The 56,057-nt window shown below is 67.3% G+C and carries 52 protein-coding genes and 1 other RNA gene (2 of these 53 running past the window's edge); 36 read left to right on the forward strand and 17 right to left on the reverse strand.

Features of this window, described 5'->3' with window-relative positions; translation table 11 throughout:
* Both metH and BLQ70_RS07225 read left to right on the forward strand, forming a co-directional pair.
* On the forward strand, window positions 1-32 hold the final stretch of the coding sequence (metH, locus tag BLQ70_RS07220; RefSeq protein ID WP_091856426.1) for a methionine synthase. It extends 3,721 nt beyond the left edge of the window; 32 of the gene's 3,753 nt are visible here — the last part of the coding sequence; its start codon lies beyond the left edge, outside the window; its stop codon occupies window positions 30-32.
* Window positions 33-87: 55 nt separating this feature from the next.
* A complete protein-coding gene (locus tag BLQ70_RS07225) occupies window positions 88-522 on the forward strand; it encodes a GNAT family N-acetyltransferase (RefSeq protein WP_244511932.1) in 435 nt (144 codons plus the stop codon).
* A gap of 64 nt (window positions 523-586) precedes the next feature.
* Here the strand turns inward: BLQ70_RS07225 and BLQ70_RS07230 are convergent, their stop codons facing one another.
* The 3 genes from BLQ70_RS07230 to BLQ70_RS07240 all read right to left on the reverse strand — a co-directional run bounded on the left by BLQ70_RS07230 (window position 587) and on the right by BLQ70_RS07240 (window position 3,221).
* Window positions 587-1,528, reverse strand: a complete 942-nt coding sequence (locus tag BLQ70_RS07230; protein WP_091856427.1) for a diguanylate cyclase domain-containing protein — start codon at window positions 1,526-1,528, stop codon at window positions 587-589.
* A 129-nt stretch (window positions 1,529-1,657) separates the two neighbouring features.
* Window positions 1,658-2,461, reverse strand: coding sequence for a peptidoglycan recognition protein family protein (locus BLQ70_RS07235; RefSeq protein ID WP_091856428.1), 804 nt, complete (start codon window positions 2,459-2,461; stop codon window positions 1,658-1,660).
* A 10-nt stretch (window positions 2,462-2,471) separates the two neighbouring features.
* Window positions 2,472-3,221, reverse strand: coding sequence for a TerB family tellurite resistance protein (locus BLQ70_RS07240; protein WP_091856429.1), 750 nt, complete (start codon window positions 3,219-3,221; stop codon window positions 2,472-2,474).
* Window positions 3,222-3,575: 354 nt separating this feature from the next.
* Here BLQ70_RS07240 and BLQ70_RS07245 point away from each other — a divergent pair, with 354 nt between their 5' ends.
* Together BLQ70_RS07245 and rnpB are read left to right on the forward strand one after the other, a co-directional pair.
* Window positions 3,576-4,214: a lytic transglycosylase domain-containing protein gene (locus tag BLQ70_RS07245; RefSeq protein ID WP_091856666.1), complete on the forward strand. Its 639-nt coding sequence runs from the start codon at window positions 3,576-3,578 to the stop codon at window positions 4,212-4,214.
* A 159-nt stretch (window positions 4,215-4,373) separates the two neighbouring features.
* Window positions 4,374-4,780: RNase P RNA component class A (rnpB, locus tag BLQ70_RS07250), an RNA gene on the forward strand.
* A gap of 170 nt (window positions 4,781-4,950) precedes the next feature.
* Here the strand turns inward: rnpB and BLQ70_RS07255 are convergent.
* A complete protein-coding gene (locus tag BLQ70_RS07255; RefSeq protein ID WP_091856430.1) occupies window positions 4,951-5,373 on the reverse strand; it encodes an organic hydroperoxide resistance protein in 423 nt (140 codons plus the stop codon).
* A 149-nt stretch (window positions 5,374-5,522) separates the two neighbouring features.
* Between BLQ70_RS07255 and BLQ70_RS07260 the strand changes: the two genes are divergently transcribed.
* The 9 genes from BLQ70_RS07260 to murD all read left to right on the forward strand — a co-directional run bounded on the left by BLQ70_RS07260 (window position 5,523) and on the right by murD (window position 15,587).
* Window positions 5,523-5,987, forward strand: a complete 465-nt coding sequence (locus tag BLQ70_RS07260) for a MarR family winged helix-turn-helix transcriptional regulator (RefSeq protein WP_244511933.1) — start codon at window positions 5,523-5,525, stop codon at window positions 5,985-5,987.
* 477 nt (window positions 5,988-6,464) lie between these two features.
* Window positions 6,465-6,941: a division/cell wall cluster transcriptional repressor MraZ gene (locus tag BLQ70_RS07265; protein WP_091856431.1), complete on the forward strand. Its 477-nt coding sequence runs from the start codon at window positions 6,465-6,467 to the stop codon at window positions 6,939-6,941.
* Window positions 6,938-7,978, forward strand: coding sequence for a 16S rRNA (cytosine(1402)-N(4))-methyltransferase RsmH (gene rsmH / locus BLQ70_RS07270; RefSeq protein ID WP_091856432.1), 1,041 nt, complete (start codon window positions 6,938-6,940; stop codon window positions 7,976-7,978). The genes BLQ70_RS07265 and rsmH overlap by 4 nt, the downstream gene beginning before the upstream one ends.
* A 2-nt stretch (window positions 7,979-7,980) precedes the next feature.
* The gene (gene ftsL / locus BLQ70_RS07275; RefSeq protein ID WP_061966771.1) at window positions 7,981-8,367 is read left to right on the forward strand and encodes a cell division protein FtsL; all 387 of its coding nucleotides are present in this window, start codon (window positions 7,981-7,983) and stop codon (window positions 8,365-8,367) included.
* Window positions 8,364-10,139, forward strand: a complete 1,776-nt coding sequence (locus BLQ70_RS07280) for a peptidoglycan D,D-transpeptidase FtsI family protein (protein WP_061966772.1) — start codon at window positions 8,364-8,366, stop codon at window positions 10,137-10,139. Before ftsL ends, BLQ70_RS07280 begins: the two co-directional genes overlap by 4 nt.
* A 27-nt stretch (window positions 10,140-10,166) precedes the next feature.
* Window positions 10,167-11,621: a UDP-N-acetylmuramoyl-L-alanyl-D-glutamate--2,6-diaminopimelate ligase gene (locus tag BLQ70_RS07285; RefSeq protein WP_091856668.1), complete on the forward strand. Its 1,455-nt coding sequence runs from the start codon at window positions 10,167-10,169 to the stop codon at window positions 11,619-11,621.
* On the forward strand, window positions 11,618-13,042 hold the full coding sequence (locus BLQ70_RS07290) for a UDP-N-acetylmuramoylalanyl-D-glutamyl-2,6-diaminopimelate--D-alanyl-D-alanine ligase (protein WP_091856433.1): 1,425 nt from the start codon (window positions 11,618-11,620) through the stop codon (window positions 13,040-13,042). Before BLQ70_RS07285 ends, BLQ70_RS07290 begins: the two co-directional genes overlap by 4 nt.
* Window positions 13,043-13,063: 21 nt before the next feature.
* The gene (mraY, locus tag BLQ70_RS07295) at window positions 13,064-14,146 is read left to right on the forward strand and encodes a phospho-N-acetylmuramoyl-pentapeptide-transferase (protein ID WP_061966774.1); all 1,083 of its coding nucleotides are present in this window, start codon (window positions 13,064-13,066) and stop codon (window positions 14,144-14,146) included.
* 1 nt (window position 14,147) lies between these two features.
* Window positions 14,148-15,587, forward strand: a complete 1,440-nt coding sequence (murD, locus tag BLQ70_RS07300; protein WP_091856434.1) for a UDP-N-acetylmuramoyl-L-alanine--D-glutamate ligase — start codon at window positions 14,148-14,150, stop codon at window positions 15,585-15,587.
* Between the two features lie 15 nt (window positions 15,588-15,602).
* Here murD and BLQ70_RS07305 read toward each other — a convergent pair whose 3' ends face one another.
* Together BLQ70_RS07305 and BLQ70_RS07310 are read right to left on the reverse strand one after the other, a co-directional pair.
* Entirely contained in the window at window positions 15,603-16,418 is an 816-nt protein-coding gene (locus BLQ70_RS07305) for a methyltransferase domain-containing protein (RefSeq protein WP_091856435.1), read from the reverse strand.
* Window positions 16,419-16,543: 125 nt separating this feature from the next.
* Window positions 16,544-17,023, reverse strand: a complete 480-nt coding sequence (locus BLQ70_RS07310; protein ID WP_091856436.1) for a VOC family protein — start codon at window positions 17,021-17,023, stop codon at window positions 16,544-16,546.
* Between the two features lie 304 nt (window positions 17,024-17,327).
* Here BLQ70_RS07310 and BLQ70_RS07315 point away from each other — a divergent pair, with 304 nt between their 5' ends.
* The 11 genes from BLQ70_RS07315 to recN all read left to right on the forward strand — a co-directional run bounded on the left by BLQ70_RS07315 (window position 17,328) and on the right by recN (window position 31,452).
* A complete protein-coding gene (locus BLQ70_RS07315) occupies window positions 17,328-18,452 on the forward strand; it encodes an FtsW/RodA/SpoVE family cell cycle protein (protein ID WP_061966778.1) in 1,125 nt (374 codons plus the stop codon).
* A gap of 4 nt (window positions 18,453-18,456) precedes the next feature.
* Complete coding sequence (gene murG, locus BLQ70_RS07320) at window positions 18,457-19,560, forward strand: undecaprenyldiphospho-muramoylpentapeptide beta-N-acetylglucosaminyltransferase (RefSeq protein WP_091856437.1); 1,104 nt, start codon at window positions 18,457-18,459, stop codon at window positions 19,558-19,560.
* A 15-nt stretch (window positions 19,561-19,575) separates the two neighbouring features.
* Complete coding sequence (murC, locus tag BLQ70_RS07325) at window positions 19,576-20,982, forward strand: UDP-N-acetylmuramate--L-alanine ligase (protein WP_091856438.1); 1,407 nt, start codon at window positions 19,576-19,578, stop codon at window positions 20,980-20,982.
* A gap of 168 nt (window positions 20,983-21,150) precedes the next feature.
* Window positions 21,151-22,077 (forward strand): UDP-N-acetylmuramate dehydrogenase, encoded by a 927-nt coding sequence (murB, locus tag BLQ70_RS07330; protein WP_091856439.1) that lies wholly within the window; start codon window positions 21,151-21,153, stop codon window positions 22,075-22,077.
* Between the two features lie 97 nt (window positions 22,078-22,174).
* On the forward strand, window positions 22,175-23,089 hold the full coding sequence (locus tag BLQ70_RS07335) for a D-alanine--D-alanine ligase (protein ID WP_091856440.1): 915 nt from the start codon (window positions 22,175-22,177) through the stop codon (window positions 23,087-23,089).
* A gap of 26 nt (window positions 23,090-23,115) precedes the next feature.
* A complete protein-coding gene (locus BLQ70_RS07340; protein ID WP_244511934.1) occupies window positions 23,116-24,057 on the forward strand; it encodes a cell division protein FtsQ/DivIB in 942 nt (313 codons plus the stop codon).
* Window positions 24,058-24,089: 32 nt separating this feature from the next.
* Window positions 24,090-25,385, forward strand: a complete 1,296-nt coding sequence (gene ftsA / locus BLQ70_RS07345) for a cell division protein FtsA (RefSeq protein ID WP_061966784.1) — start codon at window positions 24,090-24,092, stop codon at window positions 25,383-25,385.
* A gap of 153 nt (window positions 25,386-25,538) precedes the next feature.
* Window positions 25,539-27,245, forward strand: coding sequence for a cell division protein FtsZ (gene ftsZ / locus BLQ70_RS07350; protein ID WP_091856442.1), 1,707 nt, complete (start codon window positions 25,539-25,541; stop codon window positions 27,243-27,245).
* A 313-nt stretch (window positions 27,246-27,558) separates the two neighbouring features.
* The gene (gene lpxC, locus BLQ70_RS07355) at window positions 27,559-28,506 is read left to right on the forward strand and encodes a UDP-3-O-acyl-N-acetylglucosamine deacetylase (protein ID WP_061966786.1); all 948 of its coding nucleotides are present in this window, start codon (window positions 27,559-27,561) and stop codon (window positions 28,504-28,506) included.
* 298 nt (window positions 28,507-28,804) lie between these two features.
* Entirely contained in the window at window positions 28,805-29,698 is an 894-nt protein-coding gene (locus tag BLQ70_RS07360) for an outer membrane protein assembly factor BamD (RefSeq protein ID WP_425284565.1), read from the forward strand.
* Between the two features lie 71 nt (window positions 29,699-29,769).
* Window positions 29,770-31,452: a DNA repair protein RecN gene (gene recN / locus BLQ70_RS07365; RefSeq protein WP_091856444.1), complete on the forward strand. Its 1,683-nt coding sequence runs from the start codon at window positions 29,770-29,772 to the stop codon at window positions 31,450-31,452.
* Window positions 31,453-31,457: 5 nt separating this feature from the next.
* Here the strand turns inward: recN and aidB are convergent, their stop codons facing one another.
* Window positions 31,458-32,279, reverse strand: a complete 822-nt coding sequence (gene aidB, locus BLQ70_RS07370; protein WP_091856445.1) for an AidB family quorum-quenching N-acyl homoserine lactonase — start codon at window positions 32,277-32,279, stop codon at window positions 31,458-31,460.
* 360 nt (window positions 32,280-32,639) lie between these two features.
* Between aidB and BLQ70_RS07375 the strand changes: the two genes are divergently transcribed.
* Window positions 32,640-34,664 (forward strand): DEAD/DEAH box helicase, encoded by a 2,025-nt coding sequence (locus BLQ70_RS07375; RefSeq protein ID WP_091856446.1) that lies wholly within the window; start codon window positions 32,640-32,642, stop codon window positions 34,662-34,664.
* Window positions 34,665-35,013: 349 nt separating this feature from the next.
* On the opposite strand, the gene BLQ70_RS07380 is transcribed toward BLQ70_RS07375, so the two are convergent.
* Entirely contained in the window at window positions 35,014-35,805 is a 792-nt protein-coding gene (locus BLQ70_RS07380) for a DUF2189 domain-containing protein (protein ID WP_091856447.1), read from the reverse strand.
* Window positions 35,806-36,020: 215 nt separating this feature from the next.
* On the opposite strand from BLQ70_RS07380, the gene ligA reads away from it, so the two are divergent.
* Complete coding sequence (ligA, locus tag BLQ70_RS07385) at window positions 36,021-38,189, forward strand: NAD-dependent DNA ligase LigA (RefSeq protein WP_091856448.1); 2,169 nt, start codon at window positions 36,021-36,023, stop codon at window positions 38,187-38,189.
* Window positions 38,190-38,192: 3 nt separating this feature from the next.
* Here ligA and BLQ70_RS07390 read toward each other — a convergent pair whose 3' ends face one another.
* Window positions 38,193-39,167: an AraC family transcriptional regulator gene (locus tag BLQ70_RS07390; protein ID WP_244492790.1), complete on the reverse strand. Its 975-nt coding sequence runs from the start codon at window positions 39,165-39,167 to the stop codon at window positions 38,193-38,195.
* Window positions 39,168-39,262: 95 nt separating this feature from the next.
* On the opposite strand from BLQ70_RS07390, the gene BLQ70_RS07395 reads away from it, so the two are divergent.
* The 4 genes from BLQ70_RS07395 to BLQ70_RS07410 all read left to right on the forward strand — a co-directional run bounded on the left by BLQ70_RS07395 (window position 39,263) and on the right by BLQ70_RS07410 (window position 42,502).
* A complete protein-coding gene (locus BLQ70_RS07395) occupies window positions 39,263-40,507 on the forward strand; it encodes an MFS transporter (protein WP_091856449.1) in 1,245 nt (414 codons plus the stop codon).
* Between the two features lie 97 nt (window positions 40,508-40,604).
* Complete coding sequence (locus BLQ70_RS07400; RefSeq protein WP_170843336.1) at window positions 40,605-41,468, forward strand: AraC family transcriptional regulator; 864 nt, start codon at window positions 40,605-40,607, stop codon at window positions 41,466-41,468.
* 24 nt (window positions 41,469-41,492) lie between these two features.
* Entirely contained in the window at window positions 41,493-42,206 is a 714-nt protein-coding gene (locus BLQ70_RS07405) for an AzlC family ABC transporter permease (RefSeq protein WP_091856451.1), read from the forward strand.
* Window positions 42,203-42,502: an AzlD family protein gene (locus BLQ70_RS07410; protein ID WP_061966795.1), complete on the forward strand. Its 300-nt coding sequence runs from the start codon at window positions 42,203-42,205 to the stop codon at window positions 42,500-42,502. The genes BLQ70_RS07405 and BLQ70_RS07410 overlap by 4 nt, the downstream gene beginning before the upstream one ends.
* 39 nt (window positions 42,503-42,541) lie before the next feature.
* Here the strand turns inward: BLQ70_RS07410 and BLQ70_RS07415 are convergent, their stop codons facing one another.
* Entirely contained in the window at window positions 42,542-44,377 is a 1,836-nt protein-coding gene (locus BLQ70_RS07415; protein WP_091856452.1) for an aminopeptidase P family protein, read from the reverse strand.
* A 298-nt stretch (window positions 44,378-44,675) separates the two neighbouring features.
* On the opposite strand from BLQ70_RS07415, the gene BLQ70_RS07420 reads away from it, so the two are divergent.
* Together BLQ70_RS07420 and BLQ70_RS26125 are read left to right on the forward strand one after the other, a co-directional pair.
* Entirely contained in the window at window positions 44,676-44,918 is a 243-nt protein-coding gene (locus BLQ70_RS07420) for a hypothetical protein (protein ID WP_061966797.1), read from the forward strand.
* A 57-nt stretch (window positions 44,919-44,975) separates the two neighbouring features.
* On the forward strand, window positions 44,976-45,104 hold the full coding sequence (locus BLQ70_RS26125) for a hypothetical protein (RefSeq protein ID WP_274532863.1): 129 nt from the start codon (window positions 44,976-44,978) through the stop codon (window positions 45,102-45,104).
* 44 nt (window positions 45,105-45,148) lie between these two features.
* On the opposite strand, the gene BLQ70_RS07425 is transcribed toward BLQ70_RS26125, so the two are convergent.
* Window positions 45,149-46,096, reverse strand: coding sequence for a 50S ribosomal protein L11 methyltransferase (locus BLQ70_RS07425; protein ID WP_091856453.1), 948 nt, complete (start codon window positions 46,094-46,096; stop codon window positions 45,149-45,151).
* Window positions 46,097-46,194: 98 nt separating this feature from the next.
* On the opposite strand from BLQ70_RS07425, the gene BLQ70_RS07430 reads away from it, so the two are divergent.
* The gene (locus BLQ70_RS07430; RefSeq protein ID WP_091856454.1) at window positions 46,195-46,968 is read left to right on the forward strand and encodes a GGDEF domain-containing protein; all 774 of its coding nucleotides are present in this window, start codon (window positions 46,195-46,197) and stop codon (window positions 46,966-46,968) included.
* Window positions 46,969-46,980: 12 nt separating this feature from the next.
* Here BLQ70_RS07430 and BLQ70_RS07435 read toward each other — a convergent pair whose 3' ends face one another.
* Complete coding sequence (locus tag BLQ70_RS07435) at window positions 46,981-47,736, reverse strand: SDR family oxidoreductase (protein ID WP_091856455.1); 756 nt, start codon at window positions 47,734-47,736, stop codon at window positions 46,981-46,983.
* A 102-nt stretch (window positions 47,737-47,838) separates the two neighbouring features.
* On the opposite strand from BLQ70_RS07435, the gene BLQ70_RS07440 reads away from it, so the two are divergent.
* A complete protein-coding gene (locus BLQ70_RS07440; protein ID WP_091856456.1) occupies window positions 47,839-48,255 on the forward strand; it encodes a winged helix-turn-helix transcriptional regulator in 417 nt (138 codons plus the stop codon).
* Window positions 48,256-48,296: 41 nt separating this feature from the next.
* Here BLQ70_RS07440 and BLQ70_RS07445 read toward each other — a convergent pair whose 3' ends face one another.
* The 4 genes from BLQ70_RS07445 to BLQ70_RS07460 all read right to left on the reverse strand — a co-directional run bounded on the left by BLQ70_RS07445 (window position 48,297) and on the right by BLQ70_RS07460 (window position 52,990).
* On the reverse strand, window positions 48,297-48,785 hold the full coding sequence (locus BLQ70_RS07445; protein WP_091856457.1) for a hypothetical protein: 489 nt from the start codon (window positions 48,783-48,785) through the stop codon (window positions 48,297-48,299).
* A 123-nt stretch (window positions 48,786-48,908) separates the two neighbouring features.
* A complete protein-coding gene (locus BLQ70_RS07450) occupies window positions 48,909-49,487 on the reverse strand; it encodes a TetR/AcrR family transcriptional regulator (RefSeq protein ID WP_091856458.1) in 579 nt (192 codons plus the stop codon).
* Window positions 49,488-49,549: 62 nt separating this feature from the next.
* Window positions 49,550-51,931, reverse strand: coding sequence for an ATP-dependent helicase (locus tag BLQ70_RS07455; protein ID WP_091856459.1), 2,382 nt, complete (start codon window positions 51,929-51,931; stop codon window positions 49,550-49,552).
* A gap of 132 nt (window positions 51,932-52,063) precedes the next feature.
* The gene (locus tag BLQ70_RS07460; RefSeq protein ID WP_091856460.1) at window positions 52,064-52,990 is read right to left on the reverse strand and encodes an alpha/beta hydrolase; all 927 of its coding nucleotides are present in this window, start codon (window positions 52,988-52,990) and stop codon (window positions 52,064-52,066) included.
* Window positions 52,991-53,129: 139 nt separating this feature from the next.
* On the opposite strand from BLQ70_RS07460, the gene BLQ70_RS07465 reads away from it, so the two are divergent.
* Entirely contained in the window at window positions 53,130-54,770 is a 1,641-nt protein-coding gene (locus tag BLQ70_RS07465; RefSeq protein WP_244511935.1) for an acyl-CoA dehydrogenase family protein, read from the forward strand.
* An 87-nt stretch (window positions 54,771-54,857) separates the two neighbouring features.
* Here the strand turns inward: BLQ70_RS07465 and msrB are convergent, their stop codons facing one another.
* Complete coding sequence (gene msrB, locus BLQ70_RS07470; RefSeq protein WP_244511954.1) at window positions 54,858-55,289, reverse strand: peptide-methionine (R)-S-oxide reductase MsrB; 432 nt, start codon at window positions 55,287-55,289, stop codon at window positions 54,858-54,860.
* Window positions 55,290-55,529: 240 nt separating this feature from the next.
* On the opposite strand from msrB, the gene BLQ70_RS07475 reads away from it, so the two are divergent.
* Window positions 55,530-56,057 carry the 5' portion of a BtaA family protein gene (locus BLQ70_RS07475; protein WP_091856461.1) on the forward strand. Its footprint extends 696 nt past the window's final position, so 528 of the gene's 1,224 nt are visible here — the first part of the coding sequence; its start codon is at window positions 55,530-55,532; its stop codon lies beyond the right edge, outside the window.

The following is a 56,057-nucleotide window of genomic DNA, read 5'->3' on the forward strand; positions in this document are numbered from 1 at the left end:
CCGCGGCCTATCGCCTGCAGGCGGCGGAGTAGTTGCCTTCCAGCGCTACGGCGGGCATCACGCCTGCGGCAGCGCCGGAGAGAATTCGTGACGACTGACGCGACAAGGCTGATCCGCAAGGCGGTGGCGGCGGATCAGCCGCGCATCCACGCCATCCGTATGGCCGTGCGCGAGAACATCCTGAGCGATCCCTCGAAGGTGACGGCCGAGGAGGTCGCCTGGTATCGCGATAATGCGATCTTCCTCGTTGCCGAAAGCGCGGGCGAGATCGCGGGCTTCGCTTGCGCCAACCATCAGACCGGTCTGATCTGGGCCCTGTTCATCGATCCGGCGCAAGAGGGGCGCGGCCATGGCCGGGCGTTGCTCGATGCGGCGCTGGCCGGGTTGAAGGCTGCGGGCCATGCCCAGGCCTGGCTCGAAACCGGCGCCGGCACGCGGGCGGAGCGCTTCTATCGCCGCCATGGCTGGCACGACCGGGGACGCGGCCTCGACGGACAGATCGTCTTCACGCGGCAGCTATGAGTTTTGGGCCGTGATTCCGGACAATCCCGGAATGACGAGATGACCTAGCGGAAGAGGGCCTCGCCTAACCCGCGAGCGCTGCCCGGCTGACGGCCGTGACCGGGCCGTCGAAGACGCGGATGCAGTCTCCGCCGGCGAGGCCCGCGACATGGAGTGCCGCCTCGGCTTCCGCGAAGATCTCGTTCTGCTCGCAGTAGCCCTCGGTCTTCAGCAGGGCCGCGCCGATCGAGGCCGTGAAATCGATGACGAGGTAGCCGCGCGGGATCGGCCGGCACAACAGCTTGCGCGTGCCGGTGAGCATCGCGGCCAGGTAAGCCTTGTCGCCTGGCATTCGCAGCAAAAGGGCGAAAGCGGCCGGGCCCGTCTGGTCGATTGCCAGGGCATCGGGAAAGAGCCGGCGCAGGCGCTCGCCGAAGCAGCGGATGACGTCGTCGCCGGCGGCCCGGCCATGGTTTTCGACGATTGTCGGAAAGCGATCGATCTCGAAGATCGCGAGAGTGAGGCATTCCGGTGCCCGGCCCCGATCCTGCCGGAACTGTCTGAGGACGTCGGTGAAGCTGCGGCGTGCTGCGGGGCTCGCTGGGGGCTCCGCTCGCGTGAGGCTGGAGACGCCGCTCCACAACCCCTTCTCGGCGGTGACATCCTGCTTCGAGCCGAAGATGCGGATCGGCCGGCCATGCTGATAGCCGACGCCGACGATGAGGCGCATCCAGCGCTTGTCGCCATTCACCGCCCTGATCCGGCAATCGAGCGCGAAGCCCTGCCCGGTGCGGATGGCGCTGCTGCGATGCTGCTCCATTTCGCGCCGGGACCCCTCCTCGTAGAGATCGAGGGTCGCCTTGCGGTAGATTTCGCTGCCGCGCTGCAGGCCGAACAGGTCGTAGACCCCGTCGGTCCAGCTCAGGGTCTCGTTGGCGAGGTTGCATTCCCAGGCGCCGAGCGCGGCGGGCGCGAGCGAGCGCTCGTAAAGGGGCTTGGTGGCTGCGATGAGCTGCTGGCTATCCACGGCGCCCTCCTGCCGGTCGACCGGTGGAAGGCAGCCTAGGCCCGCGAGCGTTAAGCGAACCTTGCGTCACGCGGATATTCCACCGTTTCATTGGTGCGCCGCTGCCCCGCTCTTTCGGCGCGCACCGGTTCAGGCCGTCCGCGGGCCCTGCGCGTCCGCGAGCAGGTCGCGCAGCGTCGTGATCGTCGAGGAATCGGCGATGCCGTCGACCTTTTCCGGGCGCCAATGGCGTTGGAAGGCGGCGACGATCGCTTCGAGCCTGTCGTCGAAGACGCCGTCGACCGTGACGCCGTAGCCGAGCATCGCGAACATCGCCTGAAGCGCCTCGACCGGTTGGCCGCTCTCGCCGCGGGCGAAGAAGCGTCCGCCACGGATCGGGGCCGGTTCCGTCCAGAGGCCGACGCCGGCTTCGGCGAAGCGACGCCACGGAAATTTCTCTCCGGGATCGATCTTGCGGCCGGGTGCGATGTCGGAATGGGCGAGCACGCGCTCTGGCGGGATCGACCAGCGCTCGCAGATGTCGCGGCACAGATTCAGCGTCGCCACGATCTGGTCCTCCGGATAATCGGGCAGGCCGCCGGGATGGCCGGGATTGGCGATCTCGATGCCAATCGAGCAGGAGTTGATGTCGGTCTCGCCGGCCCAGTGCGAGGCGCCGGCATGCCAGGCGCGCCGGCCCTCCGGCACAAGCTGGAGCGTGTGGCCGTTCTCGAAGACGAAATAATGCGAGGAGACCTGCGCGACCGGGTTGCAGAGCCATTGCAGCGCTTCGCCGGCCACCGGCATGCCGGTGTAGTGCAGGATCAGCATGTCGGGCCGGCGGCCGGGCGTGCCGTCCGGGTTCTTGCGCTCGCCATGGTTGGGCGATGGGAAGATCTTTGCGGCAAAGCGGCTGTCGGGTCTGGCGACGTCCAGCGGGGCGATTTCGGTCATAGGAGGCGGCTCAGGCGGGTTGGGGCGCGAGGCTGCGGCTCATGCCGCGTTCTTTCTGGATCGCGTCCCAGGCCGCGTTGATCGCGGCGATGCGGCGCGTCGCGATGGCGATCGCCTCCTCGGGCAGGCCGCGGGCGATCTCGCGGTCGGGATGGGTTTCGGCGACGAGGTGGCGGTAATGGCGCTTCAGCTCGGCGTCGTCCATCTCGCGGCTGGCGCCGAGCACGAGATAGGGGTCGTCCGGGCGGCGGGCATGGCGGGCCTCGATCCGGGCGAAATCGGGCTCGGCGATGCCGAAGATGCCGGCGACCGACTGGAGATAGGCGTGCTCGGCCTCGTGGATCGCGCCATCGGCAGCGGCGATCAGGAAGAGGCCGTCGAGCACATCCTCCAGCAGGGCGGGCTCATCCTTGAAGGCGCCTGCGATCTGCGAGGCATAGGCCTCGAAGCCGGCGCTGGTCTGCTTGGCGAGATCGAACAGGGCCTCGATGCGCTGCTGCTGATCGGGCGGGACCTCGACGATGCGGCGGAAGGCGGTGATCTCGTCGCAGGTCACGACGCCGTCCGAGCGCGCCATCTTGGCGGCGAGCGCGACGAGGCCGGTGGTGAAGACGAGCTCGCGCGGTGCCGGGCCGAACGGCGCGCCTTCGCGATCGACCAGGACATGGCCGGCCAGCGCGCCGACGAGTGCGCCCAGCGGCCCGCCGATCACGAGGCCGAGCCCGCCGCCGCCCAGAGCGCCCCAGAAAGAGGAAGCCATCACATAATCGATCCCGGTGAATCCGAATGCGCCGATGATGGGAGAAGGGGGCTTGTTCGCGCAAGAGCGCCCGGTGCGACGGCCTGCCGCGCCAAAAATCCGGTTCCGGCCGGGAATGCGGCCGGAATGCGGCGGCCGATTCGCCTGCTTGATTCGTTCCGGCGGGCGGGGAGCCGGCGAAGTTTTTCGAGCGACCGAATACATATGAATACTGAATAGTTAAATATAGAATATATTCCTGTTTACGCTGATAGTTATGCGTTTTTCTATGGTATGCGCCAGATTATCGACACATTCGACCATCAGTTGAGCGGCCCCATCGGCCAGTCATGGCTCAATGGGGTTCAATTCGACATGCGATATATCTGTGGTGGTCTCGCGGCTGCGTGCCTGATTAGCCTCTCCGGGGTTGCCCTGGCCGAGGATTTCGTCAATGCGGAAACGGACCCCAGAGCTATCGTTCTTCGCGACGCCGAGATCGCCCGCGCCAAGGCCGCCGAGGACAAGGGCGAGAAGGCTCCGGTTGAGGCGCGCGCTCCGAAGGCCGGCGCCCGCACCGCCAAGGCTGAAGGCGACAAGACCGAGACCCGCGCCAGCCGCGCGCTGGCGGCTCCGGCCGGAACCGAAGGCATCAAGGCGATCGTCGCGCGTCACGCGGCTGCCAATGGCGTGCCGTTCTCGCTGGCCGATGCCGTCGTGCGCGTCGAAAGCCGCTACAATCCCCGCGCCTCGCATGCCGGCAATTACGGCCTGATGCAGATCCGCCACCAGACGGCGCGCGGCCTGGGTTATTCCGGCAGCGCCAGCGGCCTGCTCGATGCCGAGACCAATGCGCGCTACGGCATGAAATATCTCGCCATGGCCTACAAGATGGCCGGCGGCGACACCTGCCGCACCGTGATGAAGTACCAGAGCGGCCACATGACGAACCGGATGAGCGGTGCCAACCGCGCCTATTGCGCCAAGGTGCGCACCATTACCGCCCGCAACTGATCCTGGACCGCCTCGCGTCCTGTCGGATGCAAAGTGGCGATCTGGCTTTTCATTTTAGCATCGGATTTCTCCGAAAAGTGCATTCCACTTTTCGGTCCGATGCTCCAGCCGCGCGGTTGTGCTTGACGCGGGCCGCGCCAGCGCGCATCTCCCCCCTCGCCAGTCGGCCGGACGGCCGCTCTCGTTCGCGAGGGAGGAAAGTCCGGGCTCCACGGAAACACGGTGCCGGATAACGTCCGGCGGGGGCGACCCCAGGGAAAGCGCCACAGAGATCGAACCGCCCTGCGCTGGAGAGCTTCGGCTTTTCCGGCAGGGTAAGGGTGAAAAGGTGCGGTAAGAGCGCACCGCGGACCCGGCAACGGGGACGGCATGGCAAGCCCCACCGGGAGCAAAACCGAATAGGGACGATGCTGCCCGCGCAAGCGGGCAGGGGCAGGTTTCTGTGCCTGGTCGTCCGGGTTGGTTGCTCGAGGCGCGCAGCAATGCGCGTCCCAGAGGAATGGCCGTCACGTCGGGGGAGCGATCCTCCGGCCATCCAAAACCCGGCTTACAGGCCGACTGGCGCTTGATGCCCGCAAATTCTACTCCAGTGGGCATCTGAAGCGATTGCCTGCGCTTCCGGTACTCACACCGATGTCCGCTCCGCTCCGGTTCTCGGCGACCGCTCCAGCTACCGCGCTGGAGCGAATTCCCGATCGGTCTCGGGGAGCGGCTCATTGAGCCGGACCGTGCAGGCTCAGGCCACCGTCGTCTCGACCGGGATGTTGCCCTTCGTCGCGTGCGAATAGGGGCAGACCACATGGGCCTTCTTGACGAGGTCCTGGACGGCGGCCTTGTCGAGGCCGGGCACTGAGACGGTCAGCTTCGCAGTGATGCCGAAGCCCTGGCCGTCGTCGCGCGGGCCGATGCCGATATCGGCCGAGACCTTCGCATCATCCGGGATCTTCACCTTCTCCTTGCCGGCGACGAACTTGAGCGCGCCGAGGAAGCAGGCCGAATAGCCGATGGCGAAGAGCTGCTCGGGATTGGTGCCGTCGCCACCGCCGCCGCCGAGCTCCTTGGGTGTATTCAGCACGAGCTTGACGTTGCCGGTATCGGTCGCGGCCTGGCCTTCGCGGCCGCCGGTGGCGGAACCATGGGCGGTGTAGAGCGTCTTCATGATCGGTTTCCTTCCTCGGGTGAGCTGATGGTTGTTATTTAGATTGTGTGCAATTAGATTGTCAACAACTGATTTGAGCGTGATAGAGGGCGGTTGATTATGGGGCCGCTTTCGGTTTTGCGTGAAACAGGATGATCGGCGAGGGCGTGATGGCGAAGCGGGACAGGGCCAGGGACGGGATGCCGCGTCTGGAGCAGCAGCTCTGCTTCGCGATTTATCAGGTCGGCCACGCCTTCAACCGGGCCTATCGTCCGATCCTGGCCGCGCTCGGGCTGACCTATCCGCAATATCTGGTCATGCTGGTGCTCTGGGAGCAGGACGGGCTCACGGTGAAGGAGCTCGGCGAGCGATTGATGCTCGATTCCGGCACGCTGACGCCGCTGCTGAAGCGGTTGGAGGGGTCCGCCCTGATCCGGCGCGAGCGCGACGCCCGCGATGAGCGGCAGGTGCGCATCCACCTCGCCGAGAAGGGCGAGGGGCTGCGCGAGCAGGGGCGCTGCGTCCAGGAGGCTGTCGGCGAGGCGCTCGGCGGGACGGCGGGCGATGCGGGGCGCTTGCGCGACCAGCTCGGTCTCGTCCGCGATGCGCTGCTGGCGTCGTCACGCGACGGCTGATGGCGCCTTTTGCCGTAGCCGCCGCCACTGTCATTCCGGGTTCGCGCCTGAAGCGCGCGCCGGAATGACAATTGTGCGGTGTCCTTCGAAGCTTCCAGATCTGTCCCGCTTGTCGGCTCGCCAAAAATAACGGCGCGCTTTCGTAAAAATTTTTCGCAGCGCTGACGCGTCTTCCGCTGGCCCAGGAGGTCAGGCGGGTGCCGAATTGCGCGTGCTTACGGATACTTAACCTTAACAAGCTGTGATGCCGGAGAGTCCCGGCAGGTGCGTCGCTGCGCCTGCGATTCCATTGACGCCCATAAAGGCCCATGCTATCCCAAATCATCCCGTCGAAGCCGGCAGGCAATCCAAGGGTCAGGCTCCGTGTGCCGCGCGGAATTTGGCTTGCGGGCGTGCCTTGCCCGCTTCGACGGGGGGACTTTTCGCCGCTTGCCCATCTCAGCGGTGGCGCCTTGAAGAGCAGGCCGGGAGGCGGCGTTGACGGACCGCTTCGTCTCGAATTTCACGAACCGGCTCGACGCCAAGGGGCGCGTTTCCATTCCGTCGAGCTTCCGGTCGGTGCTGGCGAAGGACGGCTACGAGGGCCTCTATGTCCATCAGGGCCTCGACCTGCCGGCACTGGATGCCGGCGGCAATGCGCTCCGGGCCACGATCGACGATATTCTCGCGCGCTTCTCGCCGTTCTCGGACGAGTGGGAGCTGCTCTCGACGGCGCTGAACGGCACCTCGGAGGTGCTGAAGGTCGACACGGAGGGGCGCATGGTGCTGAGCGAGGCACTGAAGGCGCATGCCGGCATCGGCGATGCCGTGACCTTCGTCGGCCATGGGCACAAGTTTCAGATCTGGGAGCCGGAGCGGTTCCGCGCCCATCTCGACGCAGCGCGGACGCGTCTGCGCGACGTGAAGCGCACGCTCGGCAGTTTGACCATTCCAACGGGAGGCTCGGGCACATGAGCGACCATGGCGACCGTTCCGGCGGAGCCATTGGCGGATCGGTTCGTCATGTGCCCGTATTGCTCGCCGAGGTGCTGGAGGCGCTCGCGCCGCAAGCCGGCGGGCGCTATCTCGACGGCACCTTCGGGGCAGGGGGCTATTCGCGCGCGATCCTCGATGCCGCGCCTGAGGTCACCCTGCTCGGGCTCGACCGCGATCCCTCTGCGATCGCTGGCGGGGCCGATCTCGTGGCCGCCATGGCGGGGCGATTGACACTGTCCCAGGCCAATTTCGGCGAGCTGGCCGAGGAGGCCGAGCGCTTCAGGATGACGCCGCTCGACGGCGTCGTGCTCGATATCGGCGTCTCCTCGATGCAGATCGACCAGGCCGAGCGCGGCTTTTCGTTCCGTTTCGACGGTCCGCTCGACATGCGCATGAGCGGGAGCGGGCAGAGCGCCGCCGACCTCGTCAACGAGGCCGAGGAAGGGCTGCTCGCCAATATCTTCTATCATTATGGCGAGGAGCGCCGCTCGCGCGCCGTCGCCCGCGCCGTGGTCGAGGCCCGCCGCAAGGCGCCGATCACGACGACCAAGCAGCTTGCCGATCTCGTCGCCGGGATCGTGCGCGGCGAGCCTGGTGGCGCCCATCCGGCGACGCGGGTCTTCCAGGCGCTGCGCATCGCGGTCAATGACGAGCTCGGCGAGCTGGTCCGGGCGCTGCACGCAGCCGAGACGGTGTTGAAGCCCGGCGGGCGGCTCGTCGTGGTCACCTTCCATTCCCTCGAAGACCGCATCGTCAAGCAGTTCTTCGCCGAGCGCTCTGGCCGGGTATCGGCGGGCTCGCGCCATGCGCCGGCGGTGGCCGTTGCGCAGCCGACCTTCAGGCTGGTCGAGAAGGGTGCCGTCGCACCGTCCGAAGCCGAGATGCGCGCCAATCCGCGGGCGCGCTCGGCCAAGCTGCGCGCCGCCGAACGCAACGATGCGCCGTCGCGCCGGGCCGATGCCGGGCTCGTCGCGCTCTCCACCGTTCCTGCCCCGCAGCCGCGCCGGAGGCCCTGAGCGTGATCAAGCTCCTGCACATCATCGCCATCGGCGCGCTGGTTTCCTCGGCGGTCTATGCCTATTCGATCAAATACGAGACGACGCTGGCGACCGAGCATCTCCAGAAGCTCAAGGGCAAGACCCAGCGCGAGCGCGACGCGATCCAGGTGCTCAAGGCCGAGTGGCAGTTCCTCAACCGGCCCGACCGCGTCCAGATGCTGGCGGAGCGCCATCTCGACCTCCAGCCCTTCGTGGTGACGCAGGTGGTCAAACCCTCGGACATCCCGAACCGCGGCCCGAAGGTCGATGCCATCGGCCGCAAGCTCGAGGATCTCGGCCTCGGCCTGCCGACCGAGACCCCCAGGGATCGCAAGGCGAGCGCGACGACGCCGGGAGCCATGCCATGAGCCAGTCGATGCATCACGAAGCGACGGAGCAGCAGGCCGAGGCGACGGAACCCGTCGTGAAGCGCGGGCGTCTGGCCTGGCTGCGCGACGTCTTCCGCATGAGCGGAGAGAAGAGCGAGCCGCGCGTCGGCCTCGTCATCCTCGGTTTCTCCGCCCTGTTCCTGGCGATCATCGGCCGGCTGGTCTATCTCGGCGTCGCTCCGAACGAGCAGGTCGGCCTGCGCCGCGCCACCTCCAACGCCATCTCCGCCGCCCGGCCCGACATCGTCGACCGCAATGGCGATGTCATGGCGACCGATATCCGCACGGTCTCGGTCTTCGCCGAGCCACGCCGCATCCTCGACAAGGACGAGGCGACCGAGCTGCTGACGGCCGTTCTGCCCGACCTCGACGCCAAGGATTTGCGCGACAAGCTCGGCACCAAGAAGGGCTTCGTCTGGGTCAAGCGCGAGATCACGCCGCGCCAGCAGGCCGAGGTGCACCGGCTCGGCATCCCTGGCGTCGGTTTCGTGCCCGAGAACAAGCGCGTCTACCCGAACGGCAACGCGGCGGCGCATGTGCTCGGCTTCGCCAATATCGACAATGTCGGCATCGCCGGCATCGAGAAATACATCGACTCGCAGGGACTGCAGGACCTGAACGGCGCGGGCCTCGCGACCGAGGCGTCCGACCTGAAGCCGGTCAAGCTGTCGATCGACCTGCGCGTCCAGCACCTGCTGCGCGACGAACTGTCCAAGGGCCTCGAGCGCTTCAAGGCGATCGCCGCGGCGGGCGCGATCATGGACGTGAACACCGGGGAGGTGATCGCGCTGGTCTCGCTGCCGGATTTCGACCCCGGCAACCCCGTCGACGCGCTGGAGAAGGACCGGATCAACCGGATGAATGTCGGCGTCTACGAGATGGGCTCGACCTTCAAGGCGCTGACCATCGCGATGGCGCTCGATTCCGGCAAGGTCAACATCAATTCGAGCTTCTCGACCGCCGGCGGCATGATGCGCTTCGGCCGCCAGGTCATCAAGGAATACCATGGCACGGGCCGCACGCTGACGGTGCCGGAGGTGTTCCTGCATTCGTCGAACATGGGCTCGATCAAGATGGCGCTGGCCGTCGGCGTCGAGGGCCACAAGGCCTTCCTCAAGAAGATGATGCAGCTCGACCGGATGACGACGGAGCTGCCGGAAAGCGCGGCGCCGATCGTCCCGCAGCGCTGGGGCGAGATCAACACCGCGACCATCGCCTTCGGCCACGGCCTCGCCGTCGCGCCGCTGCAGGCGCTGGCGGCGGTGGCGGCGCTGGTGAATGGCGGCTACCTGATGAAGCCGACCTTCCTGGTGCGGTCCGAGGAGGAGGCCCGCAAGGTCGCGACGCGCGTCATCAAGCCGGAGACCTCCGAGGCGATGCGCTTCATCATGCGGCTCAACGGCGAGAAGGGCTCGGCCCGCAAGGCGAATATCGAAGGCTATTTCGTCGGCGGCAAGACCGGCACGGCCGAGAAGGTCATCAACGGTCGCTACGCCAAGAACAAGAACTTCACGACCTTCACGGCGATCGCCCCGTCCGACAAGCCGAAATACCTGTTCCTCGCGATCTATGACGAGCCGAAAGGCTATGCCGAGAGCGGCGGCTATTCGACCGCGGCGTGGAATGCCGGCGTCACGACCGGCCGGGTGATCGAGCGCGCCGCGCCGATCCTGGGGCTGAACCCCCGCTTCGATCCGCCGCCGTCGCCGTTCCCGCTGATGGCGAGGCTCGGTGCCTGGGGTTCGCGCTGATCTCGACCTATAACGGTGGCCATGACGATGACCGGATACCGCCTCGGAGACCTTTTCCCCGAGATGTTCGAGACTGAGGCCGCCAGCCAGCAGGTGCATGGCGTTGCCTTCGACAGCCGCAAGGTGACGGGGGACGACGTCTTCGTCGCACTCGCTGGCGCCAAGGCGGATGGCGCCCGCTTCATCATGGATGCTGTCGGGCACGGCGCCGTCGCGGTGGTCTCGGGTGGGCCGCGGCCGGCCGACCTGCCGGCCGGGGTCGCCTTCGCACAGGTGGAGGACCCGCGCCTCGCGCTGGCGCTCGCTGCGGCGAATATCCACCCGCGCCAGCCCCGGACGATCGTCGCGGTGACCGGCACCAGCGGCAAATCCTCGGTGGCGGATTTCACCCGCCAGATTTTCCAGGCGCTCGGCCATGAGGCGGCGAGCGTCGGTACCATCGGCGTGGTCACGAGCAAGGGCGCCGATTACGGCTCGCTGACGACGCCGGACCCGCTCTCGCTGCACGCTTCATTCGACAGGCTCGCGGGCGAGGGCATCACGCATCTTGCCATGGAAGCGTCCTCGCACGGGCTCGACCAGCGCCGCCTCGACGGTGTGCGATTGAGCGCCGGCGCCTTCCTCAATCTCGGGCGCGACCATCTCGACTACCATCCGAGCGTCGAGGAGTACCTCGCCGCGAAGCTGAGGCTCTGGGAGCTGCTGCCGGACGGCGCGCCGGTGGTGATCAACCGCGACGAGCCTTATGCGGACGCGGCAGCCGAGGCTGCGGCCATGGCCGGCCACCCGATCATCGGCATTGGCCGCAAGGGCGAGACGTTGACGCTGCTGCGCAACGAGCGCGACGGCTTCTCGCAGCGCCTGACGGTCGGTTTTGACGGGCAGGAGCTCTCCGTCGCCTTGCCGTTGGTCGGCGATTTCATGGCCGGCAATGCGCTGGTCGCCGCCGGGCTGGCCATCGCGACCGGTGAGGACAAGGCTGCGTCGTTGCGGGCTATATCCGGGCTCATCGGTGTTGCCGGGCGGCTTGAACGCATCGGTGAGGCCAATGGCGGGCTCGTTGTCGTCGATTACGCCCATAAGCCCGATGCGCTCGCCGCGGTGCTGACCACGCTCAGGCCCTATGCGACCGGCCGCCTGATCTGCGTCTTCGGCTGCGGCGGCGATCGCGACAAGGGCAAGCGCCCGCTGATGGGCGCGATCGCGGCCGAGAAGGCCGATATCGCCATCGTCACCGACGACAATCCGCGTAGCGAGGACCCGGCGACGATCCGGGCCGAGATCATGACGGCATCGCCGAGGCTCCAGGAGATCGGCGACCGCGAGGAAGCCATCCGTGCCGCGGTGAAGATGCTTAAAGCCGGGGATTTGCTGGTCGTGGCGGGAAAAGGCCATGAATCCGGCCAGATCATAGGCGACCGCACGCTGCCCTTCTCCGATCACGACGTGGTCCGGAAAGCGCTATCGGAGTTTCAAGGATGAGCGCCCCGCTCTGGACCGGAGAAAAGCTGATCGCTGCGCTGCGCGCGCGGCCCGAGGGCGCCGTGCCGCCGGTCGTGACCGGGGCGTCGATCGATACCCGCACGCTGGAGCCCGGTGACGTCTTCTTCGCGATCACCGGCGAGGCCCGTGACGGGCATGATTTCGTCAGAGGCGCGCTCGACAAGGGCGCGGCGCTCGCCGTCGTCGACGAGGCGCATGCGGCCCAGTTCGAGGGGGCAGGCGCGCTCGCCATCGTGCCGGACGTGTTGAAGGGGATGGAGCATGCCGGCACCGCGAGGCGTGCCGAACTCAAGGCCGGCATCGTCGCCGTCACCGGCTCGGTCGGCAAGACCGGGACCAAGGAGGCGCTGCGCCTCGTGCTCTCGCGCCAGGGCAAGACCCATGCGCCGGTCGCGTCCTACAACAACCACTGGGGCGTGCCGCTGACGCTCGTCCGCACGCCCGCCGATATCGCCTATGGCGTCTACGAGATCGGGATGAACAGCCCCGGCGAGATTCTGCCGCTTGCGCGGATGGTGCGCCCGCAGGTCGCCATCGTCACCACGATCCAGCCGGTGCATCTCGCCGCCTTCGCCTCGCTCGAAGGGATCGCCGAGGAGAAGGCCGGGGTCTACTGGGAACTCGAAGAAGGCGGCACGGCGATCGTCAATGCCGACATCCCGCAATCCGAGCTGCTGCGCGATATCGCCAGATCCGGTCCGGCCGGGCGGATCGTCACCTTCGGGGAAAGCCCGGATGCCGATGTAAAGCTCGTCTCCTGTGCGCTGAAGCCGGACATGTCGGTGGTCGAGGCCCGCGTCCTCGGCGAGCCCGTGACCTATCGGCTCGGCAGTCCGGGCAAGCATATCGTGCTGAATTCGCTCGCCGTGCTCGCGGCCGTCCATGCGCTCGGCGCCGATCTCGCGCTGGCCGCGTTGGCCCTCGGCGACCTCAAGCCGCCGGCTGGACGCGGCGCACGCCAGGTGCTGCAGGCGCCGGGCGGCAGGGTCACGCTGCTCGACGAGAGCTATAACGGCAACCCCGCCTCGATGCGGGCCGCAATCGAGAATCTCGGCCGCCTGCCGGTCGAGGGGCGCGGCCGGCGCATCGCCGTGCTCGGCGACATGCTGGAACTCGGGCCGACCGGCCCGGAGCTGCATCGGGGGCTCGCCGAACCGCTGGTCTCGAACGGGATCGACAAGGTCTTCACCTGCGGCCCGCTGATGAAAGGGCTCCACGAGAGCTTGCCTTCCGCCATGCGGGGGGCTTATGCCGCCACGGCGAGCGACCTGGAGCCGCTCGTGCTCGATGCGATCCGCGGCGGCGACACTGTCACGGTCAAGGGATCGCTGGGCACGCGCATGGGTCCGATCGTCAAGGCGATCCTCGCGCGCTTTCCTGCCGTGCCTGCCGAAGACTGACCTGCAAGAGAGCCCAGAAGCATGTTCGCCCTGCTCGCCGAACTGTCCGGCACCTTCCCGGTGCTGAACGTCTTCCGCTACATCACCTTCCGCGCAGGCGGGGCGACGGCGACGGCGCTGCTCTTCCTGTTCTTTTTCGGCCCCTCGGCCATATCCTGGCTCCGGATCAAGCAGGGCAAGGGCCAGCCGATCCGCACGGACGGCCCGGAATCGCATCTTGCCAAGCGCGGCACGCCGACCATGGGCGGGCTGATGATCCTGACGGGGGTGTTCGTCGCGGTGCTGCTCTGGGGCAACCTGCGCAACCCCTATGTCTGGATCGTGCTCGGCGTCACCGCAGCCTACGGCGCGATCGGCTTCTATGACGATTTCCTCAAGGTCACCAAGCAGTCGCACAAGGGCTTCTCGGGCAAGGCCCGCATCTCGATCGAGGTCGTGGTCGCGCTCGTCGCCTGCTACTTCGTCATGCAGACGCAGCCACCGGCGATCGGCTCGGGCTTCGCGATGCCCTTCCTCAAGGAAGCGATCATCCCGCTCGGCATCCTGTTCCCGCTGGTCGCGTCCTTCGTCGTGGTCGGCGCCGGCAACTCGGTGAACCTGACCGACGGGCTCGACGGGCTCGCCATCGTGCCCGTCATGATCGCGGCCGGTACCTTCGGCTTCATTTCCTATCTCGTCGGCAACGCGATCTTCGCCAACTACCTGCAGATCCACCATATCCCCGGCGCGGGCGAGCTCGCCGTGATCTGCGGCGCGGTGATCGGCGCCGGCCTCGGCTTCCTCTGGTTCAATGCGCCGCCGGCCCAGATCTTCATGGGCGATACCGGCTCGCTCGGTCTCGGCGGCCTGCTCGGCACCATCGCGGTCGCGACCAAGCACGAGATCGTGCTGGCGATCGTCGGCGGTCTCTTCGTCGTCGAGGCGCTCTCGGTGATCATCCAGGTCTTCGTGTTCAAGCGCACCGGCAAGCGCGTCTTCCTGATGGCGCCGATCCACCACCATTTCGAGAAGCTGGGCTGGACCGAACCGCAGGTGGTGATCCGTTTCTGGATCATCTCGGTCGTGCTGGCGCTGGTCGGCCTCGCCACGCTGAAGCTGCGCTGAGATGACTCCGGTTTCCGTCTTTTCGGGGCGCAAGGTCGCCCTGTTCGGGCTCGGCGGCTCCGGGCTCGCCACGGCACGCGCGCTCAAGGCGGGCGGTGCCGAGGTCGCGGCCTGGGACGACAACGAGAAGAGTCGGGAGAAGGCGGCTGCCGAGGGCATCGCCGTCGTCGATCTGGCGAATGCCGACTGGTCGGGCTTCGCGGCTTTCTTGCTCTCGCCCGGCGTGCCGCTGACCCATCCCGAGCCGCACTGGACCGTCGGCAAGGCCAAGGCTGCCGGTGTGCCGATCATCGGCGATGTCGAATTGTTCTTCCTTGAGCGGGCGACGGTGGCGCCGGGCTCGCCGGTCGTCTGCATCACCGGCACCAACGGCAAGTCGACCACGACGGCGCTGATCGCGCATGTGCTCGGGGCGGCCGGCCGCGACGTGCAGATGGGCGGTAATATCGGCACCGCCGTGCTGGCGCTGGAGCCGCCGGCCGCGAACCGCATCCATGTCATCGAGTGCTCGAGCTACCAGATCGACCTCGCGCCCTCGCTTGCGCCCACCGTTGGCATCCAGATGAACCTGACGCCGGACCATCTCGACCGGCACGGCTCGCTGGAGAACTATGCCGCCATCAAGGAGCGCCTGGTTGCGGCGGCCAATATCGCGGTGGTCGGCGTCGATGACGAGGCTTCCAAACAGATGGCGCGCCGCCGCGCTGCCGGCGGCCGCCCGCTGGTCAAGATCAGCGGCGAGCAGCCGCTGGACGAGGGCGTCTTCGCCGGGGTCACCGCCAATCAGGGGCGGCTGGACACGCGCATCGTCGAGGTGAAGGACGGCAAGCCGCGCGTCGTCGCCAATCTCGCGGGCATCGGTTCGTTGCGCGGTTCGCATAACGCGCAAAATGCGGCGGCGGCCTTCGCCGCCTGCTCGGCATTGGGCCTGAGTGCGGAAGAGATCGCCGAGGGCTTCAGGACCTATCCGGGGCTGGCGCATCGCATGGAGGAGCTCGGCCGGATCGGTCGTGTCGTCTTCATCAACGATTCCAAGGCGACCAATGCGGACTCGACCGAAAAGGCGCTGACCTCCTTCCACGGCATCTTCTGGATACTCGGGGGCAAGGCCAAGGACGGTGGCATCGAGTCGCTCCGCCGCTATTTCCCGAACATCGCCCGCGCCTACCTGATCGGGGCGGCGAGCGAGCTCTTCGCCGCGACCTTCGACGATGATGGGCGCGTCGGCTACGAGCGCAGCGTCACGCTCGACAGGGCCGTGGCCGATGCCGCGCGCGACGCGCTGGCAGCGACAGGCGAGGGCGAGATCGCGGTGCTGCTCTCGCCGGCCTGCGCCTCCTTCGACCAGTTCCCGAATTTCGAGGTCCGGGGCGATGCCTTCCGCAAGCTGGTTACAGACCTGCCGGGCTTCGAGCCGTTCGGCAAGACGAAGCCGCGATAGGTCGCGGCGCTCCCGTCATTCCGGCACGCGGCCCGTGAGCCGGAAGAACAGGTTGGACGTCACCTGCACGGCAGGATCGGACAGGTGGCTCTCCAGCGCCGCCATCTCCTTGTCGAGATCGGCCCGCGCGATGAAGCCTCCATCGACGAGCTTGTCACGGATGTTGTCGATGAGACCGCGCGGGAACCAGCGGCGTTCATGGCCGGCGGGAAAGACGTGGAGAATGGCGTCGACCTCGATATCGATAACGCCTGCATCCCGGAACAGCCGATGGATCTTCCGGCCGACCGACAGATCGATCCCCTGTGCCCGCGCATAGGCCGCGTAAGCCTCGATCAGGTGGCTCCAGGCCGGCAGGGGCGGATCGAGGCAGTGCGGAAGATAATCGGCCTCGAAGTTCGCGACCCAGCCGCCGGGCCGCACGAGGGAGACCAATTCGCGTACGATCCGCTCGGGCTCCGGCACATTGACCAGCAGCAGCCGCATATGGGCGCCGTCGAAGGACGCTCGCGGCAGGCCGGTCTCGTAGGCATCGCCCTCGCGCAGCTCGACCTGGGGCAATCCGCGATCGGCGATGAAATGGCGCGCCAACTCGACGAAATGGCTGCCGCGGTCGATGCCGAGGACCGAACCCGTCGGGCCGACATGCTCTGCCAGCAGATGCAGGACACCTCCGGGGCCGCAACCGAGATCGACGACGTGCTCCCCGCGCTTTATGCCGATCCGATCGAGCTGTGCCCGCGAGTCGGGTGCGAGATTCAGGATCTGACGCTTGAGCCGATCGACTTCGGCCTCGGCCCGCCCAAGCAGATAGATGTCCGGTTTCGTCATCACGCCTCCATTCTGGTCCGCCGGGGGCCGTTTCCGACCCGGCTGACCGTTATGGTTTCATGACCTCGCTTCTCGCCGGGGCGAGGCCGCGTTCGTGGGCTCGAAAGCCGCTCCAGGAGATCGTTTCAGCCGCGCCGGGCGGCCTCGATCTTTGCGACGTCGATCTTCTGCATCGTCATCATCGCGGCGAAGGCGCGCTTGGCCTCCTCGCCGCCGACGGCGAGCGCTTCGCTCAGGACGCGCGGGGTGATCTGCCAGGACAGGCCCCATTTGTCCTTGCACCAGCCGCATTCGCTCTCCTGGCCGCCATTGCCGACGATGGCGTTCCAGTAGCGATCGGTCTCCGCCTGGTCTTCGGTGGCGATCTGGAAGGAGAAGGCCTCGCTGTGCTTGAACGTCGGCCCGCCATTGATGCCGAGGCAGGGAATGCCGAGGACCGTGAAGGTGACGGTCAGAGCGTCGCCGGCCTTGCCGGAGGGGAAGTCGGTGGGGGCGCGGAAGACTTCCTTCACGGCGCTGTCCGGGAAGGTCTCGGCATAAAAGCGGGCGGCGGCCTCGGCGTCCTTGTCGTACCACAGGCAGATCGTGTTCTTGGCGATGGCCATGATCAGTCCTTTCGCTGTCGAAACTGGTGCAGGGTGCAACTCCTCCCATGGGACGACAATGCGTGTCAGGAGCGGCCTTTGCATCTGACCGGCCGCATGAGACCGATTTGAGGCGCGCGGCTGATCGAAGTGGGTGAGCCTGCGTCGAAGAGGCTGTAAAACGCGGCGCGCCGTTGTGGATCGTGATGCGCTGAGCTCGCCGATCCCACGCATCGGAATCAATCGGTTAACCATTCATTGACAGAGTGATTCGTCACGCAAGCGCGGCCTCAGCCGCGCCGAATTTGTCGATGGGATGCCCGTCATGGTCTCGCGCGCGGAACCTTCTCTCAGCGGCCGCTGGTGGTGGTCGATCGACCGCCTCATCCTGACCGCACTCGTCGCCCTGATGGTCTCGGGCGTCGTGCTGCTGATGGCAGGCGGGCCGCCGGTGGCCGAGCGGCTCGGGCTCTCGACCTTCCATTTCGTCAACCGGCAGGCAGCCTATCTCGTCGTCGCGATGGCCATCTTTCTCGGGGTGTCGCTGATGACGCCGCGCCAGGTGCGCCGCGCTGCGCTGCTGATCTATCTCGGCTCGCTCGTCATGGTGGTGGCGACGCTTTATTTCGGCGTCGAGGTGAAGGGCGCGAAACGCTGGCTGACGCTCGGGCCGCTGGGCTCGGTCCAGCCATCCGAGTTCCTCAAGCCCGCCTTCGTCGTGATGGCGGCCTGGGCCTTCGCCGAGGGCACGCGCCGGCCCGACCTGCCGGGCACGATCCTGGCGCTGCTCCTGCTGCCCTTCACCATCGTGCCGCTCGTCCTGCAGCCGGATTTCGGCCAGACCATGCTGGTTAGCCTGGTCTGGTGCGGGTTGTTCTTCGTCGCGGGCCTGCACTGGTTCTGGGTGATCGGCCTCGGCGGCGTCGGCGCCGCCGGCATCTTCGTCGCCTATGAGCTGGTGCCGCATGTCCGCGCCCGCATCGAGCGCTTCATGGACAAGGGCTCGGGCGACTCGTTCCAGGTCGACACGGCGCTGGAGAGCTTCGCGCAGGGCGGCTGGCTCGGGAAGGGACCGGGCGAGGGTACGGTGAAGCGCATCCTGCCCGACGCCCATACCGATTTCATCTTCGCGGTCACGGCCGAGGAATTCGGCATCGTCGTCTGCATGCTGCTGGTGGCGCTCTTCGCGGTGATCGTGATCCGCGCGCTGTTCGTGGCGCAGAAGGCGGAGGACCCGTTCATCCGCCTCGCCGTCACCGGCCTTGCCCTGCTCTTCGGCATCCAGGCGGCGATCAACATGATGGTCAACCTGCACATGATGCCGGCCAAGGGCATGACGCTGCCCTTCATCTCCTATGGCGGCTCCTCGCTGCTCTCGCTCGCGGTCGGGACGGGCTTCCTGCTGGCATTGACCCGGCGGCGGCCGCGCTCGGTCGAATTCGGGCGCTGATCCGATGGCGACGGACACGCTCGTCATGCTGGCGGCCGGGGGAACCGGCGGCCATCTCTTCCCGGCCGAGGCATTGAGCCACGCGTTGCATGCCAAGGGCATGCGCGTGGTGCTGATGACCGATACGCGCGCCGCCGAATACGCCGGGAACTTTCCGGCCGAGGCCGTGCATGCCGTGCCGGCGGCGACGCCGTCCGGCCGCTCGCCATTGCAGAAGGCGGCGGCGCTGTTCAACATCGCCAAGGGCACTTTCGCGGCGCGCGGGATCATCAAGCAAGTCAGGCCGGCCGTCGTCGTCGGCTTCGGCGGCTATCCGACGGTGCCGCCGGTGCTGGGCGCCTCGCTGGCCGGGGTGCGCACCCTGATCCACGAGCAGAACGCCGTGATCGGCCGGGCCAATCGCTTCCTCGCCGGCCGTGCCGACGTGATCGCGACCGGCTTCGCGGAGGTCGGCGGGCTCTCGGAGGCGCAGCAGGCCAAGTGCCGCCATGTCGGCAACCCCGTGCGCCCCGCGGTGACCGCGGCGGCCGGCCACGATTATGACCAGCCGGGCGAAGGCAGGATCAGGCTCCTGGTCTTCGGTGGCAGCCAGGGCGCGCGCATCATGGCCGATATCGTGCCGCCGGCGATCCAGCTCCTTACCGAGGCCGAGCGGGCGCGCCTGACCATCGTCCAGCAGGCGCGGCCTGAGGACGACGAGCGCGTGCGCGGCATCTACGAGAAGCTCGGCGTAAAGGCGACGATCGCGCCCTTCTTCAAGGACCTGCCGGTGCAGATGGCGGCGTCGCAGCTCGTCATCGCCCGCTCCGGCGCCTCGACCGTGGCGGAACTCACCGTGATCGGCCGCCCGGCCCTGCTGGTGCCGCTGCCGGGCTCGCTCGATCAGGACCAGGCGGCCAACGCGGCCTTCCTCGAAGGTGTGGGCGGAGCTGTCCGCATCCTCCAGCCGGACTTCACGCCGCGCCATCTTGCCGCCGAATTGTCGAAGCTTATCGCGCAGCCCGCCCACTTGACGACGATGGCCGCAAACGCGAAGAGCGCCGGCATCCCCGATGCCGCCGACCGCCTGGCCGATCTCGTGATCGCCACGGCCAACCTCCCGCACTGACAGGATTCACGACCCATGAAGCTGCCGCCGAAGCTCGGCTCCATCCATTTCGTCGGCATCGGCGGCATCGGCATGTCCGGCATCGCCGAGGTCCTGCACAATCTCGGCTACAAGGTGCAGGGCTCGGACGCTTCCGACGGTGCCAACGTCAAGCGCCTCGCCGACAAGGGCATCACCACCTTCGTCGGACACAAAGCGGAGAACATCGGCGAGGCCGAGGTCGTCGTGGTCTCGACCGCGATCAGGCGGGACAATCCCGAATTGCTCGCCGCGCGCGAGCAGCGCCTGCCCGTGGTGCGCCGGGCCGAGATGCTGGCCGAGCTGATGCGCCTGAAGAGCTGCGTCGCCATCGCCGGCACCCATGGCAAGACGACCACGACCTCGCTCGTCGCGACGCTCCTGGAGAAGGGCGGGCTCGACCCGACCGTGATCAATGGCGGCATCATCAACGCCTACGGCACCAATGCCCGCATGGGCGAGAGCGACTGGATGGTGGTCGAGGCCGACGAATCGGACGGCACCTTCCTGAAGCTGCCGGCCGACGTCGCGATCGTCACCAATATCGATCCCGAGCATCTCGACCATTTCGGCTCTTTCGACGCGATCAAGGCGGCCTTCCGCTCCTTCGTCGAGAACCTGCCCTTTTACGGCTTTGCGGTGATGTGCATCGACCACCCGACGGTGCAGGGGCTCGTCGGCCAGATCACTGACCGCCGCGTCGTCACCTATGGCGAGAACCCGCAGGCCGACTTCCGCCTGATCGACATCGACCTCTCGGGTGGGCAGGCCCAATTCACGCTGCTGATCCGTGACCGCAAGACCGGCCGTGACGAGGTGATCCGCGATCTCGTCATGCCGATGCCGGGCCATCACAACGCGCTGAACGCGACGGCCGCGATCGCGGTCGCCTATGATCTCGGCATTCCCGTGCCCCGCATCCGCGAGGCGCTCGCCGGCTTCGGCGGCGTCAAGCGCCGTTTCACCAAGACCGGCGAATGGAATGGCGCGCTGATCTTCGACGATTACGGCCACCATCCGGTCGAGATCGCCGCGGTGCTCAAGGCGGCGCGGGCCTCGACCAGGAGCAAGGTGATCGCGATCGTCCAGCCGCATCGCTACACCCGCCTGTCGAGCCTGTTCGACGATTTCGCCGCCTGCTTCAACGATGCCGACACGGTGATCGTGGCCGACACCTACGCGGCCGGCGAAGCGCCGATCGCGGGTGCCGACCGTGATTCGCTCGTCGCCGGCATCAAGGCCCGCGGCCATCGCCATGCGCTGCCGCTGGAAGCGTCCGACAAGCTCGCCGGCATGGTGGCGGAGCTGGCCGGGCCGGGCGACTATGTCGTCTGCTTGGGCGCCGGCAACATCACCCAATGGGCCTATGCGCTGCCGGGGGAGCTGGCTGCGCTCAAGGGATAGGCGGCGCGCAGCAGTCCACCCCGCCGTCATTCTCGGGCGAAGCGAAGCGCAGACCCGAGAATCTCGGCCAGGAGAGGCAAGGGAGCCTCCTTCGGCAAGAGATGCTCGGGTCAAGCCCGAGCATGACGAGCGTTTCCCTCCGCGATCATCATGTTCTAAAGCGACGCCATGCCCTTCGCAGACCTCTCTTCCGATATCCGCGCCTCGGCTCCCGATCTCAGGGGCCGGCTTCTCGCCAATCAGGAGCTTTCGGGCCTGACCTGGTTTCGCGTCGGCGGCCCGGCGCAGATCCTGTTCACGCCGGCCGATGACGAGGACCTCGCCTATCTGCTCTCGAAGCTGCCGGAGGACGTTCCGGTCACGGTGATCGGGCTCGGCTCCAACCTGATCGTGCGTGATGGCGGCATTCCCGGCGTCGTGGTCAGGCTCGGCGGCAAGGCCTTCGGTGAGATCGCGCTGGAAAGCGGCGACCGTCTGCGCGCCGGCACGGCCGTGCCGGACGTCAAGGTCGCGCGCGCTGCGGGCGATGCCTCGCTCGACGGGCTTGCCTTCTATCGCGGCATTCCCGGCTCGATCGGCGGGGCGCTGCGGATGAATGCCGGTGCCCATGGCGGCGAGACTACTGACGTGCTGGTCTCCGCGCGCGGCGTCACCCGCAACGGCGAGATCGTGACGCTCTCCCATGCCGAGATGGGCTTCGCCTATCGCAACAGTGCGGCCTCGACCCGCGACATCATCTTCACCTCCGCCCTGTTCCAGGGCCGGCCGGGCGACCAGGCTCTGATCCAGGCCGAGATGGACCGGGTGACGCAGGCGCGCGAGGCGGCCCAGCCGATCAAGGAGCGCACCGGTGGCTCGACCTTCAAGAACCCCGAGGGCGGCAAGGCCTGGCAGCTGATCGACGCGGCTGGCTGCCGCGGCCTGCGGGTCGGCGGCGCGCAGGTCTCGGAGATGCACTGCAACTTCCTGATCAACACCGGCGGCGCAACAGCAGCCGATGTCGAAGGGCTCGGGGAGGAGGTTCGCCGCCGGGTCAAGGACAATTCGGGCTTCGAGCTCCAGTGGGAGATCAAGCGGCTCGGCGTTGCGGCGTAGCTGCCGGGCTTTGAAAAGGGCAGGGGCACTGCAAGCCGGTTAACTCCCCGTTAACCAAGTTTAACGAGGTTGGACGCATCGCAGGAGCGAAGCGTCGATGACCAAACATGTTGCAGTGCTGATGGGCGGTTGGTCCGTCGAGCGGGAGGTCAGCCTCAACAGCGGCGCGGCTTGCGCGCGGGCGCTGGAGAGCGTCGGCTACCGTGTCACCCGTGTCGACGTCCAGCGCGACATTGCCGAGGTGCTGGCGAAGCTCAAGCCCGACGTCGCCTTCAACGCCCTGCATGGCCGATTCGGCGAGGACGGCACGATCCAGGGCGTGCTCGAAATCCTGCGCATTCCCTATAGCCATTCCGGCGTGCTGGCCTCGGCGCTGGCGATCCGCAAGGACCGGGCGAAGACGGTGGTGAAGGCGGCCGGCGTGCCGGTCGCCCACGGCGTCAACGTCTCGCGATTCGCCGCTGCCAGGACGCATGTGCTGCCGCCGCCCTACGTGCTCAAGCCGATCGACGAGGGCTCCTCCGTCGGCGTCGTGATCGTGAAGAAGGGCAGGGAGCACCCACCCCAGGAAATCGCCCGGCCGGACTGGCCTTGCGGCGAGATGCTGCTGGCCGAAACCTTCATCGCCGGGCGCGAACTGACCTGCGCCGTGATGGGCGACCGCAGCCTTGGTGTGACCGAAATACAAGCCGCAACCGGTGAGTTTTACGACTACGACGCGAAGTACGCGAAAGGCGGCTCGATCCACATCTGTCCGGCTCAAATTTTACCGAAAATTTACCAGCAGATCGAAGAGTGTGCGTTAACGGCGCATCAAGCAATCGGATGCCGGGGCGTCAGCCGATCTGACTTCCGCTACCACGACGAGAGCGACACGCTCGTCTGGCTGGAGGTCAATACGCAGCCCGGGATGACCGAGACCAGCCTGGTGCCCGAGTTGGCTGCCCATGCGGGCCTGGATTTCGGTGAGCTCGTCAAATGGATGGTGGAGGACGCCTCCCTCGATCGGTGAAAGCGATGTCGGCGAAGACCGTTGCCATGCCCCGATTCGCGCCTGCCCGGCCGCTCTCCCGGCTCCCGGTCGCGCACGCCGCCCCCCAGCTTCTGGTGGGTGAGCAGCGCCAGGGCCGCTGGATGCGCCGCTCGCGCCGCAGCGCCATCGCGGTGCCGCTCGCCCAGCGCCTGCCGGCGAGCCTCGGCACCTGGCTGGCGCTCGGCTTCCTGACGCTCAGCCTCGGCACGGGCTTCGTGCTCGGCGGCCACTGGCAGACCATGCAGGACAATTACGGCGAGCCGCGCCACATGATCGCGCGGGCGCTCGGCTTCGGCATCGACCGCGTCACCATCTCCGGCCTCTCGGGATTGTCCGAGCAGGAGGTCCTGGTCGCGGCCGGCATCGATTCGAAGACCTCGCTGGTGTTCTTCGACGCCGACGAGGCCCGCAAGCAGCTGGAAGCCACGCCGCTGATTCGCGAGGCCGCCGTTCGCAAGCTTTATCCGGGCGAGGTCTCGATCCAGCTCACCGAGCGCGAGCCCTATGCGCTCTGGCAGGTGAAGGGCGAGCTCTTCGTGATCGCAGCCGACGGCACGGTGATCGACAAGATGGATGACGGCCGCTTCGCCTATCTGCCGCTGGTCGTCGGCAAGGACGCCAATAACCGCGCCGCCGAATATCTGGCGATCCGCAGTCAGGCCGGCGCCTTCGCCCAGCATATCCGCGCCGCGACCCTGGTCTCCGGGCGTCGCTGGAACCTGAAACTCGACAACGGCATGGATGTGCGCTTGCCCGAGACCAAGCCGGAAGCCGCGGTGCAGCGCCTCGTCTCCCTGGAGAGCGATTATCGCATCCTCGAGAAGGACGTGCTCGCCATCGACCTGCGCCAGCCCGATCGGGTGACGATGCGGCTTTCGGAAGAGGCGGCCGCGGCCCGCGCCGACCAGCTCAAGAGCAAGTCCAGGAAGAAGAGAGGCGAGGCGTGAACCACGTCACCTCCCAGGGTCTGACCCCGCGCATGCGTCCGCTCTCGTCGCGCAAGAGCGCGACCTTGTCGATCCTCGATATCGGCACCAGCAAGGTCGTCTGCCTGATCGCCGAGCTCAGCCCGGCCGAGACCAACGAGCGGCTGCGTGGGCGCACCCATGTCGCCCGCATCATCGGCATCGGCCATCAGCGCTCGCTCGGCCTGAAGGGCGGCGCGATCGTCGATCTCGAAAGCGCCGAGCGCGCGATCCGCGCTGCCGTGGACGCAGCCGAGCGCATGGCCAAGGTCGAGGTCCAGTCGGTCATCGTCAACCTGACCGGCGGGCGCATCGGTTCGCAGCATTACGCCGCCAGCGTCGACCTGCGCTCCGGCTCCGTCGGCGACGCCGATGTGAAACGCGTGCTGGCGACTGCCGCGACCCATGCCCTGCGCCCCGGCAAGGCCGTGCTCCATGCCCTGCCGACCGGCTATGCGCTGGACGGCGTGCCGGGCGTGCTCGATCCGCGCGGGCTGATCGGCGGCAAGCTCTCGGTCGACATGCATGTCGTCGCCAGTGAGGCGGCGGCGGCGCGCAACGTCATGCTCGCGGTCGAGCGCTGCCATCTCGAAGTCGAGGCGGTGGTCGCGACCCCCTATGCGTCCGGCCTCTCGGTCCTCGTCGACGACGAATCGGAGATGGGCGTCGTCCTCGTCGATCTCGGCGGCGGCTCGACCTCGCTCGGCGTGTTCTCGGGCGGGCATCTCGTCCATGCCGACGCCATCGCGGTCGGCGGCAACCACATCACCATGGACGTGGCGCGCGGCCTCTCGACCCGCGTCTCGGCGGCCGAGCGGCTGAAGACGCTGCACGGCTCCTGCATCGCCAGCGCTTCCGACGAGCGCGACATGATCTCGGTCCCGCAGGTCGATGACGACGAGCGCGACATGCCGAACCATCTCGCCAAGTCGCATCTGGTCCGGATCATCAAGCCGCGCGTCGAGGAGATCCTCGAACTGGTGCGCGACCGTCTGAACAATGCCGGCTTCTCGGCCCAGGCCGGGCGACGTGTCGTCCTCACCGGCGGCGCCTGCCAGTTGACCGGCCTGCCGGAAGTAGCGCGGCGCATCCTCGGCGGTCAGGTCCGTACCGGCCGTCCGCTCGGGATCAAGGGTTTGCCGGAAGCGGGCAAGGGCCCGGCCTTCGCGGCGGCGGTCGGCCTGCTGGTCTATCCGCAGGTCGCCCATGTCGAGCATTTCGAGCCGCGTGCCGCTGGTGCGCGTTACTTCGCAACCGGGACGGACGGCTACTTCTCGCGTGTCGGGCGGTGGCTGAAAGACAGTTTCTGATCATGGCGCGGAAAAGTGGGTACCGGTTTTCCGCACCAGCCATGATCGAGAATTGAGTGAGTACGGCTCGTCCAGAGGGCGGGCCGCGGCGTCAAACGTAGCAATCGGGACGGCTCCCGCCAGGCGCCGGACAAGGGATCAAAAGAGGCAACCATGGCGATGAATCTGCAAGCCCCGGACATCCGGGAACTGAAGCCCCGGATCACGGTGTTCGGCGTCGGCGGTGCCGGCGGCAATGCGGTCAACAACATGATCGAGGCCGGCCTCGACGGCGTCGACTTCGTCGTCGCCAACACCGATGCGCAGGCTCTCGCCTTGTCGCGCGCCTCCCGCATCGTCCAGATGGGCCTGCAGGTCACCGAAGGTCTCGGCGCCGGCTCGCAGCCGGAAGTCGGCCGTGCGGCGGCCGAAGAGGTCATCGACGAGATCCGTGACCATCTGGCGGGCGCCCATATGGTGTTCATCACCGCCGGCATGGGCGGCGGCACCGGCACCGGCGCGGCTCCCGCGATCGCCCGCGTCGCCCGCGACATGGGCATCCTGACCGTCGGCGTCGTCACCAAGCCGTTCCAGTTCGAAGGCCAGCGCCGCATGCGCATGGCGGAGGCTGGCATCGGCGAGCTGAACGAGGCGGTCGATACCCTGATCGTCATCCCGAACCAGAACCTGTTCCGCGTCGCCAACGAGACCACCGGCTTCGCCGACGCCTTCGGCATGGCCGACCAGGTGCTCTATTCGGGCGTCGCCTGCATCACCGACCTGATGGTCCGCCCGGGCCTGATCAATCTCGACTTCGCCGACGTGCGCGCCGTGATGCGCGGCATGGGCAAGGCGATGATGGGTACCGGCGAGGCGCAGGGCGAGAAGCGCGCGCTGACCGCGGCCCAGGCCGCGATCAACAACCCGCTGCTCGACGATGTCTCGATGAAGGGTGCGCGCGGCCTGCTGATCTCGATCACCGGCGGGCGCGACATGAAGCTCTATGAGGTCGACGAGGCCGCCACCCGCATCCGCGAGGAGGTCGACTCCGAGGCCAACATCATCGTCGGCGCCACCTTCGACGAATCGCTCGAAGGCACCGTGCGCGTCTCCGTCGTCGCCACCGGCATCGACAAGCCGATCTCGTCCCAGGCCGAGAACGACGACACCGAGGCGCGCATCGCCCAGGTGGCGGAGCGCCTGAAGGCCGAAGCCCGCCTGCGCAGCAATGCCGCGGTCGCCGCTGCCCGCCCGGTCGCGCCCTCCGTGCCGGCGATCGAGACGGCCCGCGTCGCCCCGCTGCCGGAGCCTGCTCCGGTCGCCCATGTCGCGCAGGACATCCGCATCGAGCCGGTGCAGCCGCGTCCGGTGTTGGCGGCTCCGGCGCCGGAACCCGTCCAGCATGCCGAGCCGAGCCTGAATTTCGACGAGAGCTTCATCCCGCCGATGCCGGAGCGGGCCGTCGTCCGCCCGACCCGCATGCCCCGCGTCGAGGACCTGCCGGCCCCCGGCCAGGCCCAGCTCAATGCGCATCGTGGCGTCCAGCCCGCGCCGCAGCCGCCCAGCGCCGTCGAGCAGAAGCGGATGTCGCTGATGCAGCGCCTCGCCTCGGTCGGCTTCGGTGGCCGCAAGGACGATGAGATGACCGAGCCGCAGCAGGCGCCGGTGCGCCAGGCCCAGGCTCCGGTCGCCCCGCCGATGCCGCAGGCCCCGGCGCCGAGCGCTGCCCATGCCGAGTACATGCGCCGCCCGGTGCAGCAGCAGCCGGCCTCGCGCCCGGCGCAGGGTCAGCTCGATCCGCATGGCCGCGCTGCCCCGACTCGCTCCAGCGAGGAAGATCATCTCGAGATCCCGGCCTTCCTCCGCCGCCAGGCGAACTGAGTCGGAAGGCGCCCGCCAGCGCCCTCTCACGGCTTTGCAACACAACCCGCCGCGGTATTCCGCGGCGGGTTTCGGCGTGTTAAAAAATCGTTATCTTTCAGCTTGTTATAGTCCGTCCTCGATCGCTTCCCCGCTGTAACACAGCGAAAGAAAGCGTGATTTTGAGAGGCGGCCTCAAAAGCTTATGTTGCGGCCGCATCGGGACAACGGCCTCGTCGGGACCATTCCGGCCTGGCCTTGAAGACATCGCCGGCTGGACGATCCCTGCATCGGCAGGTGACCGCGGCCTTCGCGATCAGGATTGGATAACGGTATGACCTTCGATCGGCAGACGACCTTGCGGGCAGCCGTGACCCTGACCGGGATCGGCGTTCATTCCGGAGCCCCCGCCAGCATCTGCCTGAAGCCGTCCAGCGCCAATACCGGCGTCGTCTTCCTGCGGACGGGCATCGAGGGCATGCCGCCCCAGCTCATTCACGCCAAGCACACCAAGGTCAGTGCCACGGAGCTCTGCACCGTGATCGGCGACCGCGGCCCGGCCTCGGTCTCGACGATCGAGCACCTGATGTCGGCCTGCGCCGGCCTCGGCCTCGACAACGTGCTCGTCGAGATCGACGGGCCGGAAATGCCGATCATGGACGGCAGCGCCCGCGAATTCGTGGTTGCCATCGAGGCGACCGGCATGACGACGCTCACCGCGCCGCGCCGCTACCTCAAGGTCCTCCAGCCGGTCCGCATCGAGCAGGGCCGCGCCTTCGCCGAACTGGCCCCGGCCGAGCACGGCTTCCGCCTCGATGTCGAGATCGATTTCGACAGCGTCGTGATCGGCCGCCAGCGCAAGATCTTCGATCTCGATGCGCAGGCCTATGCCAGCGAGATTTCGAAGGCCCGTACCTTCGGTTTCATGCGTGATGTCGAGCAGCTCTGGAAGGCGGGCTTCGCTCAGGGCGCTTCGCTCGAGAACACCGTCGCGGTCGGCGACGACAAGGTTATCAACCCCGAGGGGCTGCGCTACGGCGACGAGTTCGTGCGCCACAAGGTGCTCGACGCGATCGGCGACCTCGCGCTGGCCGGCTATCCGATCATCGGCGAGTTCCGCTCCTATTGCGGTGGCCACCGGATGAATGTCCGTATCCTCGAGGCGCTTTTCGCCGACCGCGCGAATTTCGCGATCGTCGAATCCCAGCCGGTCTTCGCGACGCCGCGCGCCGTGCAGATGGCTGCGGCTGCTCCGGCCGCCTTCGCGCCGGATTTGCACTGAAGCACGGCGAAACGCGGCTTCGCCTTCCATTCGCCTGTTTTCTGTCCCAGATGCCGCAGCGACGCGGAATCACGTCATAACCGGTTTTCGGCAGTGGCGCGGGGGAAGCGTCTGAGGTAAGGCATGCTTCCCGGAAGTTGGATCGCCACGCGTCCTACCAGACGCGATGCGGCGATCCGGTTCTTGGTTTCAGCATCGGATTGTCCCGAAAAGTGGTTTCCACTTTTCGGTCCGATGCTCGAGGGACGATCGAAAGAGGACGGACGACGTGAGCGTGACGCGGCAAAGCCTTCCGGCAATCCATCGCGGTCTTTCGCCACGCAGGGGCATCGCCCTTGCGCTGGGTGCCGCCATGCTGCTCGGCGGCTGCGATACCCTGTCCTCGCTCAATCCCTTCGACAAGCCCGAGGTCTACAAGCCGGACCTGACGCCGCCGACGCCGGCCGACAAGCTCTACAACGAAGGCCTGGCCCGCCTGCAGAACGGCGATAGCGAGGGTGCCTCGAAGAAGTTCGAGGACATCGACAAGACCGCGCCGTTCTCGCCCTATGCCCGCAAGGGCCTGCTGATGACGGCTTATACCAATTTCCAGGCCTCGAAGTGGGAGGAGGCGATCACCGCCTCGAAGCGCTTCATCGCCCAGAACCCGGCGAGCCCCGACGCCGCCTACGCGCAGTACATCCTGGCGATGTCCTATTACAACCAGATCCCGGACGCGACCCGCGATCAGGAGCGGACGGCCCAGGCGATCCAGGCGCTGGAGCAGCTCATCGCCAACTATCCGAAGTCGGAATACGTCCTCGACGCTAGGGAAAAGCTCCTGGTGGCGCGGGACCAGCTCGCCGGCAAGGAGATGAATGTCGGGCGCTACTACCTGGAGAAGCGCAACTATACCGGCGCGGTGAACCGTTTCCGCGAAGTCATCATCAAGTACCAGACCACGCGCCATGTCGAGGAGGCGCTGATGCGTCTGACCGAGGTCTATATGGCGATGGGCATCACCAACGAGGCGCAGACGGCGGCGGCCGTCCTCGGGCACAACTTCCCCGACAGCCAGTGGTACAAGGACTCCTACGCCCTGCTGCAGAGCGGCGGCCTGGAGCCGCGTGAGGATCGTGGTTCCTATATCAGCCGCGCCTTCCAGGGCTTCTCGCGCACGGTCGGCGGCCTGGTTGGACTGAACCGCCTCTGACGAGCGAGGGCGCCCCTTGCATGACGAGCCACGGGCGATCCTGCCGGCTCCGAAGGATGGGTTGAGCGTCGATGCTGGCGCAGCTCTCGATTCGCGACATCGTCCTGATCGACAGGCTCGACCTTGGCTTCCATGAGGGGCTGAGCGTCCTGACCGGCGAGACCGGCGCCGGCAAGTCGATCCTGCTCGACGGTTTCGCGCTGGCACTCGGCGGGCGCGGCGACGGCTCGCTCGTGCGCCATGGCGAGGCTCAAGGGCAGGTCAGCGCCGTCTTCGACCTGCCGATGTCGCACCCGGCCCGCAAGCTCGCCCAGGCGCAGGAGATCGACACCGACGGCGATCTCATCCTGCGCCGCGTGCAATATGCCGACGGGCGCACCCGCGCCTTCATCAACGACCAGCCGGTCTCGGTGCAGATCCTGCGGATGGTGGGCACCGCCATCGTCGAGATCCATGGCCAGCACGACGACCGCGCCCTGACCGACCCGGCCCAGCACCGCACGATTCTCGACGGTTTCGGCGCGCTGGAGGCGCAGGCCGAAGCGGTCGCCGGGGCGAGCGAGGCGCTGAAACGGGCGCGGCAGGCCCTGCAGTCGCAGCGCCTGCGCGTCGAGGCGGCACGCAAGGAAGCGGATTTCCTGCGCCATGCCGTCGAGGAGCTCGGCAAGCTCGCACCGCAAGCGGGCGAGGAGGAGGCGCTCGCCGCCTCCCGTCAGGCGATGATGCAGGCGGAGAAGGTCGCGCGCGATCTCAACGAGGCCTACGAGGCGGTCGGCGGACAATCCTCTGCCGTGCCGACGCTCGCCGCCGTGCTGCGCCGGCTGGAGCGCCGTGCGAGCCAGGCACCGGAGCTGGTCGACCCCTCGATCGCGGCGCTCAACACCGCGATCGTTGCTTTGGAAGAGGCCGGCGAGGCGCTCGCCGCCGCGACGCGTGAGGCCGAATACGATCCGCGCGAGCAGGAACGCACCGAGGAGCGGTTGTTCGCGCTCAGGGCCGCCGGCCGCAAATACGACGTGCCGGTCGATGGCCTGTCCATACTGGCGGCGACCATGGCGAGCGACCTTGCCGCGCTCGATGAAAGCGAGACCTCGCTCTCCCGGCTCGAGGCGGAGCTGACGGAGGCCGAAGCGGCCTTCATCGGGCAGGCGCAGGCCCTGTCCGAGGCGCGGCAGGCAGCTGCGGCAAAACTGGATGCGGCCGTGAAAGCCGAGTTGCCGCCGCTCAAGCTGGAGCGGGCGCGTTTCATCACCCGGATCGAAAGCGACGCGAACGCGCGCGGGCCGGAGGGTTTCGACAAGGTCGAATTCTGGGTCGAGACCAATCCCGGCACGCGGCCGGGGCCAATGATGAAGGTTGCCTCCGGGGGCGAGCTCTCGCGCTTCATGCTGGCCCTCAAGGTGGTGCTGGCCGAGCGCGGTTCCGCCCCGACGCTCGTCTTCGACGAAATCGACACCGGTGTCGGCGGCGCGGTGGCCGATGCGATCGGCGAGCGGCTGGCGCGGTTGGCCGGTCAGGTGCAAGTGATCTCGGTCACGCATGCGCCGCAGGTCGCGGCCAAGGCCGGGCAGCATTTCCTGATCGCCAAATCGGCGGAGGAGGGCGAGGCCTCACGCACGGTGACGCGGGTCACGGCGCTGGAAGACCAGGCGCGGCGCGAGGAGATCGCACGGATGCTGGCCGGCGCCTCGATCACCGAGGAAGCGCGCGCGGCGGCCGGGCGCCTGCTGCAGGCGGCTGGCCTGCGCGGCTGAGGCTGTCAGGCCGGCTGCAATTCGTAGCCCGCGCCCTTCCTGACCACCCTCCTGAACCCCTCGACATGGCCGCCCGAGACGAGCCAGTTCTCGTGCGCGGCGCGTTCCAGGATACCGCGGCGCGAAGCCACCGCGGTCGCGGCGTCGAAATCATAGACGAAGCCGACAGCCGGGTCCGAAGCCTGGAGGTCGGAGAGATGCAGCGCGTCGCCCCAGAGCAGCAGGCTCTCACCGTCGCCCTCGATCAGGTAGCCGCTATGGCCGAAGCTGTGGCCGGGCAGGGGGATCAGCGTGATGCCGGCCTGCGCCTCGCCCGCCGGAACCGAACGGATGCGGCCAGCATAATGCTTCTTCAAAGTCGCGGCGATGGCGAAGGCGCCCTGTTTCTTCTCCGGGGTGCGTGCGCGATTGGCCTCGTCACCATAGAAGCCGAAATCGGCCTCGGGCACGATGATCTCGGCATTCGGGAAGAAGGGCTTGTCGCCGTCGAACAGGCCGAGTGCGTGGTCGCCATGGAGATGCGTGATCAGAACACGGGCGACGTCTTCGGGCGCGATGCCTGCAGCCTCCATTGCAGCCGGGGCATGGCCCATCGCTTTGCCCCAGGAGGGGCCGGTGCCGGCATCGACGAGGGTGATCGCGTCTGCTCCCTTCAGCGCGAAGCAGTTCACGATAATGCTGACCTTCGGTTTGCCCCAGCGCGCGACGGCCTCATTGCGGGCCACCTCCCCATCCGCATGGATCAGGACGTCGAGCGGCGCCTCGAAGACGCCGTCATGCAGGATCGAGACATCGAAGGCGCCGATGCGGCGGGACTGCTGGACCATGGCTGTTCTCCGCTTCGGCGTCGCACGGGGTCGGTGAGGTCCGGAAGCTAGTGGGCGCCTGACCTCGCCGGCAAGGCGCGTCCGGCCCGGCTCAGCCCTGCGCCGGGCGCGGGAATGCCGCATTTCCTTTTGTATCACTTTGCTTTATGAGCCGCTGTCATCCGATGGTGCAGCTGCCCGTTAGATCGCCATGAGTCCTTTCGGACGCTCTGGGGGGCGATTTAACTATTTGTTTTGGCATCGGATTTTCCGGAAAGTGAACCCCGCTTTTCGGTCCGATGCTCTAGTGCCGCCTGAACCCATCGCCCACGCTTCGCGCCGTTCCTTCATCTTACGCCGCAACCTTTAGGCCCATATCGCATGTCCTTTTCTCTCACGAGCCCGCCGCTCGCGCGCGCGCTCGCCGATCGCAATTACTCCGACCCGACGCCGGTGCAGAGCGCCGTCCTCGAAGACGCCGCCCGCGGGCGCGACCTACTGGTCTCCTCGCAGACCGGTTCCGGCAAGACCATCGCCTACGGGCTCGCCATCGGCGAGACCCTGCTGGGCACGGCCGAGAAGCTCGGCCCCGCTGCCGAGCCGCTGGCTCTCATCATCGCGCCGACGCGTGAGCTTGCCTTGCAGGTGCAGCGCGAACTTGCCTGGCTCTATGCCCAGACCGGCGCGCGGGTGATCTCCTGCGTCGGCGGCATGGATCCGCGCCGCGAGGCGATGCTGCTCGACGAGGGCGCCCATATCGTCGTCGGCACGCCCGGCCGCCTGCGCGATCATATCGAGCGCCGTCGCCTCGACGTGTCCGCGCTCAAGGCGGTCGTGCTCGACGAGGCTGACGAGATGCTCGATCTCGGCTTCCGCGACGACCTCGAATACATCCTGAAGACCACCCCGGCGGAGCGGCGCAGCCTGCTGTTCTCGGCGACCTTCCCGAAGGCGATCGTCCAGCTCGCGCAGAGCTACCAGCGCGACGCGCTGCGCATCGAGGTGGAAGCGACGCGGCGCGGCCATGCCGACATCGCCTACAAGGCCGTGCGCGTCTTCCCGAAGGAAGCCGAGCTCGCAGTCGTCAACCTGCTGCGCTTCCACAATGCACCGGTGGCGCTGGTCTTCTGCAACACCCGCAACGCCGTGCGCCATCTCGAGGCGATCCTGCTCGAGCGCGGCTTCACTTCGGTCGCGCTCTCGGGCGAACTCGGCCAGAACGAGCGCAACGCGGCGCTGCAGGCGCTGCGCGACGGCCGGGCGCGGGTCTGCGTCGCGACCGACGTCGCGGCGCGCGGCATCGACCTGCCCGGACTCGACCTCGTCATCCATGCGGAGCTGCCGAACGATTCCGAGGTGATGCAGCATCGCTCGGGCCGCACCGGCCGCGCCGGCAACAAGGGCACGAGCGTCCTGCTGGTGCCGCAGTCGCGCCGCCGCAAGGCCGAGCGTCTGCTGATGGAAGGCAAGGTCGAGGCTGAGTGGATCGGTCCTCCGACTGAAGAGGAAATCCGCGTCCTCGATCAGGAGCGCCTGCTCTCCGATCCGCTGCTCAACGGCGATGGCTCCGAGGACGATGCCGGCATGATCGAGGCGCTGATGGCGGGCCGCGAGGCCCGCGATATCGCCGCTGCGCTTGTTCGGCTCTACCGCGCCCGCCTGCCGGCGGCGGAAGAGGTTGGCGATCCCGGCTTCGGCCGCGACGAGCGCCGTCCGGTCCGCACCAACGAGGATTATGCTGCCAAGCGCCGCCCGTTCGGCGCGGGACGCGACGAGGGCGAGGATGGCGAGCGCCCGCGCAAGCCTGCCGGCCCACGCGGCGATACCGTCTGGTTCCGTCTCGATATCGGCCGCAAGCAGGGCGCCGATCCGCGCCAGCTCCTGCCGATGCTGTGCCGCCGCGGCCGGATCACCCGCGACGAGGTCGGTGCGATCCGCATCTTCGACCGCGAGACCAAGGTCGAGATCGATGCCGATGTGGCCGATCGCTTCTATGACTCGGTGCGCATCCCGGACCGCGACAAGATCGTGATCGAGCCGACGACCGAAGCCGAGCGCCGTCCGGCCAAGGCTTTCGGGGACAAGGCCGAGCGTCCGGCTGCGCCGCGAAAGAGCTGGGGGGATGAGCAGGCTGCCGGAGACAGGCCGCAGCGGCCGCGATTCGAGCCGAGGGACGCGAATCAACGCGCGCCGCGGAGCGATGAGCGCAAGCCGTATCGCGCCGACAGCAGGCCTCCGCGCGACGACGCGCGCCCGCCGCGCCGTGACGACGGCAAGCCGGGTGGCGGTTTCAAGAAGCCCTATGAGGGCAAGGGCAAGCCCTTCGCTGGCAAGCCTGCCGGCGGGCGCCCGGCCGGTGGCAAGCCCTTCGGCAAGGGCAAGCCGCGCGGCGACAATCGCAGCTGAGTTTCAGCCTCCGCAAAAAAAACGCGCTGTCATTCCGGGTCAAGCCGGGAGTGACAGCGCGAATTCTTTGAAGGACAGCAGGCTTCGAGCGCTGCAGCGCGCGCTCCCGTTCGCCTTCCTCAGCGCAGGCCGAGGAAGGAGAGGATCGCGAGAACGACGACGATAAGACCGACGATATAAATGATGTTGTTCATGAAAAGCCCCCTGGCTGAATGGAGCCTTGCGGCTCGATCTGACAGGGGTTGAACCCGATCCGGGGTGCAATGGTTCCCGCCGGAGCTTTCGAGAGCCTGCGGAGATGACGGAAACCGGCGCCTTCTCGTCCCGGGAATGACGAGGCTGGCCGCTCTCAGTCCACGAGCTTGCGGTAGAGATGCCAGGTGGCATGGCCGAGCACCGGCATGACCACGATCAGGCCGACCAGCATCGGCAGGCAGCCGAGCACGAGCAAGCCCGTCACCATCAGGCCCCAATACATCATCACGCGCGGATTGGCCTCGACGGCGGCGATCGAGGTGCGGATGGCTGTGGGGGCGTCGACGTGCCGGTCGATGATCAGCGGGAAAGATACCACCGAGATCGAGAAGGCGAGGATCGCCAGCAAGAGCCCGATCGCATTGCCGATCACCATCATGATCCAGCCATCCGCGGTGGTGAACACCGCCCGCAGGAAATCGGTGGTCGAGACATCGGCGGGCAGGCCGAGCAGGCCACGATAGAGGAACCAGGCGCTGAACAGCCAGGCGAGGAAGAGCCCGGTCAGCATCGCGCCGAGCAGGGCGATCTGTCCGATCGACCGCGAGCGGAGCACCGCGAAAGCATGGACCCAGGACGTGTCCATGCCCTTCTCGCGCCGGCGGCTGATCTCGTAGAGCCCGATCGCGGCGAAGGGGCCGAGCAATGCGAAGCCCGAGAGCAGCGGGAAGAGCAGGGGGAAGATATTGTAGCTGACCGTGAGCTGCGCCAGCAGGATGCCGGCGACGGGATAGATCAGAGCGATGAAGACGAGGTGGCTCGGCTGAGCCTTGAAATCGTCCCAGCCGCGCAGCAGCGCCTCGTGCAGATCCCGCGTGGTGATGATCCTGATGCGTGGTTGCGAGAGCGCGGCAATGTCATGAACTGTGCCGTCGAGATTGGCCATGGCGTGTCTCCCGGTTCCGGCCCGGTTCGCCATATGGCTGTCGACGTGAACCTTGGTGTCAACGGCCTGCGGCGTCGAGCTTCCAATTCCCAGCCCGCAAACTATACGCGCCAAAGCGCGGTTTGTCGCAAGCTTTCGGGGCGGCACAGCCTTGCATGGGCCGCAAAAAGGCTGCTGCCCTTCCTCGTCACGATCATCTCGCCTAATGCTGTGCCATGAGCGACGCCGACGATTCCGCCCCCTCCGAAACGCCGATCGCGGAGCTGACGCCGCGCAAGGCGAAGGCCGAACACAAGCTGCTGGCCGCCGCGGTGCAGGCAGCGAACGACGCCTATTTCCAGGACGACCAGCCGATCATGGACGATGCGGCCTATGACGCGAAGCGTCGTCGGCTGGTCGCGCTGGAAGAAGCCTTTCCGGTGCTGAAGCAGGAGAGCGACGTCAGCGCCAAGGTCGGCGCCAAGCCTTCCGGCAAGTTCGCCAAGATCCGGCATCGCGTACCGATGCTCTCGCTCGACAATGCTTTCTCGGACGAGGCCGTGGCCGAGTTCGCTGGCCGCGTTTATCGCTTCCTCGGCCGCAAGGAGGAGGACGGCATCGCCTTCACCGCCGAGCCCAAGATCGACGGGCTGTCGCTGTCGCTGCGCTACGAGAAGGGCGAGCTGGTCGCGGCCGCGACGCGCGGCGACGGCGAGGAGGGCGAGGATGTCACGCTCAATGCCCGCACCATCTCCGAAATTCCCAAGACGCTCGCCGGGCCGGACGTGCCTGACGTCGCCGAGGTGCGCGGCGAGGTCTATCTAGGCCATGCCGATTTCGCCGGGATCAACGAGCGCCAGCGCGAGAAGGGGCTGCCCGAATTCGCCAATCCGCGCAATGCGGCGGCGGGCTCACTGCGTCAGCTCGATGTCAGCGTCACCGCCGCGCGGCCCTTGCGCTTCTTCGCCTATGCCTGGGGCGAGATGCCGGCCCTGCCGGCGCCGACGCAATCGGGCGTGGTCGAGGCTTTCAGGCGCTGGGGCTTCCGCACCAACCCGCTGATGAAGCGCTGCGAGAGCGTTGCCGAGCTGATCGCGCAATATCGGCTGATCGAGAGCCAGCGCGCCACGCTCGGCTATGATATCGACGGCGTCGTCTACAAGGTCGACGATCTCGCGCTGCAGGCGCGGCTCGGCTTCGTTTCGCGGGCGCCGCGCTGGGCGATCGCGCATAAATTCCCGGCCGAGCTGGCGACGACCGTGCTGGAGGCGATCGACATCCAGGTCGGGCGCACCGGCGCGCTTTCGCCGGTCGCGCGTCTGAAGCCGGTGACGGTCGGCGGCGTCGTCGTCACCAATGCGACGTTGCATAACGAGGATTATATCCGCGGTTTCGATTCCAAGGGGCTGCCGATCCGCGACGGCACCGATATCCGTATCGGCGACACTGTGACGGTGAAGCGGGCGGGCGACGTGATCCCGCGCGTCGAGGCGGTCGATCTTTCGAAGCGCCCGGCGGATTCGAAGCCCTACGAGTTCCCGACGCTCTGCCCGGCCTGCGGCAGCCATGCGACGCGGGAGCTCAACCCGCGCACCGGCAAGGAAGATGCCATCCGCCGCTGCACCGGCGGCCTGATCTGCCCGGCGCAGGCAGTCGAGCGCCTCAAGCATTTCGTCTCGCGCGACGCAATGGACATCGACGGGCTTGGCGACAAGCAGATCGAGTTCTTCCACGGCGATCCCGAGCTGCCCGTCAGGGAGCCAGCCGATATCTTTACGCTCGCCGCGCGCGATGCAGCCAATCCCTTGAAAAAGCTCAAGGCCAAGGAAGGCTTCGGCGCGCAGAGCGTCGCCAAGCTTTTCGATGCGATCGAGGACCGGCGTACCCCGCCGCTCAACCGCTTCATCTTCGGGCTCGGCATCCGCCATATCGGCGAAACGACGGCGCGTCTGCTGGCGCGGCATTACGGCTCGTTCGAGGCGCTGCGAGCGGCCGGCATCGCGGCAGCCGACGAGGCCTCGCCCGAGCGGCAGGAGCTCGACGCCATCGACGGCGTCGGGCCGACCGTGGTCGAGGCGCTGATCGAATTCTTCGGCGAGCCGCATAACGAGGAATTGCTCGACCGCTTGCTGGCGCAGGTCTCGCCCCAGCCGCTGGAGGCGGTGGCCTCGACCAGTCCGGTTGCCGGGAAGATCGTGGTCTTCACCGGCGCGCTGGAGCGGATGACCCGCGACGAGGCCAAGGCGATGGCCGAGCGGCTTGGCGCCAAGGTGGCAGGCTCGGTCTCGTCGAAGACCGACCTGCTCGTCGCCGGGCCGGGAGCGGGCTCGAAGCTGAAGGATGCCGCCAAGCATAGCGTCGAGGTGATCGACGAGGCCGGCTGGTTCGATCTGGTGGGTGGCTGAGGTCTACTCCGCCGCTTCCGCCGGCGGTGTGAACATCGCCACGGGAGAGGCCTCGCCCGCTGCCCGCACCTGGCTCGGGGCGAGGCCGGTGATGCGCTTGAAGGCGCGGCTGAACGAGGCTTCCGACTCGTAGCCGAGACGCTGGGCAACAACCGCGATGCGCAACTTGTCGCGAGCGAGCCACTGCCTCGCCTGATGCATCCGGACCTGCGCGACATAGCGGGCCGGCGTCTCGCCGACGACCTCGGCGAAGCGCTCGGCGAAGCCGGAGCGCGAGGCGCCCATCAGCTCGGCGAGGCTTTCGACCGTCCAGTCGGTTTCGGGATGGGCGTGGATCGCCGCCAGCACCTTGCCGACCGTCGGGCAGCGCGCTGCGGCGACCCAGCCCTTGGCGGCGCCGCAGCCGCCCTCGACCCAGGCACGGATGATCGCGGCGGCCAGCACGTCGGCGAGGCGTGCCAGCATGCCGCCGGCGCCGACCCGGTCCATCGCGACCTCGCGGCCCATCGCGTCGAGCAGATGCGGGATGCTGGGCTCATACGCGATGAAATCGCTCATCCGCATCAGGTCCGGCATCAACCGCAGCAATGGGTGATCGAGATCGACATTGAAGGTCATGCGGCCGGTGAAGACGAGCATATGCGCGCCGGCGCCGCCGCCCTCGACATCGAAGATGTTGCCATAGGCTTCCAGAACCCGGCAGTCGCAGGGTGGGGAGGCGACGACATCCGGCGAGCTCGCCAGGACATGGCCACCGCCGCGCGGCAGCAGCACGGCGTCACCGTCGGCGAGCTCCAGCCATTCGCCGGCCGGCGTCTTCAGCCAGCAGTGGCCGCGCGAGATGAAATGGAAATAGGCCTGATGGGTCGGCGGATAGACGACGCCCCAGGGCGCGGCCAATTGGCAGCGGCTGTAATCGACGCCGTCGAGCCGCAAGCCCCGGAGCATCTCGGTCAGGTGGTCGGCGGAAGCGGTCATGGCATTCCTGGACGAACGGTCATGAGATGCGGATGATATAGCATGGAAACTCCATGGGGCCACGCCCATCTTCCGGCGACCTGATGGAGACCCCCATGTCAGATTCCCTGTCTGCCACGACCCTTGAATTCGACGATACAGCCGAGGAGGCCCGCGACAAGCCGGCCTGGGCTGCCGTCACATCCCTGACCTTCGGCGTCTTTGGCCTTGTCACGGCCGAGTTCCTGCCGGCCAGCCTGCTCACCCCGATGGCGGCCGATGTCGGCGTCTCCGTCGGCGCCGCCGGGCAGGCGGTGACCGCGACTGCCGTCGTCGGCGCCATCGCGGGACTTGCCGCGGCAATCGTGACGCGCGGCATCGACCGGCGTCTCGTGATCTGGTCGCTAACCGGCCTGCTGATCGTTTCCAGCATCATCGCTGCCGTCGCCACCAACCTGACGACGCTGCTCTTCGCCCGCGTCCTGCTCGGCATCGGGCTCGGCGCCTTCTGGTCGATGGTCGCGGCGACCGCGATGCGGCTCGTGCCGCCCAGCGCGCTCCCCAAGGCGATGTCGCTGATCTTCGCCGGCGTCTCCCTCGCCACCGTCAGCGCCGCGCCGATCGGCGCCTATCTCGGCAACGTGATGGGCTGGCGCTTCGTGTTCTGGCTCTCGGCGCTGGTCGGGGTTGCCGCACTCGTCATCCAGATGGCGGTTCTGCCGCGGCTGCCGGCGCGGGGCTCGCCCGATATCCGCACGTTGTTCCGGCTGCTCGGCCAGCCCAGCATCGCGCTCGTGCTTGCCGGCATCGTCGTGGTGATCTCCGGGCATTTCGCCGGTTTCACCTATGTCCGCCCGTTCCTGGAGCAGATCCCGAAGCTCTCGGTCGAAGCGATCTCGCTCGTCCTGCTGGCCTATGGAATCGGCGGCTTCTTCGGCAATTTCGCGGGCGGGGCGATCACGGCGCGCAGCGCCAAGGCTTCGGTGATCTTCGGCGCCTTCCTGATCGCGCTGGTGGGCGTGAGCCTGCTCTTCGTCGGCGCGTCGCCGCTCGCTTCGGCCATCGCGGTCGGGCTCTGGGGTTTCGCCTTCGGAGCGCTGCCGGTCGGCTTCCAGACCTGGCTGGTGCGCGTCGCGCCGGAGGACGAGGCGGAATCGGCCGGCGGGCTGATCGTCGCGGCCTTCCAGATCGCGATCGCAAGCGGCGCCATCTTCGGCGGGCTCTTGGTCGATGGCTTCGGCACGCTCGGAGTCATCGCCTATGCGACCGTCGCGACGCTGGTTGGCGGAGCGGGCGTGCTGCTGCTGGGGTCGAAGAGCCCCGAACGCGTCGGCGCCAGCGCGGCCGCGCACGCGCTCTGAGGTTCTCTCCAGGAATGGCAAAACCGATCGGGCGCGTGATGCGCCCGATCACTTTTCTTCAAGACAGCAATGGGGCGAGAAGGTTTATGCTTGCACCATGGAAGCAGTCACCCAAGGTGAGACATTAGGCCTCGAACCGCTCGTCGCCGGCGAGCGAGCCAAGCTTTTTCCGGCCGAGCGCTTCGACGGGCTGGATTGCCTCGCCGCGACCTTCCGCCAGCACGCCTATGCGCCGCACCAGCACGACAGCTATGTGATGGGCGTCATCGAGGCCGGCTGCGAAACCTTCCGGGTTCGCGGCGCGCGCCACTATGCGCGGCCGGGTCAGATCACCTTCGTCAATCCGCTCGAGACGCATGATGGCGAGCCTTATGGCCCGGGCTACAGCTACCGGATGACCTATCCAGAGGTCGGGCTGATCCGCGAGGTCGCGGCTTCGCTCAGCGGCCGGGACGGGATCGGGACACCGTTCTTCCCACAGCCTCTGGTCGATGATGCCGAGGGGGCTGCGCTCTTCGCGGCGGCTCATCGCGCCATCGAGGATGGCGGGGACCTGCTGGCCGGCGAAGAAATGCTGCTGCGCTTCTACGCTCGCTGCCTGATGCATCATGCCGATCTCGCCGTGCGGCCGGTGGGCGTGGAGAGTGGGTCCGTCGCCCGTGCCCGCGAGGTCTTCGAGGCCCGCTATGAAGAAGACCTGTCGCTGGCCGATCTGGCGCGGCTCACCGGGCTGCCGCGCCACCACCTGATCCGGGCCTTCCGGCGCGAGACCGGTCTGACGCCGCATGCCTATCTGGTCGATGTTCGCGTACGGCGGGCGCGCGAGCGATTGCGGCGCGGCGAGATGCCCGGCGACGTCGCGGCGGCGACCGGTTTCTGTGACCAGCCGCATCTGACCCGCGCGTTTAAGGCCCGCTTCGGCGTCACGCCCGGTGCCTTCCGCGCGGCGCATGCCGCCTGAATCGGTTTTCGAGAGAACATTTCCATGTCCACGATGCGTGACGACATCAGGCGCGGCCTGAACGATATCTGGCCGGCCGCGGTCGCCGCAGCGCCGATCGGCCTGCTCTTCGGTGCGGTCGCCGCCAGCAAGGGGCTCTCGCCGCTCGAAGTCTTCCTGATGAGCATCATGGTCTTCGCCGGCGGGGCGCAGTTCGCCGCGATCGAGCTCTGGGCGAGCCCGGCGCCGGTCGCCGCGCTGGTGTTCTCGACGCTGCTCATCAATGCGCGCCATGTGCTGATGGGCGCGTCTCTGGCGCCCAAGCTCCAGGGCTTCAGCCGCTGGCAGAAATTCCTCGGCCTCTACTACATGGCCGACGAGAATTGGGCGCTGGCCGAGAAGCGCGCCCGCACCCACCGCCTGACGCCGGCCTACTGGTTCGCGATGGTCATCCCCTTCGTTGCGGGCTGGCTGATCAACTCGACGCTCGGCGCGATGATCGGCGCCGTGCTTGGCGATCCCAAGCGGCTCGGGGCCGATTTCGCCTTCACGGCGCTGTTCATCGCGCTCGTCGCCGCCTTCTGGAAGGGCCGCGTGACGTTCTGGACGGTCGCGGCCGCCGGCATCGCCTCGGCCGTGACCTATCGGCTGGCCGGGCCGCCCTGGCATGTCGCTGCGGGCGCACTCTGCGGGTTGCTGGCGGCATGGCTTGCGGCCGGAAGTGAAGAACAGCCGGTCACCGAGGAGGCCAAGGCGTGAGCGTCGATCCGATCAACCTCCTCGCCTTCCTCGGCATGGCGATCGTGACCTATTTCACGCGCGTCGCCGGGCTGGCGCTGGCCGGGCGGCTCAGCCTCTCGCCACGCGCGCAGGCCGCTTTCGACGCCATCCCGCCGGCTGTTCTGATCGCGGTGATCGCGCCGAGCGCGCTCGCGACCGGCTGGGCCGAGACGGCGGCGGCGGCGATCACCGCGCTTGCCGCGACGCGGTTGCCCTTGCTGGGCGTGGTGGCGGTCGGGGTTGTCGCGGTGGTCGGTTTCAGGATGGTGATGTGACGTTCTTGCCTTCTCGCCCTGAGGGGAGAAGGCAACCAATCACAACGGCCGGCAGGCCGCTTCCAGCCAGGCCTTCGCCTCGCCCTCGACCTGCGGCGAGAGCTTCTCCCAGACCTTGGCGTGGTAGGCGTCGATCCAGGCGATCTCGCCAGCATCGAGCGTGTCTTTCTCGATCAGGGCGCGCTCATAGGGGCACCAGGTGATGGTCTCGAAGCCGTAGATCACGCGCTCGGCCCCCGGAATCTGGCGCTCCTCGACGACGATCAGGTTCTCGATGCGGATGCCGTATTCGCCCTGCTTGTAGTAGCCGGGCTCGTTGGAGAGGATCATGCCCGGCTCCAATGGCGTGGTGCCGAGCTTGGAGAGACGCTGCGGCCCCTCATGCACCGAGAGATAGCTGCCGACGCCATGGCCGGTACCATGGTCGAAATCGAAGCCACCTTGCCAGAGCGGCAGCCGGGCGAAGGCGTCGAGCTGCGCGCCCGAGGTTCCCTTGACGAAGACCAGCCGCGAGATCGCGAGATGGCCCTTGAGCACGCGGGTATAGCGGTCGCGCATCTCCGGCGTCGGTGTGCCGATCACCATGGTGCGGGTGATGTCGGTGGTGCCGTCCTCGTACTGGCCGCCTGAATCGACCAGGAAGATGCCGGGCTCCAGCTTGCGGTTGGTCGCTTCGCTGACGCGGTAATGCGGCAGCGCAGCATTGGGGCCGGCGCCAGCGATGGTGGTGAAGGAGACGTCCTTGAGCAGGCCGGTCTTCAGTCGCTCGGCTTCGAGCGCGGCGACCGCATCGATCTCGGTCAGGCCGCCCTTCGGCGCTTCGCGCGCCAGCCAGGAGAGATAGCGCACCATGACGGCGCCGTCGCGCAGATGGGCATTGCGGGCGCCGTCGAGCTCGGCTGCGTTCTTGCGCGCCTTCATCAGGGCGATCGGGTCGGTGCCGGCATCGGGCGTGCCGCCGGCCTCGCGGATCAGGGTCGCGAGCGCCGAAGCTGCGGTCGTCGCATCGAGCCGGACCTTGGCCTTGCTGGCACCGAGTTTCGCGATCTGTTTATCGAGATCAGCCGGAGGGGCGATCTCGCCGACCGCGCCGATCGCATCGCCGGCCTCGTTGGTGATCTTCTCCGGCGCGAGGAAGACGGTCGGCCGGCCCTCGCGCGGGACGATGGAATAGCCGAGCGGCAGCGGCGTGTGCTCGACATCGCCACCGCGGATGTTGAAGATCCAGGCCAGCGCATGCGGATCGGAGACGACGAGCGCGTCGACCTTGGCGTCGGTCAGCGCCTTCTGGATGCGGGCGAGCTTCGAGACGCTGTCCTCGCCGGCGAAAGCGGCCGGATGGGCCTTGACCGGCGCCGTCGGCGGGGCCGGGCGATCGCTCCAGAGCGCGTCGATCGGGTTGGCCTTGACCGCGACGAGGCTGCCGCCGGCTGCTGCCGCTGCCTTTTCGAGGCGGGCGAGGCCGTCCACCGTATGCAGCCAGGGATCGTAGCCGAGCTTGCCGCCAGTCGGCAGGTTCTGCTCGACCCAGCGCTCCAGCGGCGTCTCCTCCATGCGAACCGGCGTGACGATCTTGGTGTCGGTCTGCTCGGCCGACTGGATGGTGTAGCGGCCGTCGACGATCAGCGCGGCCTTGTCGGCCAGTACCACGGCGTTGCCGGCCGAGCCGGTGAAGCCGGTCAGCCATGCCAAACGGGCCATATGGGCCGGGACATATTCGCCCTGGTGCTCGTCCGCGCGCGGGATGATGAAGCCGTCGAGCCCCTGCGCGGCCAGCGTCTTGCGCAGGGCGGCGACACGGCCGGCAACCAGCCTGGGGTCGCTCGGTTCGGAAAAGGACTGGAAGCGGCAGGTCGGCAGGGTCGAATCGGTCATGGCGGGGTCCGGCACAGAATTGCGCCATGGTCGCCTCGCACCAGCAAAAGCGCCAGCGCAAATCCGTCGGTTTGGAGATGCCTGTTTGGTAGGGCCGCGCTGCCTCCGCGTTCCGCATTGTGCCGATTGGTTATGCAATCGACGCAAACATTAATGGATATGGACGGATCGCATGCGTTTTCTGCATATCTTGCATATGCGAACACATCTTCTCGCAAGTGCGAAATGACCCCATCTTGATCGCATAAGAGAACGAGGAAGCGACCGGGACTGTCCTTCGTTTTTCGGAGATAGACCCATGACCTACGTGTTGAACAATGCCGACGTGCTGCCCGTACCGGTTCGGACCAGGACCGAGACCCGCGCCAGCAAGCCGGGCCTGATGCAGCGCTTCTATGCCGCGCTCGTCGCGAGCCGCGAGCGTTCCGCAGACCGCCAGTTGCGTGCCCGCAACCTCCTCGTCAACGAGGCTGAGATCGTGCTGGGCGGCTTCCCGTCCGCGACGCTGTCGAGCGACGTCTCGCTGCCTTTCAACCGCTGAATTCACACTGCCGCGGCCTTCGAGCCGCGCAGCTGACACCCTTCAAGGACCTTCATCATGATCGCCATCATCAAGCATATCGTCGAACAGATTGCCGACGCCGCGAAGTTCACTGCCGCCGTCTGGCACGATGCCCGCAGCCTGCAGGCCGAGGCCGAGAAGAAGTACGGCTATATCGGCTTCTGAGCCGAGCGAGTAACGATCTCGCGCTTCCCCGGAAGCGCCGGAGGTCAGGCAAGGCGGCGCGGCCTCGGGGCTGCGCCGCCTTTTTTCATGACCAGCGTCGCCCAGCCTTCGCGCAGCGAATGGCTGGCGAGGTGGACGCCCTGGTGCCGGTAGGCCGAGACCACGCCAGCCACGTCCATCGCCAGCAGGCCGGACAGGATCAGCGTGCCGTTCGATGAGAGCACGCGGGCGATCGACGGGGCGAGGCGCTTCAGCGGGCCGGCCAGAATATTGGCGAAGACGAAGTCGAAATGGCCGGGGCGCCAGGCCTTGGCATGGCGCAGGCCCGGCGCGACATAAAGATCCAGCGCGTTCGGTGCATGGTTGAGCCGGGCGTTATGAGCGGAGACTTCGACCGCGACCGCGTCGATATCGCCGGCGACGACCTTGCGCTTGATCTGCTTGGCGAGCGCCAGCCCGAGAATGCCGGTGCCGGTGCCGACATCGATGGCGTGGCGCGGGCGGCGCTTCTTCAGTTCGGCGTCGAGCGCGAGCAGGCAGCCGGCGGTGGTGCCGTGATGGCCGGTGCCGAAGGCCAGCGCGGCCTCGATCTCGATCGCGATATCGTTGGTCCGGACGACGTGCCGGTCATGCGCGCCATGGACGAGGACGCGGCCGGCGCGGACAGGCTTCAAGCCGTCGAGGCTGTTGGCGACCCAATCCTTGGTGTTCACCGTCGTGAAGGGTGTTGTATCGACGAGCGCGCCGACGATCGGGCGCAGCAGATCGCGCACTGCATCCTCATCGGGCGGGTTGGCGAAATAGATCTCCACCTTCCACGGGATGTTCATCGAGAGCGTGGTGATGCCGTCCTCGACCTCGAAGGCCGAGATCGCCGTCTCGGTGGGGTCGAAGATCTCGCCGAGCAATTCGGTGAGGGCCCGGGCCTGTTCGCCCGAGGTGGAGAGTTCGAGGACGGTCGCGACCGTCGCTGGCAGGAGGCCTTCGCGCATGGCGCGGGCTTAGCAGGCGCATCCGCCGCTGTCATCGGAAATGGCCGGGGACGGCGTAGCTAAACCCTGCGTTCAGCATTCCCTGCTACCGGCAGGCCATGACGGCCTCGACGCGCGTGATCATCCTGAAGGCAAGCCTCGCGACAGCGCTGTCGATCGTGGCTTCGCTCGGCCTGGCGTTGACCGTCGTGCCGATGCTTGGCGGGGTCGTGGACGGCACCGCCTGGCTGATGTGTATCCTCTGTCCGCTATTGATCGCCTGGCCGGCCAGCGCCTGGCAATTCCGGCAGGCACAGCGCCTGAAGGACGCCCATGGCGAGATCGCGCGACTGCACGGCGCGTTGTCTGCGGCGCATGAGACCTTGCTGGAAAGGGCGCGCCGCGACGGCCTGACCGGGCTCCTGAACCGCGAAAGCTTTCTTGCCGACCTGAAGCAGGCGATGACGCCGGGCGGCAGGGGAACCCTGCTTTTCATCGACGCCGATCACTTCAAGCAGGTCAATGACCGCTTCGGCCATCCGGTTGGCGACGACGCCTTGCGCAGGCTGGCGCAGGCGATTGCGGGCGCGGTGGGCGCGAGCGGCTTCTCAGGGCGGCTCGGCGGCGAGGAATTCGCGGTCTATCTCCCGCGCACCGTCCTGACGGAGGCGGAGGCCGTCGCGAAGCAGGTTCTCGATGCGGTTCGGCGCCTCCGGATCGAGGCACCGGGCGGCGAGCCGGTCAGCCTGACCGTGAGCATCGGTGCCGCCGGCTGGGCCGGCGGCACGACAATCGAGCATTTGATCGCCGAGGCCGATGCGCAGCTCTACCGCGCAAAGATGCAGGGCCGGAATCGGGCCGCCTGTGCCTTGAACATGGCTGCGGTGGCCTGAGGAGCGCCTGCGTCAGGCGTGTTGCGCGTTCAGCGCCGCAAAGACCTGGCTGAAGCTGCCGGTCGCCTCGGCGAAGCGCAGCGGCTTGCAGCGCTCGACGATGACCTCGCCGGCCTCCGGCTGCGTTTCGAGGATCGTCATCACCTCGCTGGTGAAATCGGCGAGCGGCATCGCGGCCGGATCGACCGCCTGATGCGGGCCGAGCAGCTCGGTCTGCACATAGGGCGGGGCGATCTCGATCACCTCGACCGATGTGTCCTTGAGCTGCTCGCGCAGGCCGATCGACCAGGAATGGATCGCGGCCTTGGTCGCGCTGTAGGTCGGGGTCGCCGCCAGCGGCACGAAGGCGAGGCCCGACGAGACGGTCAGGACCGTGGCGCGCGGCTGCTTCAGGAAATGCGGCAGCAGCGCCGTCGTCAGGCGGATCGGCCCGAGCAGGTTGGTCGCGATCGTCTCCTCGGCGATGGCGAGATTGTCGGCGGCCGGGACGTTCTCCGGCTTCATGATGCCGGCATTGTTGATGACGGCGTTCAGACTCGGGAAGCGCTCGACCGCCTGCCGGGCGAAGGCTGCGATATCGGCCTCGTCCTGGATATCGAGCAGCATCGATTCCATGCCGGGATTGGCAGCGGTGACCGCATCGAGCACGGCTTCGCGGCGTCCGGCAATGACGACCTTGTTGCCCTTGGCGTGCAGCGCCTCGGCGAGCGCGCGGCCGATGCCCGAGCCGCCGCCGGTGATGAGGATGGTGTTTCCGGAAATCTTCATGGCAAAGCCTTCTCGTGGTTGCGTGAAACGAGATGGCGCCGATACTCTTCATTGGAAAGAAGGCGCTCGAAAGTGCCATACGCACCAAAAGGAGAGTGTAAGATGCAGGCGATCCGGACCGCGATGGCGGCGATGCATCAGCGCAGCGAGGCGATCCCTCCGGTCAGCCCGGCGGTGGAATCGCTGGTGCGGCAGGTCATCGCGCAGGTCGCTGACAAATGGACGATGCTGGTGCTGGAGGCGCTTGAGGAGCATGGCACGCTGCGCTTCACCGAGGTCGGCCGGATCGTCGGTGGCATCAGCCAGAAGATGCTGACCAAGACATTGCGCGAGATGGAGCGCGACGGGCTGGTCGTGCGCACCGTCCACCCGGTGATCCCGCCGCATGTCGATTACACGCTGACGGAACTCGGGCGCGAGCTCAGCGCTGCTTTCTGCGGGGTCTGGACCTGGGCCGAGACCTACTATGCCGAGGTTTCGGCAGCGCGAAAAGCCTTCCGCGAGCGGGAGGAGGCTTAAGCGCCGGCGTGGCCGGCGTCGCTCCTGCATGGTTTCGTAGGTCAGGCTGAGGCCGCCCCGCCTGTCCTGCGCAGGTAGACGATCTGGGCGCCGATCCCGATGACGAGTGCGGCCAGAATGCCCGCCTGCACCCCGAGCAGGAGCGGGGATTTCAGGTCGGTGACGAAGGGATGGCCATCCGGGACGCGGCGCAGGATCTCGGTGGCCGTCGGCAGCATGAGCAGGAAGGCCGTCACGCTCAGGACGATTGTCTCGACATAGGCGACGGCGCGCGCGGGGAGCGGGGTCCGGCCGATAGTGTAGCCGATGCCGAGCAGCAGGAGCGTCAGCGCGCCGATGACGTGACCGGCAGGCATATGCGTGACGAAGAAGACCGTGACGGCGCCGATCAGCATCGAGATGAGGTAGACGATGCCCGCCGTCGAGCGCGGCACGATCCGGCCATGGACCGCGAACATATAGGCTGCTGCGGGGATGGCCGGCAGGCTGCCCAGCGTATGGACCCAGCCGAGCGGGGTGATGCCAAACATGAGAATGTCCTTTTGTCGAAGGTTGCGCCTGTCGCCGCGCGCGAGGGCGTCTGGGATGCAGGAATGTCTATCTACTAATAGGTAGGTTTTTGTGGCGCGCTTCATTCTTCGGGGCGGTGAGGTTCAGTGTCGTGCCATCAGGCGCTCCAGCAGCGGGCGGGTGATGACACCAAAGATCGCCGGGTCGCCATAAGCGCGAGCTGAAAGCATCGCGCCGTGGACCCCCGCCATGAAAGCCTCCGCTTCGGACCTGGCCGTCCCGGTGAAACGCAGGTCGCGCTGTGCCGCGCCACGTTCGAGGACCGAGGCCAGCCAGGCGGAGAGGGCTCGGAAATGGGTGCGGACTTCCAGGGTGACGTCCTGCGGAAGGACCGGGATCTGGCTGGCGAGAAGCGCGCAAAGGCAGAACGGAGCGCTCGAATCGGCGATGCAGGCCTCCCAATAGCCGATATAGGCCTGCAGTTGCCGAGCCGGATCGGGAACCTGCTGCTCCAGAGCGGCGATGCCGGCCTCGGCCTCCTCCCGGTATCGGGCGACGAGCGTGCGGACGAGATCGGACTTGCTGGGGAAATGGTGGTGGATGCTCGCATTGCGAATGCCGACCACCTTCGCGATGTCGGCATAGCTGAAGCCGTTATACCCACCCTGGATCAGGAGGGAGCGGGCGCAGCGCAGGATTTCGTCGGATGTCGAGCCGGTCATGATCCATATCTACCTACTAGTAAGTAGGCAATCAAGCCAGGTCACGGCTTTGTGCAGATGGCTCAGCCCGCCTTCTGCACGAACGAGTCCAGCACCATCTTCCGCCCGGCCTTGTCGAAATCGACGGTCAGCTTGTTGCCGTCGACGCTGGCGACCGAGCCGGGGCCGAACTTGACGTGGAAGACGCGGGCGCCGGTGCCGTAAGCGGATTCGCCTGATGATTTCGCCGTCAGCTCGCCCTCGATCATGAGCGGGCCGCGCTGGCGTGAGGAGTTACCGAAACCGCCCTGGCCGAAGCCGCGGCCGCTTTCCGAGAAGCCGCTGCCGCCGCCGCTGTTCTTCGCCCGGTTCTCCTGCGCACGCTGCCAGCCCGGCGTGTTGTAGCTGGAGCCGAAGCTCTCCATTCGGTCGAAGCGCGAGGCGCCGTAGCCGCCCTGCGAATAGCTGCTCGCTGCCTGCTCGACCTCGACATGCTCCTCCGGCAGTTCGTCGATGAAGCGGGAGGGCAGGCTGGTCTGCCAGAGGCCGTGGATGCGCCGGTTCGAGGCGAAATAGAGCTTCAGCTTCTTGCGGGCGCGGGTGAGGCCGACATGGGCGAGGCGGCGCTCCTCCTCCAGGCCGGCGCGGCCGCTCTCGTCGAGCGCGCGCTGGTTCGGGAACAGGCCTTCCTCCCAGCCGGGCAGGAAGACCGTGTCGAATTCCAGCCCCTTGGCGGCGTGCAGCGTCATGATCGAGGCGCGGGCCTCGGCCTCGCCATCGGCGACATCCATCACCAGCGAGACGTGTTCGAGGAAGGACGGCAGGTCGGGAAACTCGTCGAGCGAGCGGACGAGTTCCTTGAGGTTTTCCAGGCGCCCGGCCGCATCGGCCGAGCGGTCCTTCTTCCACATCTCGGTATAGCCGCTCTCTTCCAGAACCAGCTCGGCGAGCTCGCCCTGCGGCATATGCTCGGCGCGGGTCGACCAGCGGCCGAAGGCATCGACCAGCTCGCGCAGCGCGGTACGGGCCTTGGGCTTCAACTCGTCGCTCTCGACGGCGGCGCGGGCCGACTGCATCAGCGAGAAGCCGGTGGCGCGGGCATGGTTGTGCAGGAGCTGGACCGTCGCGTCGCCGAGGCCGCGCTTGGGTACATTGACGATGCGCTCGAAGGCGAGGTCGTCGGTGGCTGAGACGACGCATCGCAGATAGGCGAGCGCATCGCGGATTTCGGCGCGCTCGTAGAAGCGCGGGCCGCCGATGACGCGATAGGGCACGCCGGCCTGGACGAAGCGCTCCTCGATTTCGCGCATCTGCGCGGAGATGCGCACGAGCACCGCGACCTGGCCGAGATCCTGGCCCTTCGCCTGCATCGCCTCGATCTCGTCGGAGATCAGGCGGGCTTCCTCCTGGCTGTCCCAGGCGCCGGTGATGGTGACCTTCTCGCCGAGCGCGTCCTCGGTGCGCAGCGTCTTGCCGAGACGGCCCTCGTTGCGGGCGATCAGCTTCGAGGCCGTGGCGAGGATATGGCCGGTCGAGCGGTAGTTGCGCTCCAGCCGGATCACGGTCGCGCCCGGAAAATCGTGCTCGAAGCGCAGGATGTTGTCGACCTCGGCGCCGCGCCAGCCATAGATCGACTGGTCGTCGTCGCCGACGCAGCAGATGTTGCGGCGGCCCTGAGCCAGCAGGCGCAGCCAGAGATACTGCGCCGTGTTGGTGTCCTGGTACTCGTCGACGAGGATGTAGCGGAAGCGGTCGTGATAGGTCTGGAGCACGTCCGGATAGTCGCGGAACAGCGTCAGGCAATGCAGCAGCAGATCGCCGAAATCGACGGCGTTCAGCGCCTTCAGCCGCTCCTGATAGGCGGCGTAGAGCTTGCCGCCCTTGCCATGGGCGAAGACCGCGGCCTCGCCCGCCGGCACGTCCTTGGGCGCGAGGCCGCGGTTCTTCCAGCTATCGATGAAGCCCGCCAGCATGCGGCCGGGCCAGCGCTTCTCGTCGATGTTCTCGGCCTGGATCACCTGCTTCATCAGGCGGATCTGGTCGTCGGTGTCGAGGATGGTGAAGTCGCTGCGCAGGTCGAGCAGTTCGGCATGGCGGCGCAGGAGCTTGGCCGAGATCGAGTGGAAGGTGCCGAGCCATGGCATGCCCTCGGCGACCGGGCCGACGAGATGGGCGACGCGCTCCTTCATCTCGCGCGCCGCCTTGTTGGTAAAGGTCACGGCGAGGATCTGCGAGGGATAGGCGCGGCTGGTCGAGATCAGGTGGCCGATGCGGGTGGTCAGCACGCGGGTCTTGCCGGTGCCGGCACCGGCGAGCACCAGTACGGGACCGTCCGTCGCCTCGACCGCCTGGCGCTGCTCCGGGTTCAGCCCCGCCAGATAGCCGGCCGCAGGCTGCGCGGCAGCGCGCGCGGCGAGGCCGCCGGGGCGAGGCGGGGGAGCGGAAAAAGGATCGGTCTCGGACAAGGGTGCGCGGTGCTCGTGCGTGATTCGTTCTCCGGCGAATATAGGGCGTCGATGTCAGGATTGCGCCCTGCCGGAGCGATCATTTTATACTCCGCTCCACAGGGAGGTGGCAGCATCCCCCCGCCTATCGGCTCAGCGCGCCGGCAGCAGGTATTTCAGGCCCTGCGTGAAGCCGCGCGGCGCGACGCTGAGGTGATCCTCATCGTCGAGGACGACGGACTTCAGATTCAAGCTCGGATATTTCCGGCCGCGCAATGCGGCTTCGAGAGCCCGGTTGTCGGCGACCATATCGACCGTCTGGTTGTAGCGCCGGTCGCCTTTGCGTTGCGCCTCATAGGCGCCGACATAGAGATAGACCTTGGCCGGCAGGTCCTTGCTCCGGGCGGCGTAGCGCGCTTCCAGCTCCAAAGCGTGGCGCTTGTCGTACCAGAGCGAGGGGCTGCCGAGGATATAGCCGCTGAACAGGCCGGGCTCGGTGAACAGGATCTGCGCGCCCAGCAGGGAGCCGTAGGAATGGCCGAGAAAGAGCGCCCTGGCGGGATCGGCTCGATAGCGGGCGGCGATGAACGGCTTCACCTGATCGCGGAGATAGGTCTGATAGGCTGGCCCCTGGCCGTGAACCGCGCCGGCCGGTGCTGTGCGCGGCCCGTTCGGTGTCGGCGTGTAGTCGCGCCGGCGGCTGACAGCGCCATCCTCGCCCTTGGCATAGGACAGCCCGACCAGGATGAATTCCTCCACCTTGGGTCCTTCGAGGTTCAGGCGGCGGCTGATCTGGCGGAGGATCGGGAAGGCATAGTCGGCGTCGGTGACGTAGAGCACCGGATAACGCCGCTGCGGCTCCTTCGCATAGGAGGGCGGCAAGGCGACGAAAACCTGATAGCCGCGGCGCGAGACCGGATCGGGCACGTCCCAGACCTCGCTGTCAGCAATTTCGTAGGGGCGGCCGTCACCTGCCTGAACCTTCAGAACCGATTGGGCCTGGGCGTGCGCCGGAGCGACGGAGGCACTGAGGCCGGCGATGAGGGCAATCAGCAGGGTATTCGAAAGGCGTCGCTGCACGTGAGATCTCCGTCGTCACGCACCGGTCGCAGCGCGCGGGGCGAGGTGAGGGAGGAACTCGGGCAGCAATCGGGCGGATTCGCAATCGGCGGATGCCGGCATAGTCTGGTGGTTAACGACGCGGATCGGAGGGAAGGCCATGGCGCAGATGCCGCACGCCGATCAGGTGACCAATCAGGTGCCGGTGCTGGCTGATTACGACGCCTTCGGCGCCGATCCGGTGCTGCCGGGGATCGTTTCTGCCTTCGGTGCCGATTGGGCGCGTGAGCGATTGCATGAGGCGGGGCGCACGGTCGGCTCGGCACGGGTGCAGGAACTGGCCTGGCTTGCCAATCGCTACACGCCTGAACTGAAAGCCTTCGACCGCTTCGGCAACCGCATCGACGAGATCGGCTTTCATCCGGCCTGGCACGAGTTGATGGGGCTCGCCATCGGGCAGGAGACGCATGCGCTCGCTTGGAACCGTCCCGAGCTGGGCGCGCAGGTGGCACGGGCGGCCATGCAATATCTCTGGTACGGCGCGGAAAGCGGCATCTGCTGCCCGATCAGCATGACCTATGCTGCCGTGCCGGTGCTGAAGCAGGACGCGGCTTTGTGGGAGCAGTGGGGCTCGCTCGTCATCTCGAATCGTTACGACCCGCGGCAGGGGCCGGCGCATCTGAAGACGGGCGCGACCGTCGGCACGGCGATGACGGAGACGCAAGGCGGCTCGGATCTGCGCCAGACCCAGACCGTGGCCGAGGATAATCGCGATGGGACGTGGTCGCTGCATGGCCGGAAGTGGTTCTTCTCGGTGCCGCATTCCGACGTCTTCCTGACGCTGGCGCGGACGGGCGAGGGCATCTCCTGCTTCGTCGTGCCAGGGTGGCTGCCGGATGGGACGCGCAACGGCGTCGCGATCCAGCGGCTCAAGGACAAGGTCGGCAATCGCTCCAATGCCTCTTCGGAAGTTGAGTTCAGGGGCACGATCGGCCATCTCATCGGCGAGAAGGGGCGGGGCATCCGCACCGGTCTTTCGATGAACCACAATTCGCGGCTCGACATCGCGGCGGCCTCGTCCGGGCTGATGCGGATGGCGGTGTCGCTCGCGGCGCATCACGCCCAGCATCGCCGCGCCTTCCAGAAGGCGCTGATCGACCAGCCGATCATGCAGAACGTATTGGCCGATATCGCCATCGAGGCGGAAGCCGCGGCCTGGCTCGCCTTCCGGCTGTTCGCGGCGCTCGACCGGCAGGAGATATCCGCAAGCGAGAAGCTGCTGGCGCGGGTTGGCGCGCCGATCGCGAAATACTGGATCACGCGGCGCGCGCCCGCCGTCGTCACCGAGGCGCTGGAATGCCATGGCGGCAACGGCTTCATCGAGGAAAACCCGATGGCGCGGCTCTATCGCGAAGCGCCGCTCAACGCGATCTGGGAAGGCTCCGGCAATGTCATCTGCCTCGACGTGCTGCGCTCGCTGGCGCGTGAGGAGGGGGCGGTCGATGTGCTGCGGGCGGAATTGATGGCGGCTGCGGGCGCAGACCGGCGCTATGACTTGGCGCTGAAGCGTTTGGAGAGCGAATTGCCGGAGATGATGCGCAACGAAGGGCAGGCGCGGCGGTTGACGGAGCGGCTTGCGCTGATGCTGCAGGGCTCGTTGCTGCTGCGCTTCGCGCCGGCCGCCGTGGCGGATGCTTTCATCGCGACGCGATTGGGCGGCGGCTGGTTGGGCCAGTTCGGCGATCTGCCACCGGGTGTGGACGCCGCGGCGCTGGCGCGACGAGCCGTGCCGACTGCCTGAAACGTCATGCCCGGGCTTGACCCGGGCATCTCTTCATCGCTTTTCTGTTATGAGATGCCCGGGTCGAGCCCGGGCATGACGGTGTTGTCAGGCCGCTTCCGGTTCGAAATCCATCGCCACGCCGTTGATGCAGTAGCGCAGGCCGGTGGGTGGCGGGCCGTCCGGGAAGACGTGGCCGAGATGGCCGCCGCAATTGGCGCAATGCACCTCGACGCGGACCATGCCGAACTTGCGGTCCTCGCTGGTCTCGACCGCGCCTTCCAGCGGCTGGTCGAAGCTTGGCCAGCCGGTGCCGCTCTCGAATTTCTTGCCCGATCTGAACAGCTTCTGGCCGCAGCCGGCGCAGGAGAAGGTGCCGGCGCGCTTCTCGTAATTGAGCGCGCAGGAGCCGGCCCGCTCCGTGCCATGGCCGCGCAGGACCTGATACTGCTCCGGCGTCAGCCGCTCGCGCCACTCGGCGTCCGTTAGCCGGAAGGGGAAACTCTCGTCCTGCTTCTTCTGTTCGCCGAACATGCTCATCAGACCCATTGCGATCTCCTTGTCAGCGGGGCGGCGCCTCATCGGCTTTCGTGCCCCAATATGGCGCTTCGCATCCGAGATTTCAGCCCTGTCGAATCCAGGCAGCCTCACGATGCCGTGGCAGTGGAGCGCAAGCCGTCACCTGACCGTCACGCGACTCCTCTAGCAGCCCGGCCACCCGCAAAGGGAGGAAAACCGGTGACGCAACAGGCGACCCAAACGGCCCGCGCAGCCCGCCGCATGACCAGCTCCGGTCTGGGGCAGGCCGTCCGGCGCAGCAAGACGCTGTCCAAGGCCGGCCTACTGGAATGGCTGTTCGCCCGCGCCTTTTCCGGCCTGGTCTATCCGCAGATCTGGGAGGACCCCGTCGTCGACATGGCGGCACTCGGGCTCAAGGCCGACGACCATGTCGTGGCGATCGCGTCCGGCTCCTGCAACATCCTCTCCTATCTGACGGCGGCGCCTATCCGGGTCAGCGCGGTCGATCTCAACGCCACCCATATCGCGCTGGGCCGCCTCAAGCTCGCGGCGCTGGCGCGGATGGAGCGGCAGGAGGATTTCCTGCGCTTCTTCGGCCGGGCGAAGGATAGTGCCAATGTCGCGCTCTACGACCGCGAGATCGCCGGTCATCTCGATGCCGTCTCGCGCGGTTACTGGGAGGGGCGGGGGCTGAACGGGCGGCGCCGGATCAATCTCTTCGCTCGGGGTTTCCACCGCTACGGGCTGCTCGGCCGCTTCATCGGCACGGGCCATATGCTGGCGCGGCTG

The sequence above is a fragment of the Allobosea robiniae genome (assembly GCF_900102525.1).
GTDB classification, from domain to species: domain Bacteria; phylum Pseudomonadota; class Alphaproteobacteria; order Rhizobiales; family Beijerinckiaceae; genus Allobosea; species Allobosea robiniae.

Coding starts and splice junctions, on each gene's coding strand:
- BLQ70_RS07235 (WP_091856428.1), bottom strand. CDS start 2,461: ATGACCGAAATCGCCCCGCTGGACGTCGCCAGACCCGACAGCCGCTTT.
- BLQ70_RS07240 (WP_091856429.1), bottom strand. CDS start 3,221: ATGGCTTCCTCTTTCTGGGGCGCTCTGGGCGGCGGCGGGCTCGGCCTC.
- BLQ70_RS07245 (WP_091856666.1), top strand. CDS start 3,576: ATGCGATATATCTGTGGTGGTCTCGCGGCTGCGTGCCTGATTAGCCTC.
- BLQ70_RS07255 (WP_091856430.1), bottom strand. CDS start 5,373: ATGAAGACGCTCTACACCGCCCATGGTTCCGCCACCGGCGGCCGCGAA.
- BLQ70_RS07260 (WP_244511933.1), top strand. CDS start 5,523: ATGGCGAAGCGGGACAGGGCCAGGGACGGGATGCCGCGTCTGGAGCAG.
- rsmH (WP_091856432.1), top strand. CDS start 6,938: ATGAGCGACCATGGCGACCGTTCCGGCGGAGCCATTGGCGGATCGGTT.
- BLQ70_RS07280 (WP_061966772.1), top strand. CDS start 8,364: ATGAGCCAGTCGATGCATCACGAAGCGACGGAGCAGCAGGCCGAGGCG.
- BLQ70_RS07285 (WP_091856668.1), top strand. CDS start 10,167: ATGACCGGATACCGCCTCGGAGACCTTTTCCCCGAGATGTTCGAGACT.
- BLQ70_RS07290 (WP_091856433.1), top strand. CDS start 11,618: ATGAGCGCCCCGCTCTGGACCGGAGAAAAGCTGATCGCTGCGCTGCGC.
- mraY (WP_061966774.1), top strand. CDS start 13,064: ATGTTCGCCCTGCTCGCCGAACTGTCCGGCACCTTCCCGGTGCTGAAC.
- murD (WP_091856434.1), top strand. CDS start 14,148: ATGACTCCGGTTTCCGTCTTTTCGGGGCGCAAGGTCGCCCTGTTCGGG.
- BLQ70_RS07305 (WP_091856435.1), bottom strand. CDS start 16,418: ATGACGAAACCGGACATCTATCTGCTTGGGCGGGCCGAGGCCGAAGTC.
- BLQ70_RS07310 (WP_091856436.1), bottom strand. CDS start 17,023: ATGGCCATCGCCAAGAACACGATCTGCCTGTGGTACGACAAGGACGCC.
- BLQ70_RS07315 (WP_061966778.1), top strand. CDS start 17,328: ATGGTCTCGCGCGCGGAACCTTCTCTCAGCGGCCGCTGGTGGTGGTCG.
- murG (WP_091856437.1), top strand. CDS start 18,457: ATGGCGACGGACACGCTCGTCATGCTGGCGGCCGGGGGAACCGGCGGC.
- murC (WP_091856438.1), top strand. CDS start 19,576: ATGAAGCTGCCGCCGAAGCTCGGCTCCATCCATTTCGTCGGCATCGGC.
- murB (WP_091856439.1), top strand. CDS start 21,151: ATGCCCTTCGCAGACCTCTCTTCCGATATCCGCGCCTCGGCTCCCGAT.
- BLQ70_RS07335 (WP_091856440.1), top strand. CDS start 22,175: ATGACCAAACATGTTGCAGTGCTGATGGGCGGTTGGTCCGTCGAGCGG.
- BLQ70_RS07340 (WP_244511934.1), top strand. CDS start 23,116: ATGCCCCGATTCGCGCCTGCCCGGCCGCTCTCCCGGCTCCCGGTCGCG.
- ftsA (WP_061966784.1), top strand. CDS start 24,090: ATGCGTCCGCTCTCGTCGCGCAAGAGCGCGACCTTGTCGATCCTCGAT.
- ftsZ (WP_091856442.1), top strand. CDS start 25,539: ATGGCGATGAATCTGCAAGCCCCGGACATCCGGGAACTGAAGCCCCGG.
- lpxC (WP_061966786.1), top strand. CDS start 27,559: ATGACCTTCGATCGGCAGACGACCTTGCGGGCAGCCGTGACCCTGACC.
- recN (WP_091856444.1), top strand. CDS start 29,770: ATGCTGGCGCAGCTCTCGATTCGCGACATCGTCCTGATCGACAGGCTC.
- aidB (WP_091856445.1), bottom strand. CDS start 32,279: ATGGTCCAGCAGTCCCGCCGCATCGGCGCCTTCGATGTCTCGATCCTG.
- BLQ70_RS07375 (WP_091856446.1), top strand. CDS start 32,640: ATGTCCTTTTCTCTCACGAGCCCGCCGCTCGCGCGCGCGCTCGCCGAT.
- BLQ70_RS07380 (WP_091856447.1), bottom strand. CDS start 35,805: ATGGCCAATCTCGACGGCACAGTTCATGACATTGCCGCGCTCTCGCAA.
- ligA (WP_091856448.1), top strand. CDS start 36,021: ATGAGCGACGCCGACGATTCCGCCCCCTCCGAAACGCCGATCGCGGAG.
- BLQ70_RS07390 (WP_244492790.1), bottom strand. CDS start 39,167: ATGACCGCTTCCGCCGACCACCTGACCGAGATGCTCCGGGGCTTGCGG.
- BLQ70_RS07395 (WP_091856449.1), top strand. CDS start 39,263: ATGTCAGATTCCCTGTCTGCCACGACCCTTGAATTCGACGATACAGCC.
- BLQ70_RS07400 (WP_170843336.1), top strand. CDS start 40,605: ATGGAAGCAGTCACCCAAGGTGAGACATTAGGCCTCGAACCGCTCGTC.
- BLQ70_RS07405 (WP_091856451.1), top strand. CDS start 41,493: ATGTCCACGATGCGTGACGACATCAGGCGCGGCCTGAACGATATCTGG.
- BLQ70_RS07415 (WP_091856452.1), bottom strand. CDS start 44,377: ATGACCGATTCGACCCTGCCGACCTGCCGCTTCCAGTCCTTTTCCGAA.
- BLQ70_RS07420 (WP_061966797.1), top strand. CDS start 44,676: ATGACCTACGTGTTGAACAATGCCGACGTGCTGCCCGTACCGGTTCGG.
- BLQ70_RS26125 (WP_274532863.1), top strand. CDS start 44,976: ATGATCGCCATCATCAAGCATATCGTCGAACAGATTGCCGACGCCGCG.
- BLQ70_RS07425 (WP_091856453.1), bottom strand. CDS start 46,096: ATGCGCGAAGGCCTCCTGCCAGCGACGGTCGCGACCGTCCTCGAACTC.
- BLQ70_RS07430 (WP_091856454.1), top strand. CDS start 46,195: ATGACGGCCTCGACGCGCGTGATCATCCTGAAGGCAAGCCTCGCGACA.
- BLQ70_RS07435 (WP_091856455.1), bottom strand. CDS start 47,736: ATGAAGATTTCCGGAAACACCATCCTCATCACCGGCGGCGGCTCGGGC.
- BLQ70_RS07440 (WP_091856456.1), top strand. CDS start 47,839: ATGCAGGCGATCCGGACCGCGATGGCGGCGATGCATCAGCGCAGCGAG.
- BLQ70_RS07445 (WP_091856457.1), bottom strand. CDS start 48,785: ATGTTTGGCATCACCCCGCTCGGCTGGGTCCATACGCTGGGCAGCCTG.
- BLQ70_RS07450 (WP_091856458.1), bottom strand. CDS start 49,487: ATGACCGGCTCGACATCCGACGAAATCCTGCGCTGCGCCCGCTCCCTC.
- BLQ70_RS07465 (WP_244511935.1), top strand. CDS start 53,130: ATGGCGCAGATGCCGCACGCCGATCAGGTGACCAATCAGGTGCCGGTG.
- msrB (WP_244511954.1), bottom strand. CDS start 55,289: ATGAGCATGTTCGGCGAACAGAAGAAGCAGGACGAGAGTTTCCCCTTC.